At 29.0% G+C, this 46,804-nt stretch carries 38 protein-coding genes and 1 pseudogene; 33 read left to right on the top strand and 6 right to left on the bottom strand.

Translation table 11 applies throughout. The features are described from left to right. The first annotated feature begins 83 nt into the window (after positions 1-83). The 13 genes from ACLR9T_RS07100 to ACLR9T_RS07040 all read left to right on the top strand — a co-directional run bounded on the left by ACLR9T_RS07100 (position 84) and on the right by ACLR9T_RS07040 (position 13,914). On the top strand, positions 84-770 hold the full coding sequence (locus ACLR9T_RS07100) for a transcriptional regulator (RefSeq protein WP_413108843.1): 687 nt from the start codon (positions 84-86) through the stop codon (positions 768-770). After that, the gene (locus ACLR9T_RS07095; protein ID WP_413108842.1) at positions 763-1,008 is read left to right on the top strand and encodes a hypothetical protein; all 246 of its coding nucleotides are present in this window, start codon (positions 763-765) and stop codon (positions 1,006-1,008) included. Before ACLR9T_RS07100 ends, ACLR9T_RS07095 begins: the two co-directional genes overlap by 8 nt. An 85-nt stretch (positions 1,009-1,093) precedes the next feature. Beyond that, positions 1,094-1,465 carry a GntR family transcriptional regulator gene (locus tag ACLR9T_RS07090; RefSeq protein WP_413108841.1) on the top strand — a complete coding sequence of 124 codons (372 nt, stop codon included), beginning with the start codon at positions 1,094-1,096 and terminating at the stop codon, positions 1,463-1,465. A gap of 2 nt (positions 1,466-1,467) precedes the next feature. Continuing rightward, complete coding sequence (locus ACLR9T_RS07085; protein WP_413108840.1) at positions 1,468-2,316, top strand: ATP-binding cassette domain-containing protein; 849 nt, start codon at positions 1,468-1,470, stop codon at positions 2,314-2,316. Beyond that, a complete protein-coding gene (locus ACLR9T_RS07080) occupies positions 2,316-2,972 on the top strand; it encodes an ABC-2 transporter permease (RefSeq protein ID WP_413108839.1) in 657 nt (218 codons plus the stop codon). Before ACLR9T_RS07085 ends, ACLR9T_RS07080 begins: the two co-directional genes overlap by 1 nt. Before the next feature lie 390 nt (positions 2,973-3,362). Further along, positions 3,363-5,096, top strand: a complete 1,734-nt coding sequence (gene kdpA, locus ACLR9T_RS07075) for a potassium-transporting ATPase subunit KdpA (protein WP_413108838.1) — start codon at positions 3,363-3,365, stop codon at positions 5,094-5,096. Positions 5,097-5,111: 15 nt separating this feature from the next. Next, positions 5,112-7,184, top strand: coding sequence for a potassium-transporting ATPase subunit KdpB (gene kdpB, locus ACLR9T_RS07070; RefSeq protein WP_413108837.1), 2,073 nt, complete (start codon positions 5,112-5,114; stop codon positions 7,182-7,184). 13 nt (positions 7,185-7,197) lie between these two features. After that, the gene (gene kdpC / locus ACLR9T_RS07065) at positions 7,198-7,803 is read left to right on the top strand and encodes a potassium-transporting ATPase subunit KdpC (protein ID WP_413108836.1); all 606 of its coding nucleotides are present in this window, start codon (positions 7,198-7,200) and stop codon (positions 7,801-7,803) included. A 108-nt stretch (positions 7,804-7,911) separates the two neighbouring features. Further along, positions 7,912-10,602, top strand: a complete 2,691-nt coding sequence (locus ACLR9T_RS07060; protein WP_413108835.1) for a DUF4118 domain-containing protein — start codon at positions 7,912-7,914, stop codon at positions 10,600-10,602. Continuing rightward, entirely contained in the window at positions 10,595-11,305 is a 711-nt protein-coding gene (locus tag ACLR9T_RS07055; RefSeq protein ID WP_413108834.1) for a response regulator, read from the top strand. Before ACLR9T_RS07060 ends, ACLR9T_RS07055 begins: the two co-directional genes overlap by 8 nt. A gap of 183 nt (positions 11,306-11,488) precedes the next feature. Then, a complete protein-coding gene (locus ACLR9T_RS07050) occupies positions 11,489-12,949 on the top strand; it encodes a DUF4118 domain-containing protein (protein ID WP_413108833.1) in 1,461 nt (486 codons plus the stop codon). Beyond that, complete coding sequence (locus tag ACLR9T_RS07045) at positions 12,942-13,628, top strand: response regulator (RefSeq protein ID WP_413108832.1); 687 nt, start codon at positions 12,942-12,944, stop codon at positions 13,626-13,628. Before ACLR9T_RS07050 ends, ACLR9T_RS07045 begins: the two co-directional genes overlap by 8 nt. A gap of 88 nt (positions 13,629-13,716) precedes the next feature. Then, positions 13,717-13,914 (top strand): hypothetical protein, encoded by a 198-nt coding sequence (locus ACLR9T_RS07040; protein ID WP_413108831.1) that lies wholly within the window; start codon positions 13,717-13,719, stop codon positions 13,912-13,914. Between the two features lie 413 nt (positions 13,915-14,327). Here ACLR9T_RS07040 and ACLR9T_RS07035 read toward each other — a convergent pair whose 3' ends face one another. The 3 genes and pseudogenes from ACLR9T_RS07035 to ACLR9T_RS07025 all read right to left on the bottom strand — a co-directional run bounded on the left by ACLR9T_RS07035 (position 14,328) and on the right by ACLR9T_RS07025 (position 16,364). Next, entirely contained in the window at positions 14,328-15,803 is a 1,476-nt protein-coding gene (locus ACLR9T_RS07035) for a hypothetical protein (protein WP_413108830.1), read from the bottom strand. Position 15,804: 1 nt separating this feature from the next. Beyond that, positions 15,805-16,008 (bottom strand): annotated as a pseudogene (locus tag ACLR9T_RS07030) (winged helix-turn-helix domain-containing protein); the annotation flags it as partial. Between the two features lie 182 nt (positions 16,009-16,190). Beyond that, complete coding sequence (locus ACLR9T_RS07025; protein ID WP_413108829.1) at positions 16,191-16,364, bottom strand: hypothetical protein; 174 nt, start codon at positions 16,362-16,364, stop codon at positions 16,191-16,193. 440 nt (positions 16,365-16,804) lie between these two features. Here ACLR9T_RS07025 and ACLR9T_RS07020 point away from each other — a divergent pair, with 440 nt between their 5' ends. Next, complete coding sequence (locus ACLR9T_RS07020) at positions 16,805-17,014, top strand: hypothetical protein (RefSeq protein ID WP_413108828.1); 210 nt, start codon at positions 16,805-16,807, stop codon at positions 17,012-17,014. A gap of 210 nt (positions 17,015-17,224) precedes the next feature. Here ACLR9T_RS07020 and ACLR9T_RS07015 read toward each other — a convergent pair whose 3' ends face one another. Then, positions 17,225-18,097 (bottom strand): LysR family transcriptional regulator, encoded by an 873-nt coding sequence (locus ACLR9T_RS07015; RefSeq protein ID WP_413108827.1) that lies wholly within the window; start codon positions 18,095-18,097, stop codon positions 17,225-17,227. 118 nt (positions 18,098-18,215) lie between these two features. On the opposite strand from ACLR9T_RS07015, the gene asrA reads away from it, so the two are divergent. From asrA to ACLR9T_RS06970, 9 genes are read left to right on the top strand one after another with little or no spacing between them, the layout of a single operon-like run. Next, entirely contained in the window at positions 18,216-19,256 is a 1,041-nt protein-coding gene (gene asrA, locus ACLR9T_RS07010) for an anaerobic sulfite reductase subunit AsrA (RefSeq protein ID WP_413108826.1), read from the top strand. Then, the gene (asrB, locus tag ACLR9T_RS07005; protein ID WP_413108825.1) at positions 19,249-20,043 is read left to right on the top strand and encodes an anaerobic sulfite reductase subunit AsrB; all 795 of its coding nucleotides are present in this window, start codon (positions 19,249-19,251) and stop codon (positions 20,041-20,043) included. Before asrA ends, asrB begins: the two co-directional genes overlap by 8 nt. A 12-nt stretch (positions 20,044-20,055) precedes the next feature. Continuing rightward, the gene (asrC, locus tag ACLR9T_RS07000; RefSeq protein WP_413108824.1) at positions 20,056-21,093 is read left to right on the top strand and encodes a sulfite reductase subunit C; all 1,038 of its coding nucleotides are present in this window, start codon (positions 20,056-20,058) and stop codon (positions 21,091-21,093) included. Positions 21,094-21,122: 29 nt separating this feature from the next. Further along, entirely contained in the window at positions 21,123-22,313 is a 1,191-nt protein-coding gene (locus ACLR9T_RS06995) for a glutamyl-tRNA reductase (protein ID WP_413108823.1), read from the top strand. Beyond that, complete coding sequence (hemC, locus tag ACLR9T_RS06990) at positions 22,310-23,203, top strand: hydroxymethylbilane synthase (protein ID WP_413108822.1); 894 nt, start codon at positions 22,310-22,312, stop codon at positions 23,201-23,203. Before ACLR9T_RS06995 ends, hemC begins: the two co-directional genes overlap by 4 nt. Beyond that, positions 23,193-24,632 carry a uroporphyrinogen-III C-methyltransferase gene (gene cobA / locus ACLR9T_RS06985; protein ID WP_413108821.1) on the top strand — a complete coding sequence of 480 codons (1,440 nt, stop codon included), beginning with the start codon at positions 23,193-23,195 and terminating at the stop codon, positions 24,630-24,632. The genes hemC and cobA overlap by 11 nt, the downstream gene beginning before the upstream one ends. After that, a complete protein-coding gene (gene hemB, locus ACLR9T_RS06980; RefSeq protein ID WP_413108820.1) occupies positions 24,622-25,599 on the top strand; it encodes a porphobilinogen synthase in 978 nt (325 codons plus the stop codon). The genes cobA and hemB overlap by 11 nt, the downstream gene beginning before the upstream one ends. Next, positions 25,592-26,887 (top strand): glutamate-1-semialdehyde 2,1-aminomutase, encoded by a 1,296-nt coding sequence (gene hemL, locus ACLR9T_RS06975; protein WP_413108819.1) that lies wholly within the window; start codon positions 25,592-25,594, stop codon positions 26,885-26,887. Before hemB ends, hemL begins: the two co-directional genes overlap by 8 nt. After that, positions 26,871-27,983: a bifunctional precorrin-2 dehydrogenase/sirohydrochlorin ferrochelatase gene (locus ACLR9T_RS06970; RefSeq protein ID WP_413108818.1), complete on the top strand. Its 1,113-nt coding sequence runs from the start codon at positions 26,871-26,873 to the stop codon at positions 27,981-27,983. The genes hemL and ACLR9T_RS06970 overlap by 17 nt, the downstream gene beginning before the upstream one ends. A 16-nt stretch (positions 27,984-27,999) precedes the next feature. On the opposite strand, the gene ACLR9T_RS06965 is transcribed toward ACLR9T_RS06970, so the two are convergent. Both ACLR9T_RS06965 and ACLR9T_RS06960 read right to left on the bottom strand, forming a co-directional pair. Then, positions 28,000-28,785: a zinc dependent phospholipase C family protein gene (locus tag ACLR9T_RS06965; protein WP_413108817.1), complete on the bottom strand. Its 786-nt coding sequence runs from the start codon at positions 28,783-28,785 to the stop codon at positions 28,000-28,002. Continuing rightward, positions 28,785-29,135 carry an arsenate reductase family protein gene (locus tag ACLR9T_RS06960; protein WP_413108816.1) on the bottom strand — a complete coding sequence of 117 codons (351 nt, stop codon included), beginning with the start codon at positions 29,133-29,135 and terminating at the stop codon, positions 28,785-28,787. The genes ACLR9T_RS06965 and ACLR9T_RS06960 overlap by 1 nt, the downstream gene beginning before the upstream one ends. 161 nt (positions 29,136-29,296) lie before the next feature. Here ACLR9T_RS06960 and ACLR9T_RS06955 point away from each other — a divergent pair, with 161 nt between their 5' ends. From ACLR9T_RS06955 to ACLR9T_RS06910, 10 genes are all read left to right on the top strand, one after another. Then, positions 29,297-30,253, top strand: coding sequence for a N(4)-(beta-N-acetylglucosaminyl)-L-asparaginase (locus ACLR9T_RS06955; protein WP_413108815.1), 957 nt, complete (start codon positions 29,297-29,299; stop codon positions 30,251-30,253). Positions 30,254-30,399: 146 nt separating this feature from the next. Then, complete coding sequence (locus ACLR9T_RS06950) at positions 30,400-31,272, top strand: YitT family protein (RefSeq protein WP_413108814.1); 873 nt, start codon at positions 30,400-30,402, stop codon at positions 31,270-31,272. 158 nt (positions 31,273-31,430) lie between these two features. After that, the gene (locus tag ACLR9T_RS06945; protein ID WP_413108813.1) at positions 31,431-33,968 is read left to right on the top strand and encodes an EAL domain-containing protein; all 2,538 of its coding nucleotides are present in this window, start codon (positions 31,431-31,433) and stop codon (positions 33,966-33,968) included. A gap of 261 nt (positions 33,969-34,229) precedes the next feature. Beyond that, positions 34,230-35,573: a magnesium transporter gene (gene mgtE / locus ACLR9T_RS06940; protein ID WP_413108812.1), complete on the top strand. Its 1,344-nt coding sequence runs from the start codon at positions 34,230-34,232 to the stop codon at positions 35,571-35,573. An 83-nt stretch (positions 35,574-35,656) separates the two neighbouring features. Next, on the top strand, positions 35,657-35,833 hold the full coding sequence (locus ACLR9T_RS06935) for a hypothetical protein (protein WP_413108811.1): 177 nt from the start codon (positions 35,657-35,659) through the stop codon (positions 35,831-35,833). Positions 35,834-35,973: 140 nt separating this feature from the next. Further along, entirely contained in the window at positions 35,974-36,633 is a 660-nt protein-coding gene (locus tag ACLR9T_RS06930; protein WP_413108810.1) for a response regulator transcription factor, read from the top strand. Positions 36,634-36,716: 83 nt separating this feature from the next. Continuing rightward, entirely contained in the window at positions 36,717-37,640 is a 924-nt protein-coding gene (locus ACLR9T_RS06925; protein ID WP_413108809.1) for an ATP-binding protein, read from the top strand. Positions 37,641-37,707: 67 nt separating this feature from the next. Further along, positions 37,708-38,475, top strand: coding sequence for an ABC transporter ATP-binding protein (locus ACLR9T_RS06920; RefSeq protein ID WP_413108808.1), 768 nt, complete (start codon positions 37,708-37,710; stop codon positions 38,473-38,475). Beyond that, positions 38,465-40,438 (top strand): ABC transporter permease, encoded by a 1,974-nt coding sequence (locus tag ACLR9T_RS06915; protein ID WP_413108844.1) that lies wholly within the window; start codon positions 38,465-38,467, stop codon positions 40,436-40,438. Before ACLR9T_RS06920 ends, ACLR9T_RS06915 begins: the two co-directional genes overlap by 11 nt. Positions 40,439-40,845: 407 nt before the next feature. Continuing rightward, positions 40,846-46,804: discoidin domain-containing protein (locus tag ACLR9T_RS06910; protein ID WP_413108807.1), on the top strand; the 5,959-nt coding region annotated here is incomplete at its 3' end.

Below are 46,804 nucleotides of genomic sequence, written 5' to 3'. Positions count from 1 at the left end.
GGAACAGGAGGTAGAAATCTTCTACCGCTTTATCGGCAAAATTGATTAAATGACACCAATATTTTTAACTATGTGATACCGGCGTGGGATGCCCAGATATCTCTTTGCTATTACCATTAAGTGAAGCACTACAAATGAGTGTTGATGAATTAATTGGTGGTAGTATAGTTGAAAAGAATGAAAAAAAGAGAATTCAAAATTTGATTAATTATACAAGAATTAAAGCAGTGGAAAATAAAGAGAAAATTATTAAGATCAGTTATATTATAATTTGTATAGCCATGATTTTAGGTGTTTTTATTCCTTGTCTGTGTGATTTTTATTTAAATTATAGTTTTACTTGGTCAATGATTAGTAGTACAGCCATAGTTTATGCTTGGATAATAGTTACAATATTATTTTATTCTAAAAAAAATAATATTATTAAAGCTATAATTGCTGCAAGTATAGGAGTAATCCCTTTATTATATGTGATTGCTGAAAAAATATATACAGTACAATGGTTCTATCAAGAAGCTCTATTTATTGGCATATTTACAAATGTTTATATTTTTATAATATTATGGATTTGGGTAAAAACCCAATGGTATATATGGTATAAAATTGGTATATGTATTTATTTATCAATGATTATTAATATACCAACTAATTTATTTTCTGATATGAATTTAATTTCGATAATTATTAGTACAGTTAGTAATATTATTATAGGGACATCTGTTATAATGTTTGGCTATAACAAAAGGAGAAAAATAACTAATAATGAATAAACGTATAAAAGATCATCATCAAAGAATTATAAAAAATTCATTTAATTTAATTTTTCTAAGTAAAGAGGAAAAGTTGAAAAAAGCTAAGATTTCATTAGTTATTGGTAAATTATTAATTATAATCAGTATACCTGTTATATTTTCAAATTTAAGTATTGGAGTGGCTATAACTTTATTTGGAATAATTCAAACTGTGATTGCATCAATTATAACTAAAAGACTATTTCTTGATAAATAAGAAATAGTTTTTTAGTATAACAGTATATAACTGTTGACAACAGTTATATACTGTTATATACTGTTTTTGAAAAAGGGGGAAGAATATGAAAATTATTATTAATAACTCCTCTATGCAACCAATATATGAACAATTAATTGATCAAATAAAAAATATGATCATAAATGGTGTATTAAAAGAAAATGATGTACTACCATCTGTACGAGTACTTTCTCGTGAATTAAAAATTAGTGCTCTAACAGTAAAAAAAGCATATGATAACTTAGAAATGGAAGGATTTACAGCTACAATTCATGGTAAAGGGACATATGTTAAAGGGGCAAATCAGCAATTATTATTAGAAGAGCAGAGAAAAGAGATAGAAATAGAATTAGAGAAGATTATAGAAAAAAGTAAAAGATATGGTATGAGTACTGAGGAAATTAAGGAATTATTCAATTTAATTATGGAGGAATAAAAATGTTAAAATTAAAAAATGTAAAAAAAAGTTATGATCGTTTTAACCTTAATTGTTCATTAGAGGTTTTGCCAGGTTGTGTTACAGGATTGATTGGTCAAAATGGTGCTGGTAAAAGTACTACATTTAAAGCTATATTAGGTTTGATAACAATTGATGATGGTACAATTGAACTTTTTGGAAAAAATACTAACCACTTAACTGATAGGCAGAAACAAGATATTGGTGTAGTTTTATCAGATTCTGGATTTAGTGAGTATTTAATGATTGGAGATATTATACCAGTGATGGATTCTTTGTATAATAATTTTGATAAAGAAATGTTTATTGAACGTTGTCATCACTTTGAATTACCAATGAATAAACAAATAAAAGAATTTTCTACAGGTATGAAAGTTAAGTTAAAAGTATTAATTGCTTTGTCACATCGGAGTAAATTATTAATCTTAGATGAGCCAACAGCAGGATTAGATGTAATAGTTCGTGATGAGTTAATAGATATGTTGAGGGATTATATGGTGCAAAATGAAGATTGTTCAATTCTAATAAGCTCACATATATCTAGTGATTTAGAAGGATTGTGTGATGATTTATATATGATTCATAATGGGACAGTAGTAATGCATGAGGAAACTGATGTTTTATTAAGTGATTATGCAATATTAAAGGTTGATGAAAAGCAATTTATGGAATTAGATAAGAAATATCTACTAAATTATAAAAAAGAGAGTTTTGGTTATCGTTGTTTAACAAATGAAAAATCTTTTTATTTAGAAAATTATCCATCTATAGTTATTGAAAAAGGTTCTATAGATGAAGTATTAACATTGATGATTAGAGGTGAAAAATAATGAAAGGATTATATATTAAAGACTTAAAATTAATGAAAAATCAAAAATCTTTCTTTTTAGTAATCGGATTATTAGCTATATTTTTTGCAGTTACACAAACTAATAGTTTTTTTGTGATAAGTTATGTAACAGTAGTAAGTTCAATGTTTGTAATTAGTAGTATAAGTTATGATGAATTTAATAATGGAAATACTTTCTTATTCACTTTACCGATAAGTAAGAAAACTTATGTAAAGGAAAAATATTTATTAGGTATAAGTTTATCGGTTGGAGCATGGCTAATTGGTATGCTTTTAGTAGGAGGTTCAAATATAATTAAAGGAACAGAATTTTTATTTGGTGAATGGCTATTATCATGTACAATTATATTATTAATAGCTTTGCTTCTTTTATCAGTTATCATTCCTGTGCAGCTTAAGTTCGGTCAAAATAAAGGTAATATTGCGATGCTTTTAGTAATGGGTGGAATATTTGTTATCGGTTATGTAGTTGTTAAAGTTACTTCTTCAATGGGAATTGATATAGTTTCTAAGATTAATGCATTGAATACAATGGGATTAGCTGGTTTAGTTAGTATACTTATATTAGTTATATTGATAATTAATATAGTTTCCTATTTATTGAGTTGTAAAATAATGATTAATAAAGAGTTTTAATACTAAAGTATAATCATCTATTAACCATAATAGGTGATCTTTTTATAATTGATTGAGGCAAAATTATGTACTTGTCTAAACGTTAATGATTTGAAAACTTAGAGATATTAAAAACTTATATATCTAAAAAATATTAAAGTATGAAGTATTAATTTTTTATCACTAGAATGTTAGAGAACTTTTGGAGTTCTTTTTTTATTAATAGCAAAAATATTAATACTATCTTAATGTCATTATTATTTAACTTAATACTACATTAATTTTATTCATGCTAAACTCAATTTATAAAAGGAGGAGGTTTATGAATGTAATCGTAGGAGTGATAGGGGTAATTGGTATTATCATACTATGTTACCTTACTGTAATATTAATGAAAGGAGATAAACAGTAATGGATATTTTTGTAAAATATCTAGGGTATTTAATTATTCTTATTGCTTTAGCAGTACCTTTAGGTTTCTATATCAATAAAGTAATGAGCGGTAAAAAGGTTTTTTTATCAAAAATACTAGAACCATGTGAAAACTTTATTTATAAAATGTTGCATGTAAAAAAAGATGAAGAGATGTCTTGGAAAAAGTATTTAGTAAGTGTGATAATGTTTAGTATATTTGGATTAGTAATAGTATTTTTATTACAAATATTACAGGGGATATTACCTGGTAATCCAGCAAAAATCAAAGGAACTACATGGGATCTAGCTTTGAATACAGCTATTAGTTTTGTCACTAATACTAACTGGCAAGCTTATAGTGGTGAAAGTGGTCTAAGCTATTTAACTCAAACTTTAGGATTAACTGTTCAAAACTTTGTTTCTGCAGGTACAGGAATAGCAGTTTTATATGCATTGATAAGAGGTTTTACAAAAATTAAGGCTAAGGGTTTAGGTAACTTTTGGGTTGATTTAACTAGGTCAGTAATTTATATTTTAATGCCTCTTTCAATTGTTTTGTCAGTTGTATTGGTAAGTCAAGGAGTAACTCAAAGTGTTGATGAGTATCAAACTGTTAAATTAGCAGAACCAATTATTTTAGAAGATGGTACTAAAATTACTGAACAAACTATTCCTTTAGGACCAGCTGCTAGTCAAATTGCTATTAAGCAATTAGGAACTAATGGAGGTGGGTTTTATGGTGTTAATTCAGCGCACCCTCTAGAAAATCCAACAGGATTAAGTAATTTATTAGAAGTAGTATCGATTTTATTAATTCCAGTGGCACTATGCTTTTCTTTTGGTAAAGGAATTAAAGATAGTCGACAAGGTATTGCTATTTTTGTGGCGATGGGAATCATGCTTATTGCAGCTCTTGGAAGTATTGCAGTAAGTGAACAGATAGCAACACCACAATTAGAGCAAAATGGAATTGTTGATATTAGTAATCAAGATCAAGCTGGTGGAAATATGGAAGGTAAAGAATCGCGTTTTGGTATCGTTGGTTCATCCACATGGGCAGCTTTTACAACAGCAGCATCAAATGGATCAGTTAATTCAATGCATGATAGTTATACGCCATTAGGTGGCATGGTAACAATGATATTAATGCAATTAGGTGAAGTTATTTTTGGGGGAGTTGGTTGTGGTTTATATGGAATGCTTGGTTTTGTTATTCTTGCTGTCTTTATGGCGGGATTAATGGTTGGACGAACTCCTGAATATTTAGGTAAAAAAATTGAGCCATACGAAATGAAGTGGGCAGTAATTGTTTGCTTAGCAACACCTGTAGCTATTCTTATAGGTAGTGGAATAGCTTCATTAATTCCACAAGTAGCAGACAGTTTAAATAATAGTGGAGCACATGGTTTTTCAGAAGTATTATATGCATATTCTTCAGCTGGTGGTAATAATGGTTCGGCATTTGCAGGATTTGGTGCAAATACACCATTTATTAATGTTTCACTAGGATTAGTTATGCTATTTGTAAGATTCATTCCAATTTTAGGTATTTTAGCAATTGCAGGAAGTATGGTACAAAAGAAAAAGGTGGCTGTTACAGCAGGGACACTATCAACTTGTTCGCCATTATTTGTTTTTTTATTAGTATTCGTAGTGTTATTAGTTGGAGCGTTGAGTTTTTTCCCAGCGTTAGCATTAGGACCAATTGCAGAATTTTTTGGAATGTTTTAATGGAGGGATGAAAAGATGAAGACAGAGACAAAAAGTGCTTTGATGGATAAACCGATGGTCATCCGAGCTATTAAAGATTCTTTTTATAAATTATCACCAAAAATACAAACAAAAAATCCAGTAATGTTATTAGTATACATTTCAGCAATTTTAACAACTTTATTATTTGTAATTTCATTATTTGGAATTAAGGATGCTAATTCAGGATTTACTTTAGGAATAGCAATAATTTTATGGTTTACAGTATTATTTGCTAATTTTGCAGAAGCAATTGCCGAAGGGCGTGGAAAAGCTCAAGCTGATTCGTTAAGAGCGGCTAAAAAAGATGTTAAAGCTTATAAAATAACTGATATTACTCAAAAGGAAAGTGTTAAAATTGTTTCATCTGCAACATTGACAAAAGGAGATATTGTTATTGTTAAAGCTGGTCAACAAATTCCTAGTGATGGTGAAGTAATAGATGGAGTTGCATCGGTAGATGAAAGTGCAATTACAGGAGAATCGGCACCTGTAATTCGTGAAAGTGGTGGTGATCGTAGTGCAGTAACAGGAGGAACAACAGTCTTATCAGATTGGATCATTGTTCAAATTACTAGTGAACCAGGAGAAAGTTTTTTAGATAAAATGATTTCAATGGTTGAAGGAGCCAATCGAAAAAAGACTCCTAATGAAATGGCCCTACAAATCTTTTTAGTAGCTTTATCTATTATCTTTCTTTTAGTAACTATGGCATTGTATGCATATTCAGCCTTTGGAGCTAAGCAGGCAGGAATGGATAACCCTTCTTCAATAACAGTTTTAGTAGCATTACTTGTATGTTTAGCTCCAACTACAATTGGAGCCCTATTATCGGCTATTGGAATAGCCGGAATGTCAAGGTTAAACCAAGCTAATGTCCTGGCAATGAGTGGTCGAGCAATTGAAGCGGCTGGTGATGTTGATACATTACTTCTTGATAAAACCGGTACTATTACATTAGGAAATCGCCAAGCTAGTGAATTTATTCCAGTTGATGGCGTAACTAGTGAAGAATTAGCAGATGTAGCTCAATTAGCTTCATTAGCTGATGAAACACCAGAAGGACGTAGTATTGTTGTGCTTGCTAAGGAACGATTTAACCTTCGGGGTAGAAATATTAATCAGATGCATATAGAATTTGTTCCGTTCAGTGCTAAGACTAGAATGAGCGGTGTAAATTATCAAGGAAATGAAATTCGTAAAGGAGCAGCTGATACGATAAAGAAATATGTAACTGCAAGTGGGCATGTATATAGTGACGAATGTGAAAAGGTAGTTACTGAGATTGCCAATCATGGAGGAACTCCATTAGTTGTAACAAAAAACAAAAAAATTTTAGGTGTGATACACCTTAAAGATATTATTAAACAAGGAGTTAAAGAAAAGTTTGCAGATTTACGTAAAATGGGAATTAAAACGGTTATGATTACTGGTGATAATCCTTTAACAGCTGCAGCGATTGCAGCTGAAGCAGGGGTTGATGATTTTCTAGCTGAAGCTACACCAGAAGGAAAATTAGAAATGATTCGTGAACTACAAACTAAAGGTCATTTAGTTGCAATGACTGGTGATGGAACTAATGATGCCCCAGCCTTAGCTCAAGCTGATGTTGCCGTTGCAATGAACACAGGAACTCAAGCAGCTAAAGAAGCTGGAAATATGGTTGATTTAGACTCATCACCAACAAAATTAATCGATATTGTTAGAATTGGTAAACAGTTATTAATGACTAGAGGTAGTTTAACAACTTTTTCAATCGCTAATGATGTAGCTAAGTATTTTGCAATTATTCCAGTATTATTCATTACATTATATCCCGGATTAGATGCTTTAAATATTATGGGATTACACAGTAAAGATAGTGCAATTTTTTCAGCTGTTATTTATAATGCTTTAATTATTATTGCATTAATTCCTTTGGCTTTAAAAGGTGTGAAATATCGTGAGGTATCAGCAGGAAAGTTATTATCAAGAAATTTATTATTATATGGATTAGGCGGAATTATAGCACCATTTATATGTATTAAAATCATTGATGTAATTATTGTAGCGCTGCATATCGTATCATAGGAGGAAAAATATCATGAAATATATTAAAATAAGTATTTTACCAGCCTTAAAAATATTTTTGATTTTCACAATTATATGTGGAATTATTTATACAGCTGTTATAACAGTTTTTGCTCAAGTAATTTTTCCTGAAAAAGCAAATGGGAGTATTATTGAAGTGGATGGAAAAAAATATGGTAGTGAATTATTAGGGCAACAATTTGTTGATGATACTCATATGTGGGGACGAATCATGTTAGTTGATAATGACACTTTTATCAATGAAAAGGGAGATAAAACAATGTATGGTTGGGCCTCTAACACTTCTCCTGCTAGTGAAGATTATCAAGAAGTTATTGCTAAAAGGGTGGAGATGATTAAAGCTGCAAATCCAGAACAGAAGGGGAAGCAAATTCCTGTTGATTTAGTAACTGTATCAGGCTCAGGACTTGATCCTCATATTTCAGTTTCAGCTGCAGAGTACCAAATTCCTCGTTTAGTAAGAACGACAGGTAAATCAGAATCAGAAATTAGAAAGATTATTGATAAATATACTAATTATGGTTTTCTTGGATATTTTGGTGAAACAACTGTTAATGTTTTAGAAGTTAATTTAGCGCTTGATGGAATTTTAAAATAATCTTAAGTGTCTATCATTTTGGTAGACACTTATTTTAATAAGTCAATCTTAATACTTTTTTAATACATTAAGCGTTATAATAAAAATAATAGAAATGGGGGAAGATGTATGGATGAAAAAAGACCTGATCCAGAGGAACTGCTAAAACAGATAAAACATGAGGAAACATCTAAACATCGTGGTAAACTAAAAATATTTTTTGGGTATGCAGCAGGAGTTGGTAAAACTTATGCCATGTTAGAAGCTGCTCATGTTGCCTTTAATGCGGGAATAGATGTAGTTGCAGGATATGTTGAACCTCATCAACGTCCTGAAACTTTAAAACTATTGGATGGGTTAGAAATATTATCTCCTTTAAAAATAAAACATAATGGAATTTTATTAAATGAATTTGATTTGGATGGTGCATTAAAACGAAATCCTGATTTAATTCTAGTTGATGAATTAGCACATACAAATGATGAACAATGTCGACATTTAAAGCGGTATCAAGATATTAATGAATTACTAGATCATGGAATCGATGTTTATACGACTATTAACGTTCAACATATTGAAAGTTTAAATGATATTATTGCATCAATTACTACAGTAGTTGTTAAAGAACGAATTCCAGATTACATCTTTGATAAAGCAGATCAAGTGGAGTTAGTTGATATTGAACCTGAAGAGCTAATAAACAGATTAGAAGCAGGAAAGATTTATCAAAAAAAGCAGGTTCAAAGAGCACTAGGAAATTTTTTTATGCTTGATAACCTAGTTGCTTTAAGAGAGATAGCTTTAAGGCGAACAGCTGATCGTGTTAATAAAAAATTTGAACAGATAAAACCTAAAAATAAAGAACATCAATATACTAATGAACATATTTTAATTTGTCTTTCACCAGCACCTTCAAATCAAAAAGTAATTCGAACGGCTTCTCGTATGGCTAATGCTTTTTTTGGAGAGTTTACAGCTGTTTTTGTAGAAACACCAAATTTCGAAAAACTGCCCAAAAAGATTAAACAGTCATTACGTGCTAATATAAAGCTAGCAGTACAGTTAGGTGCAAATATTGTAAATTTATATGGAGATGATGTTCCAGAACAAATTAGTGAGTATGCTAAATTTGCTGGAGTCTCTAAAATAGTTTTAGGAAGAACAAATACAAAACGTAAGTTTTCTCGTAATAGCTTTGCTGATCGTTTAATTGCTTTAACTCCTTCAATTGATATTTATATTATTCCTGATAAAATAAGAAATAACTATAAACCAGCACCTTTAAAACCACATCAATTTTTTTCATTATCAATAAGTGATACAATTATTTCAATTATTATTATTATTATTGTCACATTACTAGGTATTTGGTTTAGAAACCTTGGTTTTGGTGAAGCGAATATTATCATGGTGCATATTTTAGGTGTTTTAGCAACTTCACTATTAACTGAGAATCTAATTTATACATTATTAGCATCGTTAATAAGTGTATTATCGTTTAATTTCTTCTTTACAATTCCAATGCACTCATTTATAGCTTATGATAAGGGTTATCCAATTACTTTTTTAATTATGTTTTTAACCGCTTTTATTACAGGAACATTGACTAAGCGAGTAAAAGAACAAGCTCGCCTATCAGCATTAAAAGCTTATCGAACAGAAATTTTATTAAAATCAAGTCAAAAATTACAACGTGCTAAAACAAGAAAAGAAATAATTGATGAAATTTCTAAACAAATATTTAAATTACTTGATAAGACAATTATTTTTTATCCAATCATAGATAATGAACTTGCTAAACCATTAGTTTATAAAAGTAATCCCAAAGAAGATGAACAAATTTATTTAAATAAAGATGAGGAAGCAGTAGCAACCTGGGTCTTTAAAAATAATAAACATGCTGGAGCTTCAACGACAACATTACCAGGTGCTAAATGTTTGTATTTAGCTATACGTTGTGAAGACGATGTTCTAGGAGTAATTGGAATTTATCTTGATAAATCATCAATCGATGATTTTGAAAATAATTTACTAATGGCTATTTTAAATGAAGGAGCGATGGCTTTAGAAAAAGAAGCTTCCATTAGTAAAAAACGTGAAGTAGAAATAAAGGCGAATCAAGAAGAGTTACGGGCTAACTTATTGCGATCAATATCACATGATTTAAGAACTCCTTTAACTAGTATTTCAGGTAATGCAGGTGTTTTATTAGATAGTTCAGATAGATTATCTAATGAGCGAAAGATAGAAATATATAGTGATATTTATGAGGATTCGATGTGGTTAATTGATCTAGTAGAGAATTTATTATCAATAACTAGAATTGAAAATGGAAATATTCAAATCAATAAAGAAGTTGAATTAATTAATGAGATTGTTTTAGAAGCAATGCACCATATTAGTAAAGATAGTGCTAGTCATATTATTCAATTAGATCTATCAGATGATTTTATTTTTGTAAAGATTGATGCACGATTAATTATACAAGTTATTATTAATATTGTTAATAATGCAATTAAATATACACCAAAGGGATCAATAATTAGAGTTACAACTAAAAAAATTGATCAATCTTTATTATTAGAAATTAGTGATGATGGAGAAGGTATACCTGATAATCAAAAAGAAAAACTATTTGAAATGTTTTATACTTGTAATAATTTGAAAGGTGATAGTCGACGAGGATTAGGTCTTGGTCTAGCTTTATGTAAATCAATAATTGAAGCACATGAGGGTAGTATCAAAATAGTTGATAATTATCCAAAAGGCTCAGTATTTGCAATAAGTTTACCATTAGAGGAGGTAGATATTCATGGATAAACCTTTAATTTTAGTAGTAGAAGATGATCGAGCAGTAAGAAGTTTAGTAACAACAACATTAGATACTCATGACTATAAATATATCACAGCCCAAAATGGTCAGCAGGCATTATTAGAAATTGTATCACGACGACCTGATATTATTTTGCTTGATCTAGGATTACCAGATATGGATGGAATTGAGATTATCGAAAAAGTACGAAGCTGGTCAATTGTTCCAATTATTGTAATTAGTGCTCGAAGTGAAGATAAAAGTAAAATTAAAGCACTAGATACAGGCGCTGATGATTATTTAACTAAACCATTTAGTATAGATGAGCTTTTAGCACGACTTAGAGCAACCATGAGAAGATTAAAATATCTTGAGCATCAAGGAACCGAAGATGTCATTTTTACTAATGGTAATTTAAAAGTGAATTTTGATGCTGGATGCGCGTATTTAAATGATCAGGAGCTTCATTTAACTCCAATTGAGTATAAACTATTATGTTTGCTTGCTAAAAATATTGATAAAGTTTTAACTCATAACTATATTTTAAAGGAAGTTTGGGGAGATGTGATCCAAAGTGATGTACCCTCATTAAGGGTATTTATGGCGACTTTGAGAAAGAAGATTGAACTTGATACAACCAATCCTAAGTATATTCAGACTCATGTAGGAGTAGGTTATCGTATGTTAAGAGTTGAAAATAAAGAACAGTAAATAAGGAACTTATTCTAGAATATAATATTAAAGAATAAGTTTTTTTATCTTAACTCTATCTTAATGCTTGTTTTTTTATATTTATACTATTTTTATATTGTGGTAGGTACAATATAAATAGAATATAAATCTTTTATAAAGATGGAAAGAAAAGAGTTTTTATGTAGATTTAGGGGAATAAAAATGAAAAATAAAAAAGAGTATCTTAATATTATTAAAATTGTAGTAATTTGGGGATTAGCAACTTTAACTTCATTAATTCTGGATAATCTCCAGATTCGGGTTGAAAATATATTATTGATTTATGTAGTAGGGATAGTAATAAGCATTATAGAGACTAGTAATATTGCCTGGGGAATAATTTCAGCAATAACTTTTGTAATGACATTTAATTTTTTATACACAGAACCACGATATACGTTTATGATCAATGATCCTAACTATTTAATTTCATTATTCATTTTTATTACTGTAGCAGTTATAGTTTCAACTTTAACAAATCGTTTACAAAAACAGCGAGAAATCGCTTTGCATCAAGAGGAAGTAACCTCAAAAATTAATCATATTAGTAGTGGCTTTTTGAATTTATCTGGGTATGATGAAATAAAAGAGTATTGTCAAGAAAGTTTATTTAATCTAACTAAGATCAATAATGAAGTGTTTTTATATAAGAATCAAGAATTTAATGATAAGATGGCTTGGTGGTGTTATTGTCATGGGGAGTCATGTGGCAAGAAACAGGCTAAATATTCAAGTTTAAAAGAAGTATATTTACCGATTCAAAAAGACAATCATACGTATGGTACAGTTAAATTTGATTGTAGCAATCAAGATATTTCCTATGAAGATTTAGTTTATATAAAAACAATAATATCAGAATTAATCTTAGTATTACAAAGAGATGATTTAACTAGCGAAAAGGAAGAAGCAAGATTACAGGTAGAACGTGAAAAATTAAAAAGTACACTTTTAAGAAGTATTTCCCATGATCTTAGAACACCTTTAACAAGTGTTGCAGGTGGAGCTAATTTTCTTGTAAATAACATAGAATTGATTGAAAAAAAGACATGTAAAAATATTTTGAAAGATATAAGCAAAGAAGCATTACGTTTAAATGGAATGGTTGAAAACCTTTTAAATATGACACGTATTCAAGAAGGAAATTTTAAAATAAATAAAAAAATGGAGGTAGTTGATGATATTATTTCAACGACTGTATCAGCAATAACTAATCGTAAAGAAAGTCATGATCTAGTTGTAGAGGGAACAGAAGATATTATATTATTTCCTTGTGATGCTCAGTTAATTGTTCAAGTTTTAGTGAATGTTCTTGATAATGCTTTTAAACATACTCCGGATAAAACTAAAGTTATTTTAAAAGTGTTTTTACAAAATAAAAAAATTATATTTCAAGTAATTGATAATGGAAAAGGTATTGAACAAGATAAACTAGCACATATTTTTGATGATTTTTTTACAACGAATATAGATAAAGGCGATCATAAAAGAGGTATTGGTCTAGGATTAGCTATTTGTAAGGCTATAATTGGAGCACATAATGGAAGAATTATTGCTTTTAATAATAGTTTAGGCGGAGCAACTTTTGAAATTAGTTTACCACTGGAGGATAAAGGTAATGAATAATAGAACTATTTTGATAATCGAAGATGATAAAACAATTCAAAACTTTTTAAAAGTAACATTAAAAACTCAAGGATATAATTATATTGTTGCTAAAAATGGATTAAGTGGTTTATCACTTTTTTTTGCTAATCGTCCAGATTTAGTTCTCCTAGATTTAGGATTACCAGATATAGAAGGAATTGAGATTTTAAAACAAATTAGACAAAATTCAAGTACGCCAATAATCGTTGTATCTGCACGAGCATCAGAAAATGAAAAAGTAACTGCATTAGATTATGGCAGTGATGATTATGTAACTAAACCATTTAATGCTGCAGAGCTATTAGCTAGAATCAGGGCTGCTTTACGTCATTGTATTAAAGAAAAAGTAAGTAAACCAACTTTTAGTTTAGATTGTTTGAAAGTTGATTTTGAATGTCGTAGAGTTTGGGTCAAAGATCACGAAGTGCATTTGACACCGATTGAATATAAAATGTTAGTTTTGTTGATTGCTAATCGAGGTAAAGTTCTCACGCATCATTTTATTCAAGAAAATGTTTGGGGTTATGAAACAAGTGATGATTATCAATCATTACGAGTATTTATGGCTAGCATTAGAAGAAAAATCGAATCTGATACCTCAAATCCAAGATTTATTATTACCGAAGTTGGTGTAGGATATCGATTTAAAGATTATTAATAGAATCTTTATATTAGAAAGCTTTTTATAAATAGAAAATTTATTTCCTTTCATGATATTATTTTTGTGTAGAAAGGAAGTGATATATATGTTAAAAGGATTAACATATATACCTGGTATGCAAATTAAAAACATTCATAAATATTACTTTAACTCAAATATTATATTAGAAGGATTAGAAATTCTAAAGTTTAGTTGTGTGATGTTATTAGTGGGTTTATTAATGGTGATTGGTTTATTTATAGTTGTTGGAGTTCCGTGGCTAATGATGTTATTATTTATTTAAAAAGTATTGAGCTGTAAAGACATATAAGATACAGCTCTTTTTTATTAAACAAGTGTTAATATACTGATTTTTATTGGAAATATAATCTTTTTTAGTATCAAAATATCCATAATATATTATGGATATTTTGATTTTGCAAAGGGCACCTATGCTTTAAAATGTAATAATATTTTCAATAATTAAACTATTATTTTTAATAATCACTTTTATTATTCCAGAGTTATTGGTATGTTTAATAGCATTGGTTAAATATTTATTAGCTAACATTTAAATACTAAAAAACCGCATAAAACAATTAATCCAATTTTAATAGTTAAACAAATTCTTCTCATTATCTTGATCTACTTTTACTAATAGTACATATTTTAATTGTGTGAGTTAAGTAATTTCTTTGTGTAAATTAGAAGCATTTTCTATTCTTTATAATTCATATCAATTATTATTTGATAACTATTTTGAGATGAGCTAAAACTATGTTGAAAATCATGAGCTTCAATAATTTCAAAAACATCATTTAACTCTTCTAATTCTTTGCTTGTAATACTATGATCATTATTTATAAAGTAAATCTTTCTGTTTTCTATCTTAATAACAAGATTATTTTTAGATGTAGTATGATTTAAAATAAAGTGGAAAATATCGTTGATGACTTTGGTCAACTCACCTTTATTACCTAAAACTACTAAAGGATTTGCCTGGTACTTAATTTCAATATTTTTAAATATAAACAGATTTTTTCCAGTATCAATTAGTCTAGTTAATTGATTTTCTAAATCAACATCTTCTTTATCAGTGACTTCTCTTTTTACTTTTGGTTGTTTTAATATTGGTTTATCTATGGAATTAATTAATGCATTTTTATTTACAATAATTTTAATTAAAAAGTAGCTACCAATAATCATAAATAACGAAATTAAATAATTTATATAATTTTCAGAAAGATATGTAGCAAATGTATATAAATCACCATCCATATAATATTCAAACCAGGCAATATAACCTGTTTCTGAATCCTGAGAACTATAAAGATTTTCATCATAATTACTATTTGAATAGATTCCATACATTCTATCTAATTTTTGAAAACAAACTTTTACTTTATATTTTAGCTTATTATTATCATCATCAATATAGTCTAGGTTTAATAATATATCATCCATATCTGGATTAGTCATTTCATAGTATCCGTTACGATCAAACTTTTTATTACCAACTACATTCTGCATTTGTTTTTCTAAATAACCATAGATAGATGAAAGTTGTTCATCAAAATAAATAACGCCATTTTCATCCTTGTTATAATAGCCAAATGGTGTCAAAATATATTTAATATCTTTGCTTATAATATTTTCTTTTTTATCATTAATAAAAACATTATCATTTATAGCAAAATATGTTATTTTATCAACAAAGACAACACCATCATCTGTAATCGCATCATAATTAAAGGTAGCAACCATTTTTTCTTCTTTCTCTGCTAATTTTTTTATATAGTCAGTTATATTTTTGAGGCTTTGATAATCGATGTTATCAAGATTTAACTCTTTATTTTTTTCATACAAATTAGAAGTGACCTCCCCATAGCCAAGATAAGTGTTTATAAAATTACAATTATAAAAAGGAGTGCAAGAATTATCAAAAGCTGTAAAATAATTATTTGAGTAAATCTTAATTTGCTTTTTTACAATATTAGAAAGGCCCATATACATAAAATCTGAACTTAGTTCATTATTAATATTCATAACAATGTTTTTTCCAGGAAGTTGATTTTTAGGGTGATTTTTAGCAGATTGATAATCTTGATATGTATAAATAATATTAATTATTAATACATTTGTTATAATTATTAATAATATTTTATGTACTTTATTAAACTTTATTTTTTTCATATTAGCTTCCTCCCTTTGAGAAAATGTAATCATTTTTACGAATTGTTTTAATATAATCTAATGGTCTGATTAATTTTCTTGATTTTTTAATATATGTATCTACAGCTCTAACATCACAATAATAGTCATAGCTCCATAAATCATTTAATAATTGTTTTTGACTAAGTAAATAATCATGATTTTTTATAAAATAAGCTAGCATAGCATACTTTTTTCTTTTCCATCAATTACAACTTGATAAAAGTTTTCATTAAGCCGAATCAAACCGTATTTTATAATATTATCATGATAATTATGTTTAATTATAGTTAAATATTTATTATACAAGCTAGAAGGTTTAAAAGGTTTTGTTATAAAATCATCAGCTCTTAATTCATAAGCTAATAACTAGTTATTAGCTAGTGATAAGGTATTAATAAAAATAATAGGGATATTTGATAAATTTCTAATTTGTTTGCATACTTCATAACCATCTGCTGCTTTAATTTCCCACTTATTAAAATATTCAGTAATAAAATCACTTACTAACTTTTTATCTTCTGCTAATAAAATATGATACATCGATATCCCTCCTTTAAACATTGTAACATTAATCTATGAAAATATCGTGGATGTTAATAAATTAATTGACCCTCTCATTACAGAATGGTTTAAGATATAAATATCTAGGAGGATATGCTCATGAAAACAGCAAAAGAGTTTTCTAAACTTACAGGAGTAAGTTTAGAACTTTAAAGGTATTATGATGAAATAGATCTACTATGTTGTCTAAATCTAATTATCGTTTATATGACGATAATGCTATTAATAAATTGAAACAAATATTATTTTTTCGTCAATTAGAAATACCATTAGATGATAAAATTAAAGTGTATCAATTAAATAATATCATAAAAGGTTAACGAATTTAATGACAAAAAGTAATTATAATAATTTTGAAAGATTTACAAAATCTAATATAAATAAAATGATTAAAGAAATATTGAAACGTTTGTCTCAAGATGATCCTAAGAGATTTGTTTAGAGGTATAGATAATTTTAGAGAGTATACAGAAATTTTACTAGAAAATGAGTATATAGCTGATAGTATAATTAAAGCCTATGGTGGACAAGAGTTGGTATTAAATGCTTTTATAATTAGTATATGGGATAAAACTTCAAGAAATGATGAAGAAAAAGTTATTTATCAACTTCTAATTAAAGCAAGATAATTAGATGATCGAGTATTAGAAAAGAAAGCAGTTTATGAACTTGAACAGCATTGGCAAGTAATAGCTAAACGTAAAAATGTCAAAGAGGCTCTTTTAAAAATTGCTAATACATATTTAAACAATAAGAAATTAATTAATAAACCAGATCAACAATGAGATAAAGGAGCGTCTATATACATAGGAGAGGCAATCAAAAGATATTATGAGTAATTAATAATTCTTGCAAGTATTAATAAATGCTTGCATCTTTTTATTTACTGTTTTGTTTTTGTGATAACAAATCGAAAAATCACGTTCAATCACAATATTATTAACATTAATAACATGAATTATTTGTTCATTAACTTCATTTTCAACAATCTTCATTGGCATTAAAGCAATTCCATGACTATTTAATACTGCTTGTTTGACTGATTCCCAACTATGACATTGCCAAGCTGGTTTTAAGAAGATATTGTTATTTTTAAGACACTCATCAAGCTGATTTCGAGTTCCACTGCCTTGTTCACGATCAATAAAAGGATGCCAATTTAATTCTTCTAAACTAATAAAATCATTTTTACTTAAGGGATAATCTTTAGAACAAACAAAAACTACTTGATCTTTAATGACTGGATCAACAATGAGATCTTTATTTATGATAGTTCCTTCTACTAGTGCAATATCTAGAGCATTGCTTAGTAATTTGTCTTCAATCACATTAGTATTATCAATATAGACTTGAAAAGAGATATCTTGATATTTATCTTTTAAATCTTTTAAAATAGGAGAAATTAGGGTACTTCCAATTGTTAAAGTGGCACCTATCTTTAAGGGAAATAGCTTTGTTTTAGTAAAGGTATGTTCAATTTCATCATATAAATTTAATATCTGGTTAGCTTTAACCAGTAATGCTTGGCCTTCTTCACTGATAAATAAGGTCTTAGAGTAGCGTTCAAATAGTTTTATTTCATATTCTTCTTCAATCTCTTGGATTTTTTGAGAAATAGTTGGCTGTGAAATATATAATATTTTAGCAGCTTTAGACATAGATCTAGTTTTAGCGACGGTTTTGAAGATGGCTAAATGTTTTCGTGTAATCATTTTGAGACCTCCTGTATTATTGGAAAAACCAATAAATATCATTAGATATTAATATTATTATAATAACACAGAAAGTGCTATAATCAAAATGTAAGCGTAGGCATTAGGAGGAAAAACGATGGCATATAAAGTAGGTTTTAAAGATGTAAATGATATTTTGGCGACGCTATCACAAGAATATGATATCTATGGACCAAAACGCTTTGAAAAACAAGGGCGTTATTCAGATACTGATATTATTCGCTATGATAAAATTAGTAAAATTGAAGAAGTAGTGTTTGATCAAAAATCTGATTTTCCAGCTAAAGAAGTAATTACCCCAATTACTCAATCTTTATTCTATTTTACAGAAGATGAATATCGTGAAAGTAAAGTAACTGATAAAAAGATATTGATTTTTATGAGACCTTGCGATGTTAATGCAATGGAACATCAAAATAAAATATATTTAGGAAATGGCGGGTACAGTGATCTTTATTATCAACGACTTCAAGAAAAAGTTAAGATAATTTTAATGGAGTGTACAAGTGGCTGGGACACTTGTTTTTGTGTTAGTATGCAAGCTAATAAAACGAATAATTATAGTCTGGCAATTCGTCATTTAGGTAATGAGGTATTAATAGAAGTTAAAGAATATGAATTTGAAAAATATTTTAAGGAAGCTCCTAAAGATGACTTTGAAGTTTCATTTATTGAAGAAAATGAAGTGAGAGTAACAATTCCTGAAATCAAGGACAAGGAAACATTATTAAAATTAAAACAACATCCAATGTGGCAAACATTTAATTCACGCTGTATTTCATGTGGGGCTTGCACGATAGCGTGTGCTACTTGTACATGTTTTACGACAACAGACTTAATTTATAATGAAAATGCTAGTATTGGAGAACGCCGAAGAACTGCAGCTTCATGCCAGGTCGATGGTTTTAGTGATATGGCAGGGGGGCATGCTTTTAGACCAACGGCTGGGGATCGAATGCGCTATAAGATTCTTCATAAATTTCATGATTATAAAGCACGTTTTAATGATTATCATATGTGTGTTGGTTGTGGGCGCTGTACATCAAGATGCCCTGAATATATTTCAGTAACGGCAACAGTTGAGAAGATGGCTACGGCAGTGGCGGAAATTGAAGTGAAAGGAGATAACCATGAATAATCCAATCAAACCAATTCCAAGTACAATTCTTGAGATAAAACGAGAAAGTAATTTAGAGTATACGTTTAAAGTTGCTACAAATATTAAACCGGAACATGGACAGTTTCTCCAATTATCAATTCCTAAAATTGGTGAAGCACCAATCTCTGTTTCAGCCCAGGGTGAGGGCTGGTTAGATTTTACGATTCGTTCGGTTGGAAAAGTAACTGATGAAATTTTTAATAAGAAACCTGGTGATGTTCTCTTTATTAGGGGACCATATGGTAAAGGCTGGCCTTTAGAAGAAACCTTTAAAGGAAAACATTTAGTTGTAATAACTGGTGGTACAGGATTAGCACCAGTAAGAAGTATGCTAAATGAGTGCTTTGAAAATGATGGATATGTAAAAAGTTTAACTTTAATTGTTGGGTTTAAAAATGAGGCTGGAATTATTTTTAAAGAGGAATTAAATAAATGGCAAGAAAAATTTAATACTTTCTATACTTTAGATAAAGATCAAATTGAAGGATGGAATGTTGGTTTTGTAACTGATTTAGTAGATAAAATCCCTTTTGATAGTTATAAGGGTAATTATGAAGTTATTATTGTCGGGCCACCAATGATGATGAAATTCACAGGTGAAAAGGTTGCTAGTTTAGGAGTACCTGATGAAAAAATTTGGGTATCATTTGAACGAAAAATGTCATGTGCCATTGGTAAATGTGGACATTGTCGAATTGATGAAACATATGTGTGCTTAGATGGACCAGTATTTAATTATACGAAAGCTAAATATTTAGTAGATTAGGGGTGGCTGAAGATGAATCATGATATTGATATAAAAAGATTAAGAATAAATTGTTTTAGACAGTCAAAAGTGGCTGGTGAATTCATGTTACAAATGCGAGTACCGGGTTCAATGATTGCTGCTAAATATTTACAGGTAGTTCAAGATATTGCTCAAAATTGGGGAAATGGAACATTTCATATTGGAATGCGTCAAACATTAAATATTCCAGGAATAAAATATGAGTGTATTGATGAAGTAAATAAATATATCAAAAACTATATTAAAGAAGTAGAAGTTGAAATGTGTGATGTTGATATGGAAGTTACCGATTATGGATATCCGACAATTGGTGCTCGTAATGTTATGAGTTGTATTGGAAATGCTCATTGTATTAAAGCAAATGCAAACACTTATCAACTAGCTCGTAAAATTGAAAAGATTATTTTCCCTAGTCATTATCATATTAAAGTATCAGTTTCTGGATGTCCTAATGATTGTGGTAAAGGACACTTTAATGATTTTGGAATTATGGGGATTGCAAAGATGGAATATCATCCAGAAAGATGCATTGGCTGCGGTGCTTGTGTTCGTGCCTGTGAGCATCATGCCACAAGAGTACTTTCTTTAAATGCTGATAATAAGATTGATAAAGATACTTGTTGTTGTGTTGGCTGTGGTGAATGTGTAATTGCTTGTCCAACTGGAGCATGGACTCGTAAACCAACCAAGTTTTACCGAGTTACTTTAGGTGGACGAAGTGGAAAACAGTATCCAAGGATGGGAAAAATTTTCTTAAACTGGATTACTGAGGAAGCCTTATTAGAAGTTTTTGGAAACTGGCAAAAGTTTTCAGCTTGGGTAATGGATAATAAACCAGAATATATTCATGGTGGGCATTTAATTGATATTGCAGGCTATCCAAAATTTAAAGAATTAATCTTAGATGGTGTTAAACTAAATCCAGAATGTCTTGTGGCTGAAGAATTATATTGGACTGAAAGTGAACAACGTGCTAACATCCACTTAAAACCAATTAGTCAACATAAAAAAGCAGGACCTCAAAATTAAAACCACGATTTCGTGGTTTTTTAAAAGTTATGAAATTAGCAGTAATTGGTATAAGTCACAAGCAATTATCATTAGATAAAAGGAGTATTTTTAGTTTTACAGATACACAAAAATTAGAGTTTTCAGGTCTACTATTAACTTATGGAATTGAGCAGGTTCTCATTTTATCAACTTGTAACCGGAGTGAAGTGTATGTAATGTATGAAAGTGATGTTAGTTTTTTATCATCGCTTTACTTAAATTATTTTAATCAGGCAATGATGCCATTATATTTAAAAAAAGGTGATGAGGCATTAGCACATTTATTAAAGGTAGCCTGTGGTTTGGAATCCATGCTGATTCGTGAAGATCAGATTCTTGGTCAAATTAAACAGGCTTATGATTTTACTTGTAAGATGAATTTAGGAGGAAAAGAGCTTTATTTGATATTTCAAGAAACGCTTAATTTTGCTAAAGGAATTAAAAAACGTTATCCTCAGCCTTCACTTTCTTTGACCCATTTAGCAGTTGAGTATTTAAAAAAATTTGTTAGTTTAAATAATCAAAAAATTATGATTTGTGGTGCTGGTGAGATTGCTCTTTCATTTATCCCCTATTTGTATGAACACAATGAGTTGATTTTTTCTAATCGCAGTGATAATAAACTCATGGCTTTAAAAAAACAGTATTCACGAATAAAAATTATTCCTTTTAAACAAAGAAAGATTTTTTTAGATCAAGTCGATATTTTAATTAGTGCAACATCTAGCCCTCATTTGATTTTTAAAGCAAATGACTTTGTTAATTCTAGGTTAATAGCAGTTGATTTAACGATACCCCGAGATATTGATAAAAAAGCTTTAATTAAATGTATTAATCTAGATACTTTGAATCAAGAAATAGAAAAAAATAATCAGTTACGAAGTATGGGTATTGAAAATATAAATAAAGAAATCATTAATAAGATCAATGAAGTAAAAACAAAGCTTGATAGTATCAAATATGATTATGTGATACAATCTTTACAAGCTAAAAGCATGCAGCTAGCGAATCAGACATATGAGATTCTAGTTAATAAATTATCTTTGACAGCTAGAGAAAGACATATTTTGGAAAAGACGTTAAAAGCATCTTTTATGCAAATAATGAAAGACCCAATTCATTGTGTTAAAACAAATCAAATTAATGATATTGAGGTTATAAATAAATTATTTAGTCTGAAAGAGGAAAAACAAAAATGAAGATCATTGTAGGAAGTCGTGGTTCAAAACTAGCTTTAAAACAAACTGAGTATGTTATTGATAAATTAAAAAAAGCATATCCCGATAATGAATATGAAATAAAAGTTATCCATACTATTGGGGATAAAATGCAGCATGTCGCATTAGATAAAATTAATGATAAAGGGGTTTTTGTAAAAGAAATTGAAAAAGAATTATTAGAGCATACTATTGACCTTGCAGTTCATAGTTTGAAAGATATGCCAAGTGAAAATCCAGCAGGTTTAGTATATGCTAAAACATTAGCACCGAGTGATTATCGTGATTGTCTGGTTTTAAAAAATTGTACTTCATTAGCGCAGTTACCGTTTCAAGCAACAGTAGCAACGGGGAGTAAACGCCGTAAGTATCAGTTATTAAAGTTGCGGCCAGATTTACAAATTATTGATATCCGTGGCAATGTCAATACGCGTTTGAAAAAAATGGCAGAACAGAATATTGATGGACTAGTTCTTGCTAGTGCAGGTTTAATACGTTTAGGATTGGAAGAACTGATTAGTGAATATTTTGATGAAACAAGAATGATACCAGCTTGTGGACAAGGAATTCTAGCGCTTCAGTTACATCAAGACAGTGAACTTTTGACAATGATCAATGATATCAGTGATGAAACGGCTACAACTAGAATGGAATTAGAGCGGTTATTTTTAAAATCAGTAAATGGCAGTTGTCATATCCCTGTAGGAGCTTATGCTAAAATTCAAGATAACCAAGTTCATTTTTATGGCTTATTAGGGAATGAAGAAGGAACTGTTTTAAAAAGTGATAATAAAATATTTAATATTGATGATGCTAATAAAGAAGTAATTAAATTAGCTCAAGAATTAATGAGGCAGGTTTATGAGCGGTAAAGTATATTTGGTTGGTGGAGGTCCAGGAGCAATTGATTTATATACACTTAAAGCTATAGAATGTATTAAAAAGGCTGATTGTATCGTCTATGATCGCTTGATTGATCCTAAAATCTTAAATTATTGTAAACTAGAATGTGAAAAGATATATGTAGGAAAGGCTGCTAGTCGCCATACATTACCTCAAGCACAGATTAATCAGCTTTTAGTTGAAAAGGCTCAACAATATCAAACTGTAGTACGACTAAAAGGTGGAGATGTTTATGTTTTTGGTCGTGGTGGTGAAGAAGGTTTAGTATTAAAAGCAGCCAAAATTGATTTTGAAGTTGTTCCAGGACTATCATCAGCGCTTGCTGGATTGTGTTATGCAGGAATACCAATTACACATCGTAATCTAGCTTCAGGTTTTACTGTAATTACAGCTCATCATAAAAATAATCAAGATGATCAATGGGATTATCATCAATTTTTAAATGATGATTTAACTTATGTGTTTATGATGGGACATGAAAAATTAGAACAGATCGTGACTAGTCTTAAAGCTGCAGGAAAGAAAGAAGATACTCCAATTGCATTAATTTCAAATGCAACTAGAGTTAACCAAAAAAGTATTTATGGAACTTTAGCTAATATTATTGATCAGTTTAAACAAAGCAATTTAACTTCACCAATGTTGATAGTGGTTGGTAAAGTAGTTTCACTTCATCAAGAGTTGGATTTTTATCAAAAGAAAAGGTTATTAAATAAAAAGGTATTAGTAGCTTGTGTAAGTGATAATGAACTGATAATTAGTAAGTATTTTAAAGAACAGGGAGCTTTTGTAAAACAGCTTCAGTTAGGTAAAATTGATTATCTTATTTGTCAAGATGTGATTGATTTTAATCATAAACTTATTGTTTTTACTAGTCAAAATGGTATTAAAGGTTTTTTTAATTACCTCAATATTAAAAAAATTGATCATCGTGAGCTAGCTAATGTCCGTTTTGCTTGTATTGGGCAAAAAACAGCAAGATTATTATTACAATATGGTTATTGTAGTGATCTAGTTAGCAGGCAAGCTAACAGCTATGACTTTAATAGCTATTTAAAAAATAATATTCATAAAGATGAACAGCTGCTTATTATCCGTGCTAAAGAGCATAGTAATATTGAAAAAATAACAATTCAAGACCAGGAGCTGATTGTTTATGAAAATAAAGAATTAATGGTATGTGAAAATGAATGTTATGATCTAGTTTGTTTTACTTGTGCTTCATCAGTAGTAAGATTAGCTAAATGTAATGCTGATTTTAAAATAGCTTTATCAATTGGACCAATGACGACTCAGGCATTAAAACAATATTATCCGGAGGTAAAAGTTATTGAAGCTGATGATAGCAGTTATGAAGGGATGATTAAGGTTATAAAGGAGAATATCAATGTTTTATAGAGGAAGAAGATTACGAAATAATTGTGTTTCAAGAAACTTAATTAGAGAGAATCATTTATTGGTCGAACAATTGATTTGCCCATTATTTGTGGTTGAAGGGGTAAATATAAAAAAAGAAATATCGTCTTTAGAAGGTATCTATCATTATTCTGTTGATCGATTAGGTGAAGCAGTTAAAGAATTGGAGGCAGTAGGGATTCAGGCTTGCATTCTTTTTGGGATTCCAGATCATAAAGATGAAGTTGGTAGTGAAGCATATAATGATAGAGGGATAATTCAGAGGGCAATTAAAGAAATTAAACAAAAAGCACCAAATATGTATGTGATTGGCGATGTCTGTATGTGTGAATATACTGATCATGGACATTGTGGAATCTTAGACAAACATGGTATTGTAATTAATGATGAAACATTAACATATTTAGGTAAGATTGCAGTAAGTTATGCAAAAAACGGTGTTGATATGGTAGCACCTAGTGCAATGATGGATGGTGAAATCATGGCAATTCGAATGGCACTTGATAAGGCTGGATTTAATGACTTGCCAATTATGGGATATAGTGCTAAATATGCTTCTTCTTATTACGGACCATTTAGAGAGGCTGCCAATAGTGCGCCATCATTTGGTGATCGTTCAAGTTATCAGATGGATATTGCTAATGGAAATGAAGCAATGCGTGAGATTCAAGCAGATATTGATGAAGGTGTGGATATTATTATGATAAAACCAGCACTTGCTTTTTTGGATGTAATCAAAGAAGCTAAGCTAAACTTTAATATGCCAATTTGTGCTTATAATGTTAGTGGTGAATATGCAATGTTAAAACTAGCTGTTAAGGAGGGGTTGATGAAAGAAGCAGTAATTGAAGAATCATTACTAGCGATAAAACGTGCTGGTGCAGATATGATCATTACTTATTTTGCACTTGATTTAGCAAGAAAGTGGCAGGGGAATAATCATGAGTAGTCAAGAAATCTTTGAAGAGGCATGTAAATATATTCCTGGTGGTGTTAATTCTCCAGTGCGAGCATTTAAATCAGTTGGTGGAATACCAGTGTTTGCTAAATCGGGACATAAAGGACATTTAATTAGTGAAGATAATATTGAGTATATTGATTATATTTGTTCATGGGGACCACTTATTTTAGGGCATAATCATCCCGTGATTGAAAAAGCTATTATTAGAGCTAGTAAGCAAGGAACTAGTTTTGGTTTACCTACTAAATTAGAAGTTGAGATGGCTAAATTGATTGTAGAGAGTTATCAAGGAATCGATATGGTCAGAATGGTAAATTCAGGAACTGAAGCAACAATGAGTGCTTTGCGAGCAGCAAGAGGATATACAGGGCGTAATAAAATTATTAAATTTGAAGGTAATTATCATGGTCATAGTGATGGTTTGTTAGTCAAGGCTGGTTCAGGGGCATTAACTTTTAATACTCCTACTAGTCCAGGAATTCCCCAGGAAATAATCTCTCAAACAATTGTTTGTAAGTATAATGAGTTTGATTCAGTAAAAAAAGCAGTTAAAGAAAATTATGATGAAATTGCAGCTATTATTTTAGAGCCAGTAGCAGCTAATATGGGAATCGTTCCAGCAACTAATGAATTTCTAAATGGTTTACGAAATATTTGTGATCAATATGGAATTGTTTTGATTTTTGATGAGGTAATTACAGGATTTCGCGTATCATATCATAGTTGTCCTGATTATTTAGGTGTAGTTCCTGATATGGTTTGTTTTGGTAAAATCATTGGAGGAGGATTACCAGTTGGCGCATATGGTGGAAAAAAAGAAATCATGGCTCTCGTTTCACCTCAGGGGCCAGTATATCAAGCAGGAACATTATCTGGAAATCCGTTGGCAATGAGTGTTGGCTTAGCCCAGTTAAATTATTTAAAAGAGCATCCTAATATTTATGATTATATTAATCAGGCAGCTAGATATTTAGAAACAGGGATTAATAAAATATTGTTGGAATTATCACTTGGATATCAGGTTCATCGTTGCCAGAGTTTATTAACTTTATTTTTTACAAATAAAAAAATTACTACCTTTGAAGATGTGCAAACTTGTGATTGTAAAATGTATGCTTTATTTTTTAAAGAGATGTTGCAGCAAGGCATTTTAATTGCTCCAAGTCAGTTTGAAGCCTGGTTTATTAGTGCGGGGCATAGTCAAGAAGATTTAGATAATACTTTAAAAGCAATAAAAAAAGCGCTGGTAAAATGTCATGATGCCATGGTTGATTGATTTAACAGCACGAAATGTCATTATTGTTGGTGGCGGTCAAGTAGCAACGTGCAAAGTTAAGCAGTTTCTTAACGAAGGAGCTAATATAAAAATTATAGCTTTAAATGTTGCTGATGAAATTAAAAGATTAGATGTAGATTATTATGAAAAAGCATATCATTCAAAATATTTGACTGATGCTTTTCTTGTATATGCAGCAACTAATAATTCTGATTTAAATAGACAAATAGTAGCTGATGCAAACAAAAAAGGAATATTGTCAGCTAGTGCAACGAAAAGTGCTTCATCTTTAAGGAGTATGAAAAAGGTAAAAACAGAAAATATGATTTTAGGAGTCTCAACAGGTTATCCAGCCTTTTCAAAAAAGATTGAAGAGGAACTTATTATTTATGATGATTATCTTATGTGGTTAAGAAAGATCAGAAACTTTGTTTTGAAAAATAATTTAGTTGATTATATTGAAAGAAAATCATTTTTTAATAATATGCTATTGTTTAATAAAAGTGAGTTAGAGTTAATATATAATTTTTTAATAACAAGAAAAGGAAAACTATTAATTTTTTCAGTTCATTTAGATTCTCTAACAAATAATTTTACTAGGCTATTAAATGCATTAGCAATAAGTTATTATGATCAAAATTATAGTGATAAATTAGCTGCATTAACATCATTAATGATTGATTGGAAAATTCAACCAATGGTTATTTCATATGGAAAAATATATGATAAGCTAAAAGCCAGTACGGAGTATTATTTGGTTGAAAAGCCACTATTTATTAATAATGAAATATTGGATAAATTATATGCTAGTAATAAAAAAAGGTTATTTTTAATTCATCCTAGAAGTAATACTAATCTACAGTTATTATTAAAGAACTATGGTTACGTTCATGAATTTGATCAGCCTTTATCAACTGAAATTAACTTTGATCAGGTAATTCCATTTGTTTTAACCAAAGGATATCATTATAAAAAACATATTATGGAAATAATAAAAGAAGATTTAAATATTAATTTAAATTGTGTTTTATTAGAGGATAAAACAGTAGTAAATAATTTAGTAGAGTTAATAAAATTACGTTTTAATAATAAATAACCAGCATTTTAGCTGGTTATTTAAAATTATGATCAAATCTTTCAGGTAAATCAAAATTATATTTTATGGTATCAATTAAATCATAGATTCCAATAACAGATTCATTTATGCTTTTATTAAATAATACCTCAATCTTTGGTATATAAGGAATAAGAACTTTATTAGGTTTATAGTTTACTACAAATCCTTGAAACTTTTTATAAGTAAAGCTAATTAATAAAACTAAATAAATTAATCCTCTTTTATATAATTGTGGAGCAACTAATAGATGATCGTAAAACTTCATTCCCTTTAGTGACTTTATTAATTGTTTTTTGGTAGTTTTAAAAAATGGATTAATATTATCAATAATATATTCGTTAATAATAATATGATTTGTTAAAGGGGTTTTCAAAGGATTCAAATCGTCCTTTAACATTAAATAACGATCTAGTTCAGTTTCTATTTCAAAATGGGTTATTCCTGTTTCACCAATAATTTTATCAATATAACTATGACAATTACTATCTAGAATAAAATGACAGACAAAGCCACATAAATAAACAAATTGGGCTTCGCTTTTTGTTTCTCTTAATATAGATAAAGATTGATTAAAAAAAATATTTGCTTTTTGCTGATGCATTTCACTACCTAATCGATTAACTTTACTGTGGATATAAGGACGATTGTAAAAAAGTATATCTGGACCATGTAACCCAAGATTAAATAAATCTTGATTATTAAGAATGACTCTTTTTAAAGGATCACAAAGCTGTTCAATTACTTTTTGACCTAAGCGATAATGGCTATAAGCTGCAGGCATTATTTCAACAAATCATATTCAGCTGGCTTAAAACCAACTAAAACTTTATCATCAGTTTCAACGATTGGTCTTTTCACTAACATCCCATCACTTGCTAAAAGAGTTAGTTGTTCATCTTCGCTCATTTGTACTAATTTATCTTTTAAATGTAACTCTTTATATTTTAATCCTGATGTATTAAAAAATCGTTTAAGTGGTAAACTGCTTTTTTTATATAGAGCTAATAATTCTTCTTTGTTTAATCTTTCTTCAACGATATGACGATCACTATGTTCAATACCAAGATCATCAAGATATTTTTTTGCTTTTTTACAAGTACTGCATTTTGGATATTCAATAAATTTTAACATAATTTCACCTCATCAATAGTTTAACTCATTTTATCATGAGATTACACATATTTAGTATATTTTTTAATAATAAAATATATAAGATATTCTTGTTTAGTTTAAAAAAGTCAAACTATGTTTTATAATTAAATAAAAACAGATAAAATAAGGAGGTTTATTATATGTGGGGGATAATTGCAACTTGGCGTATGGCTTTAGAAGGAGTAGAAAAGGCTAGTAAATTACTAAAAAATTCAGGGGATGCAGGAGATGCTATAGAAATGGCAATTAAAGAAGTAGAAGATTTTCCATATTATAAGTCTGTTGGATATGGAGGATTACCAAATGAGGAGATGGAAGTTGAATTAGATGCAGCTTTTATGGATGGAGATACATTGGATATTGGAGCAGTGGCAGCTATAAAAGATTTTGCTAACCCAATATCAATTGCCCGGCGTTTATCAAAAGAAAAAGTGAATAATCTATTAGTTGGTTCTGGTGCTGAGAAGTATGCTCATAAAGAGGGGTTTGAACGAAAAAATATGTTAACTAATAGGGCTAAAATTCATTATTATAATAGAATTGATGAAATTAAGGAACAACAAATAAAGCCATACTCAGGTCATGATACAGTTGGAATGGTATGTTTGGATTTTAATGGTAAAATGACTTCTGCTACTTCTACAAGTGGCTTGTTTATGAAAAAGGCTGGTCGTGTTGGTGATTCTCCAATTTCAGGTTCAGGATTTTATGTTGATAGTAAAATTGGTGGTGCTAGTGCTACAGGCTTGGGTGAAGATGTGATGAAAGGATGTCTTGCATATGAAATTGTACGTCTAATGAAAGATGGTATTCATCCTCAAAAAGCTTGCGAAATGGCTGTTAATATGTTTGATTTGGAATTAAAAGAACGTCGTGGTCAAGCTGGAGATATGTCACTTATTGCTATGAACAACAAAGGTCAATGGGGAGTTGCAACAAATATTGAGAATTTTTCTTTTGTTGTTGCTACAACAAAAGAAAAAGCAACTGTCTATATAACAAAAAATATTGATGGAAAATGTGTTCATGAAAGAGCAAGTCAAGAATGGTTAGATAGTTATATGGCAACAAGAAAAAAAAACTTTGAAAAGAAATAGTTAATTTATATTAAAAGTAGTTAAAATGATTTAATAATAGGGAATACTAATCATAAAGTAGTTGTTAAAATAATTATTTATAAAGGAAAGTAGGAAAATTATGATTAGTAAAGTGAAAATATTTAAAGAAATGAAGCTTACTATTTATGTTTAAAAAATTAAGTAATAATAAAAGGGTTAGGCTTTTAATAACGTTGATTAGTGTCATAATAGCTGCTTTTTTACAAGCATATGTACTTAATGTCTTTATTCAGCCAACTAATTTATTATCTAGTGGATTTACCGGAGTAGCAATTTTAATTGAAAAGATTACCTCTTTATTTGGCTTTTCTTTTCCAATATCTTTAGGAATGATTTTATTAAATATACCAGTTGCTATTTTGTGTTATAAAAGTATTAGTCCAAAATTTACATTTTTTTCTTTACTTGAAGTCTTTTTAGCTAGTTTCTTTTTAAATTTTACTCATTATCCGCCTTTATTTGATGATATATTATTAAATATAGTTTTTGGTGGATTTGCATATGGGTTATTGACTGTTATAGCTTTAAAAGGTAATGCTTCAACTGGAGGGACGGATTTTATAGCATTATATGTATCAAATCGCAAAGGAAAAGCAATTTGGGGGTACGTATTTATATTTAATGCAATAATCTTAATTATCTTTGGATATATGTTTAGTTGGGAATATGCGGGGTACTCAATTTTATTTCAATTTATATCTACTAAAACAATTGATTCATTTTATCGACGCTATGAACGAGTAACTTTACAAATAACAACTACAAAAGCACAAGAGATTATTGAGGCATATATTCTACAGTATCATCATGGTATTTCGTGTGTTGAAGCAATTGGGGGATATAGTAAAAAAACGATGTATTTATTACATACAGTTGTTTCAAGTTATGAAGTACAAGATATTGTAAGTTTAATGAAAGATGTTGATTCTCGTGTTATTATTAATGTGATAAAAACTGAGAATTTCTTTGGTTATTTTTATCAGGCACCAATTGAATAAAAAAGCTAATTATCGTATAAATTAGCTTTTTTATTGCGTAAGAATAACCATTGCGTAGCAATTTTATCTATGCTATAGTTTAATTAGCTAAGAAAGATATTATTGAAAAAATAATATTTTTACTATTAGACTTGTTATGTTTTGGAGGAAATCATAATATGGAGTTCCAAAATTTTATTGAATTACTTGATAATATACAAATTAATCTTTTTGTTACCGACTTAGAAACAGACGAAATTATTTTTATGAATAAAAAAATGAAGTCTACATATCATTTCAATCATCCTGAAGGAGAAATTTGCTGGAAATTAATAAATAATAATCAAAATCAACGTTGTAATGAATGCAAGAAAAATCAGTTAAAAAACTTATATGAAATTATTGAATGGGATGAGGGAAATAGTAAATTAAAGCAGAAATTTAAAAATTATGATTGTTTGATTAGATGGGATGATAATAGAATAGTTCATTTACAACAAACAATAGATGTAAGTGATCTAAAAAAACTAACTCATAAAAATTCTTTTGATGAATTGACAGGTTTATTAAATCGGCGTGCTGGAATGGAAAAAATTAATCAATTATTAAAAGAAGAAAAAACTTTTACAGTTGCTTTAGCTGATATTGATAATTTAAAATATGTAAATGATGTATATGGTCATGATGAGGGTGATTTTTTATTAAAGAAGATAGCTGAGATTTTAAATCAAAGGTTATGTAAATCAGATTTTATTTTTCGTTTAAGTAGTGATGAGTTTTTATTAGTATATAATAATGCTGATAAAAAATATGTTTCAAAGTTATTAATAGAAGGTAATGAAGAAGCAAAATCATTAAAGGAAAAATATCAGAAAAAATATGATTTTTCATATACATTTGGACTTTATACAGTATTAAAAGATAATACTTTATCAGTAACTGATATTATCGCAAGAAGTGATGAACAAATGTATAAACAAAAGTTACGTTTACGAAGAACTTTATTAGCTGAAGTGGAAGATAATTTATTCAAATCAAATAATTTAGATGAGAGCCAATTTAAATATGATGCAATGAGTTTATATGATGCTCTAATTAAAAGTACTGATGATTTTATTTATGTTTGTAATATGAAAACCGGATTATTTAGATACTCACCTGCACAAGTTGAAGTTTTTAATTTACCAGGAGAAATTATTGGAAATCCTTTACCAATTTGGAAGAAGATAGTACATCCACAAGACTGGGAAAGATTTTATAAATCAAATATGGAAATTGGTGAAAATAAGATGGATTATCACTCAGTTGAGTTTAGGGCAAAAAATAGAGATGGAGAATATTTATGGTTGAAGTGTCGAGGGTATTTAATCCGTGATGAATTTGATAATCCAAATCTATTTGCAGGAATAATGACTCAATTAGATCGACGTAATAAGATTGATCCTTTAACACAATTATTAAATCGTCAAGAGTTTGTTAATGATTTTAATTGTAAAGTCGATGATAAAGCAATTGATAATCTTGGCCTAGTTGTAATCAATATTGATGACTTTAAAAATATTAATGATATTTATGACCGAAGTTATGGTGATTATATTTTGAAAATCCTAGCGCAGATTGTTCAAAGTTGTGTTTCTGGAAATGTTAGTGTATATCGTTTAGATAGTGATCAAATTGGTTTGTTGATTGAAAATACTGATAGAGAAGAAGTAAAAAAGATATATGAGGATATAAAAAAATCATTAATTCATATACAAATTGAAGCTAATGATTGTTGTGAAGTTCATATTTCAGCAGGATGTGCACTATTTCCTGATGATGGAATGACCTATAAAGAGATTAGTCAATATGCTGATTATGCTTTGCAATATGCTAAGAGTAGTGGAAAAAATAAATTAATTTTCTTTACTACCGATATTCTTATCAATAAAAAACGTTCACTTGAAATACTTAAATATTTATATGAAAGTATTAGTAATGAGTATCAAGGTTTTGAAGTATATTATCAACCACAAGTTAATGCAAAAACACAAAGAATAATTGGTGTAGAAGCATTGCTAAGGTGGCAATGTAAAGAACTAGGAAGTGTTTCACCAATAGAATTTATTCCTATTTTAGAGGACAATGGACTTATACCTCAAGTTGGGATATGGGTTCTACAAAAAGCTATTCAAGCATGTAAAAGATGGTTAAAAATGGATCCGAATTTTACTGTTAGTGTAAATGTTTCAGCATTACAAATGTTAAATAGTAATTTTACCACAGCGGTTAAGGATATTTTAGATAGGGAAGATATTTCTCCATCTAATATTATTATTGAACTTACTGAAAGTTACATGGTAAGAAATATTAACTATTTACGTGATATATTTAATCAGTTGAGAGCATCAGGAATTAAAATAGCTATGGATGATTTTGGAACAGGTTATGCTTCATTGGAAATACTAAAAACTGTACCAGCTGATATAGTTAAGATTGATCGGGCATTTGTTAAAGATATACATAAAAGTAAATTTGATGCAACATTTATTCGTTTTATTGTTGAAATATGTCATGATGTAGATATTGAAGTAGTTTTAGAAGGTGTAGAAACTTGTGAAGAATATGAGATTGTTACCCCAATGAACCTTGATTATATTCAGGGATACTTGTTTGGTAAACCAGTACCAGAAACTGTAATTACACAGTTGTTAAAAGATAGTAATAATAAGATTTAATATAAATATGATGACTAGCGGATTAATAGTTATCATATTTTCTTTTAAAGATTAATAATATATAGTTATTAGGTATTTTATATAGATAGCAGGAGATAATTAATTTAGTAAAAAGCTTTATTAATACAATATATATGATAAAATAACGAAGAAAGAAGGTGGTTAATAATGAAAATTGAGCCTATATCCTGGAGGTATTGTGGTCAAAAGGATTATTTACCACTAAAACTAGGTAATTAATCCTCTAAAAGGAGGAAATTTATGGCTGATACAATCACTAAAAATGAATTAAAAGAGATATTATTGAGTAAAGATACTCAACAAATCAAGAAGATAATTACAAATATTCATCCTGCAGATATTTTAGATATACTTCATGAAGATGAAGATAGCATAAAACAATTAATGGATCACTTACCAAATAATATTGTAGCTAATGTTATTGAAGAAGAAGATAATATTGAAGATCAATATGATTTATTAAAACTTTTTTCAGATTTTAAACAACGACAAATATTGGATGAAATGTCTAATGATGAAATAACTGATTTGCTTGGTGAACTAGAAGAACCAGAAAAACAAGATATCTTAAGTAAAATGGATCAAGAAGATAAAGAAGATGTAGAGCGTTTACTTACATTTGATCCTGATACAGCAGGTGGAATTATGACTACTGAATATATAAGTATTCGAGCCAGAAATACAGTTGAAAAAACGTTAAAATATTTACAAGAAAATACTGATCAAGAAGCTACTTATTATTTATATGTAGTTGATCCTCAAAATATATTAAAAGGAGTTGTTTCATTAAGAGATATTGTTACGAGTTCTTTTGATACAAAAATGATAGATATAACAAATCCAAATGTTAAAACAATATTGTATAACGAAGACCAAGAGGAAGTAGCTAAAAAATTTCAAAAATATGGTTTTATACTAATGCCGGTGGTAGACGAAATGGATCATTTGCTAGGGGTTATTGAATTTGATGATATTATTGACATTATTCAAGAAGAGAATACTGAGGATATTAATTTATTAGGTGGAGTAGATTCAGAAGAAAGGTTAGACTCAACTGTTGGAGAATCATTTAAAAGCAGAATTCCCTGGCTAATTGTGAATTTATTTACAGCTGTAATGGCTGCTTCTGTTGTTAGTTTTTTTGAAGGTACAATTGCTCAAGTAGTAACTTTGGCTACTGTTATGCCGATTGTTACAGGTATGGGTGGCAATGCAGGGACACAATCATTAACAATTGTTGTTAGAGGGTTATCGTTAGGTGAACTTACTAAAGAAAATGCTATTAAAATTATGCTTAAAGAAGTAGCAGTAGGATTTTTTAGTGGCGTTGTAATTGGGGTTTTGGTTGCATTAGGATCAATGATATTTGAAGGAAATCCGATTTTTGGTGTAGTTACAGGGTTAGCGATGTTTATGAATATGATCTTAGCCAATATTGCAGGATATTTTATCCCTGTAATATTAGAAAAATTTCATGTAGATCCAGCTTTAGCTAGTGGAGTTTTTGTTACTACTGTTACTGACGTATTAGGCTTCTTTTTCTTTTTAGGTTTAGCAACAATATTTTTACCTTATTTAATTTAGAAAATTAAATATACAGTTAATGTTATTATTTGGTAGTTTGTTATTGTAGTAATTAGTAATATATAATATATATGGAGGAAAATATGGAAGAAAAATTAGATGAAATAATATTATTATTAAAAAATATTGATAAAAAGTTACAGATTCTAATTGAAGAAAAAAATGTAACAAAAGTAAAGAGTCCTAGTAATGATGCTATTTTAAAACAGTTTGAAGAAACTGAAAAGTTATTTAATAAAGTAATGAATAAAGGAAAATAGAATATTTATGGTCTTAGATAAAACAGTTTATCTAAGGCTTTTTAATTAAAATTGTTAATAAATTATATTATTATCTTACATCTTTGTAAGATAATAATATAATTATAAATAATCGTGTATAATGTAAAGGGGTGATCATCGTGAAGATATTAATTATTGAGGATGATTTAGAATTACGAGAAGAATTAAGAGTATTATTAGAGAATAATGGTTATCAAGGAATCATCTTAAAAAACTTTGAAAAAGCATTAGATGATATATTAGAAATAGACCCAGATTTAATCTTATTGGATATTAAGATACCTTACCTTAATGGTCAACAACTGTTGAAAAAATTGCGAGAGCTTTCTACTATTCCTGTAATTATGGTTACAAGTAAAGATAGCGAAATAGATGAGATATTAGCATTAAGTTATGGAGCAGATGATTATATAACTAAACCATATAATCCAACTATTTTACTATTGCATATTGAAGCAGTTTTTAAACGTCTACATAAAACTGAACCCAAACTGACTTATCAGGATATTAAAGTTAATTTAATGAAAAGTACGTTAGAAAAAGATAATCAGGAATTATTATTATCTAAAAATGAAATGGGAATTTTCTATTTTCTTTTAATGAACCAGGGTAAGATTGTTAATCGTGATGATATTATGAATTATTTATGGGGAACTGATAAATTTATTGATGATAATACATTAACAGTCAATATGACAAGATTAAGAAAAAGATTAGAAATGATTGGATTATATGATGTGATTGAAACTAGAAGGGATCAAGGGTATATACTAATATGAGTTTAATAGAGTATCTACTAGATAGAGTTATCTATCTAGTTTTATTAATATTAATGATATTAATAGTATTATTTTTTTTGTTAATGTTTAAAGTATCAGATGCATTGATTTGGTCAGTTGTATTAGTAATGATACTGTTTGGAATTTTATTAATAAGCTATGATTTTTATCGGAAACATAGTTTTTATAATACCTTTTATAATAAATTAGAACAATTAGATAAAAAATGTTTAATAACAGAGTTAATTAGTCAACCTAATTTTTTAGAAGGAAAAATCTTATGTGATGTTCTTTATGAGATTGATAAATCTATGTATGAAGAAATAGAAATATATGAAAATAATCTTAAAGATTTTAAAGAGTATATAGAATTATGGATTCATGAGGTAAAATTGCCAATATCAAGTGCTAAACTAATGATCCATAATCATGAACATAATGAAAGAAAGTTAAAGGATCAAGTTAGTCGGATTGAAAATTATGTTGAACAGATTTTATATTTTGCTAGAAAAGATAGTAGTGAAAAAGATTATTTAATTAAATCTTGTGATTTGGGAATGATTGTTAGAAATGTAATAAAGCGTAATCAAGATAGCTTATTATATCAAAAAATAAACATTGAAATCGAACAAATTAATTATACCGTTTTAAGTGACAGCAAGTGGCTAGAGTTTATTATTAATCAGATTGTCAGTAACAGTATTAAATATCATCGTCAGGATAATTGTAAAATAATATTTAATGTAATTAAAAATAGCAATATTGCCTTGGAAATAATCGATAATGGAATTGGAATCAAAAAAAGTGATTTAAGCAGGGTATTTGATAAGTCATTTACTGGTGAAAACGGGCGACGTGTTTCTAGTTCAACAGGAATGGGATTATATATTGTTAAAAGCTTATGTGATAAGCTAGGCCATAAGATTATTATTGAATCACAATATGGTAAATATACTAAAGTAATAATATATTTTAATGATGACCAATATTACAACGTTGTAAGGTGATGTAAGCTAGTTCGATGTTATTAAGATTACGTATTTTTTATAATTAAGTTGTAAAGGAGAATAGGTTATGGAAAATATTCTAACAATTAAAAATATTAGTAAATATTATGGAAATAAGAGTAATCTTACTAAAGCTATCAGCAATATTTCACTGAATGTGAATAAAGGGGATTTTATTGCAATTATGGGAGCTAGTGGTTCAGGGAAAACTACATTATTAAATGTTATTTCAACAATTGATAAAGTAACAAGTGGACATATTTATGTTGAAGGTTTAGATATTACAAAATTAAAAGGGAATAGCTTAAATAAATTTAGACGTGAAGAACTGGGGTTTATTTTTCAAGATTTTAATTTATTAGATACCTTGACAGCATATGAAAATATTGCTTTAGCTTTGCAAATTCAAAACGTTAAAGCGAAAGTAATTGCTCAACGGGTTCACGAAGTTGCTCATAGATTGGATATCAGCGATATTTTAAATAAGTATCCTTATGAGATGTCTGGAGGACAAAAGCAGCGAGTATCTAGCGCTAGAGCAATCATTACTAATCCAAAGTTAGTTTTAGCTGATGAGCCAACCGGGGCATTAGATTCTAAAAGCTCAAAAATGTTATTAGAAAGACTTCAAAAACTAAATCTAGATTATCAGACCACAATTTTAATGGTCACTCATGATGCTTTTAGTGCTAGTTATGCATCAAAGGTTATTTTTATCAAAGATGGCAAGATATTCAATGAATTTGATCGTGGCAATGATAACCGTAAACAATTTTTTGATAAGATAATTGATGTTGTTTCTTTGCTTGGAGGCGATGTAAGTGATGTTATTTAATTTATCATTAAAGAATATTAAAAAAAGTTTTAAAGACTATGCTATTTATTTTTTTACTCTTATTTTAGGAGTTGCAATCTTTTATATTTTTAATTCATTGGAAAGTCAAACAGTTATGTTGAAATTGAGTAATTCAACTAAAGATATTATTCAATTAATGAATGATATTTTATCAGGAGTAAGTGTATTTGTTTCATTTGTTCTAGGTTTTTTAATTGTGTATGCAAATCAATTTTTAATGAAACGAAGAAAAAGGGAATTTGGTATATATATGACATTAGGTATGTCAAAAAAACAAATATCAAAGATTTTATTAGTTGAAACAATAACGATTGGTCTTATTTCATTATTAGTTGGTTTGATTTTAGGCGTTGCTTTATCACAAGTAATGTCAATTATTGTAGCTAATATGTTTGAAGCTGATATGAGTAAATTTACGTTTGTATTTTCTTCTAGTGCGATGATAAAGACAATGATTTATTTTGGAATCATGTATTTATTAGTTTTAATTTTTAATACTATCCAAGTTAATCGTCAACAGTTAATTAAACTATTAATGGCTAATAAACAAAATCAGGTAGTTAAATTAAAAAATGCGTTTCTATGTATAATTGTTTTTATTGGGGCAGTAGCTTTGTTGAGTTATGCCTATTATAACGTTACTGCAGGAGCAAATAATTTAACTGAGACATTTTCCGTGTTTTTACAAATGATCTATGGCGCTATTGCAACATTTCTTATTTACTGGTCTATTTCAGGCCTGGTTTTAAAGTTGGTAATGACTTCAAAAAATCATTACTTTAAAAATTTAAATAGTTTTACAGTTAAACAAATTAGCAGTAAAATTAATACTACAGTACTTTCAACAACAGTTATTTGTTTAATGCTCTTTTTAACTATTTGTATTTTTTCAAGTGCTTTTGCTTTAAATAAAGCTTCAACAGCTCAATTAAATGAATTAGCACCAGTAGATATTCAGATGCAAAAAGATGTCAGTAAAGATAATTTAACAATCGATGAATATTTGAATAAAAAACAAATTTCACTTGATGGGCTAACAGATATTTATACTTTTACTACTTACCAAAGTCCTCAATTAACTATTAGGCATACTTATGGTGGTACTTATAAAGAAGTAAGTGAGAGCTTTTTAAATAGTTGTGAAGAAATAATCAAGGTTAGTGATTATAATAAACTTGCTAAAATGTATAATTTACCAACTTATAATTTAAAAGATGAGTATGTAGTAATGGGTAATTATGAAAATATCATAAATGCTCGTAATCAATTTCTTAAAGATAAACCGGATATTGAATTAAATGGAAAAGTGTATCATAGTAAATTTAATAAATGTCAAAATGGTTTTTTATCAATGCAGTCAAGTCATATGACGATGGGAGTATATATTGTTCCTGATGAAGTAGTAAGTGATTTTTCGCCGCTTAATAGTTATTTGATGTCAAATTATATTAGTGCAGATAAGGATAACAGAAATGTATTGGATGAAAAGATGCAAAGTTATAGTTCGGATGTTTTATTGATCAATACCAGGATACAGATTTATACTAGCAGTATTGGTATGGGAGCGATGGTAATTTTTATTGGATTATATATAGGAATTGTCTTCTTGATTTCTTGTGCAGCTATTTTAGCTCTTAAAGAATTATCACAAAGTATTGATAATAAAGAAAAATATCAAACACTAAGAAAAATAGGGGTTGATGAAAGAATGATAAATCGTTCTTTATTTAAACAAATAGCGATTTATTTTGCATTCCCGCTAATTTTAGCAATTATTCATTCTATTTTTGGAATCCAGGTATGTAATATGATGCTACAGACATTCAATCAAACTGATGCACTTGAAGCAATCATAACAACAGGAATTTTCTTAGTTATTATTTATGGCGGATATTTTATCATCACTTATCTATGTAGTAAGAGCATTATAAAAGATAATTAATGTATTTGAATTTTTTAACTAATTTTAATATCTGGTTATATTGTATATAGCAAATAGCCATATATATGCACTAGGTTATTATAATTGTACTTATTGGACATCATGTAGGGAATCTTCCACAAAAGGGGTAAAAGATATTAATTCTTTGCCCTCATTTTATTTTTGTAACGATGATAGGGAGTGTGTTTTTTATTGTGGAAAAGTGTATAAAAAAGAAAACATTTTTTTAAAAAATTCATGCGATTGCTTTACAAAAAATTATGAATGCGCTATCATCAATATATAAGGAATAAGGGAAAGAGTTAATATTGATTTAATATTTAAGTGACGGAGGGTGATACATAGATAAAGTAATTTTAGGTATATTTTGGGAAGATTTAAAAATATAAATTAGAAGGGATAAGGCTATGAAAAGAAAATTTGTTAAAAAAGTTGGCGTTATGACAATAACTGCTGCAATGACTTTAACTAGTGTTTTTTCTTTATCAATGTTCAAAGTCAATGCAGAAGAAATTGATACAGCTGAACATGTTCTTGGAGCAGTAAGTGATGTAACACAAGATGGAAATAAAGTATACATTACTTATGAAGGTGGAGAAGAAACAAAAATCACATTTTTAGAAAATAATTTATTTAGATTTAATATGGATCCAGATGGGGAATTTCCAGATACACCTGAGCCTCGTACTAAGAGCCACAAAGGTGTTATTACCCAACAAAATGATGAATCTGATGAATATAGTAAACCATCACCTAATGTAAGTGAAGGAGAAACTATTAGTGTATCTACTGATAAAGTAGAGTTACAAATTGATAAAGAAACTTCAAAAATGAAGTTAATTGATAAAGAAAAAGATAAAGTTGTATGGCAGGAAAAAGAGCCATTAAAATATGTTCGTGCTCATATTTTTGATTATGATCATAAAGACTTTATGAAAGATTGGTATCAAGATGACTTTCCAGATGGAAGTTATACTATCCAAACATTAGAAAACACAAAAGGTGCTCAATACTTTGGTGGTGGAACACAAAATGGACGTTTCAACCATACAGGTAAAAAAATTAATATTGCTAATGAAAGTTCTTGGACAGATGGTGGAGTTGCATCACCAAATCCATTCTATTGGACAACTGCAGGTTATGGAGTAATGAGAAATACATGGCGTGCTGGAGAATATGATTTTGGAAATACAAAATCAGATCAAACAACAACATCACATAACGAAGATCGTTTTGATGCATATTATTTTGTAGATGATACACCTACTGAATTATTACAAGATTATTATAAAATTACTGGTAATCCTGTACTATATCCAGAAAGTGCATTTTATTTAGGTCATTTAAATTGTTATAACCGTGATGCATGGAAACAAAATGACAATGGTAAATGGTTACTAGAAGATGGTAAGAGATATAATGAAACTAATCGTGAAGGTGCGGCCCTTGCTGGGGAAACATTAGAAACTTTAAACGGAACTAATGAAGATGACTATAAATTTTCTGCAAGAGCGGTCGTTGATGGTTATGTGGATAATGATATGCCATTTGGATGGTTCTTACCAAATGATGGATATGGTTGTGGTTATGGTAAATCTGATGATCCAGTAACTGGTATTGATGATAATGTAGAAAACTTAAGACAATTTACAGAATATGCAAATCAATATGGTATTGAAACTGGTTTGTGGACTCAAAGTAATTTAACACCAGTAGCAGGGACTGCTCCACATTTACAACGTGATTTTGAAAAAGAAGTAAATACAGGAGGTATCCGTACTTTAAAAACAGATGTTGCTTGGGTTGGATGGGGTTATTCAATGGCTCTATCTGGTTTAGACAAAGCATATGATATTTTATCTAAAACTGGTGAACGCGGTACTATAGTTACATTAGATGGTTGGGCTGGAACTCAACGTTATGGTGGAATTTGGACTGGAGATCAAACTGGTGGTAACTGGGAATATATTCGTTTCCATATTCCAACATATATTGGACAAGGATTAAGTGGTAATCCAAATGTAGGTAGTGATATGGATGGAATCTTCGGTGGTTCTTCTTTAATTACAACTCGTGATTATCAATGGAAAGTTTTTACACCATTAATGTTAAATATGGATGGATGGGGAGATTATCCTAAAAAACCATATACATTTGGTGAGGATACTACATCAATTAACCGTATGTATTTAAAATTAAAAGCTCAATTAATGCCTTATACATATACAGCAGCAAATGAAGCTGTTACTGGAAAACCAATGATTCGTGCAATGTTCCTTGAATATCCAGAAGATCCAATTGCATATGATGAAAACAGTGTTCGTTATCAATATATGTATGGTGAAAATTTATTAGTTGCACCAGTATACCAAGATACAAATATGGATGAACATGGTAATGATATTCGTAACGGAATTTATTTACCTGATGAAGACCAAGTTTGGATTGATTACTTTACAGGTAAACAATATCGTGGAGGAAGTTTCTTAAATAACTTTGATACACCAATTTGGAAATTACCATTATTTGTAAAAAATGGGGCTATTGTCCCAATGTATGAAGAAAATAATAACGTTGCACCAATTTCTGAAACTAATCCAAAAGGATTGGATAAAACAAAACGTATTATTGAATTCTGGCCTGAAGGAAAAACTTCATATGATTTATTTGAAGATGATGGTATTACATTAGATTATTCTAATAAAGAAGAAGTTAGTTATGGAAGTAATGTTACTACTAAATTCACTTCTGAAGTAAAAGGTACTGAGGCAATATTACGTGCTGAAGCATCTAAGGGAACTTACAAAGGTTATGATTCTAATAGAGATACAACATTTGTTGTTAATGTTTCAAAAGCACCAGAAGCAGTAGCTGGAAAAGTTGGTTCAGCTGATGTTGAATTCAGTGCAGTTGACAGTAAAGAAGCATTTGATAGTGCAACAGGTAATGTATATTACTATGATGAATCACCAAATTTAAATAAATATGCTACAGAAGGTAGTGATTTTGCTAACGTTGAAATTAATACAACACCAAAACTATATGTAAAAGTTGAAAATACAGATGTAAGCAAAAATGCAATTGAAGTAACTGTAAAAGGATTTGAAAATAAACAAGATCTAGCAGGAAATCAAGAAACTGATACTTTAACAGCTCCAACAGGATTAGCTGCTATAGAAGATCAAATCACACCAACTGAAATTCCATTAGTTTGGGATATGGTAGAGGGTGCTACTGAATATCAAGTAGAGATTGATGGTAAAGTAAATTCTGGTATTGCTGCAAATGAATTTTTGGCTGGAAGTTTATCATACAATTCAACTCATACATTTAGAGTTCGATCAGTAAATATTGATGGTTATTCACCATGGAGTGAACCAATAACAGCTAAAACAACCGAAGATCCATATCGTAATATTCCAGCAGGAATGGAAGTAACAACAAATGATAGTGCTTCAGGATATTCAGCTAAAAATTTAATTGATCGTGATACTAATGCATATTGGTTTACTGATTGGAACAATAATAGTATTAACAACCGTGATAAAGTTATTGATTTTGATTACAAAGAAATAACAACAATGGATTATATTGATATTTATCCACATAGTAGCTATTTAAATTTCCAACCACGTGAAGTAACAATTTTAGGAAGTCTTGATGGAAGTAATTATACAACTGTAGTAGATAAGATGCAGTTATCTAATGATGCTTCAGTTAAATCGATTCCATTAAATGGTGCTAAGATGCGTTATATGAAAATGATAGTTTCAAAACCAGCAGGAACTTATATTTGTATGACAGAAGTTATGCCATATAAAGTGGAAGGTTCAAAGAGTTATCCAGTTGGGGATGTAACTTTAGATGGTAAAGTTGATAGTAATGATTTAACATGGATCGATAACTACACTGGTTTAACTAATAAAGATTCAGATTTTAGTTATGTATCACAAACTAATAATGCTGATATTAATAGAGATAATGTAATCGATGCTTATGATATTTCTTGTATCACAACTAAACTTAATGGAGGTACAAATAAAGCTGGTAACCCTGATGGAAAGATTATGTTAATTGCTGATAAAAATCAATTAAAGGCAGGCGAAACAGTAAATATCACTTTACTTGGAATAGGATTAAAGAATATTAATGCATTTAGTGAAGTTCTTCCTATTGATACAGATAAATTCTCATATGAAGGATATCGTCAATCTTATGATGTAATTGATATGAAGACAATGTCTAAAATGAGAGCAAGAACAGATGGCAGTGAATTAACGGTTGTAAGTACTAATGTAGGAGATCAAGATTTGATTAATGGAACAATAAAACTTGGTACAATTACATTAAAAGCTAAAGCTGATACATCATTTGAAGTAACAAATGGTATTGCAAAATTGGTTGGACCAAAATTAACATACATTGATGGAAATATTGATAATGATACAACTATACCGGAAACGCCAGAAACAACAGAAACTCCTGTTAAAGTAAAAGGAACAACAATTACAAATGAAGCATATCCAACAGATGATGGAACAAATGTTGAAAAATTAATTCAGCAAAATTCATTTAATTCACTATATGATGGAGCATTAGAGGATGGATTTGAATTAAAATATGACTCAGCTGATAATCAAGTTGATGGAGTATTAAAACCAGAAATCACTTTACCTTTAGAATTACATTTAGACATGAATAATCAATTAATGAATGTTGTAAGAGTATATGGTAGAGCAACAGGAAATGGTGCTCCACGTGTTGTAAGTGCAAATGTAGTTACAAAAGATGGTGAGACTATTGATTTAGGTACAATTGGAGAACGTACATTTGATCGTAACGGAAATCCAATATATACAAATTATCCAAGCGATGGTATTTTTACTTTTGAATTAGATAAAGCAGTTGAGGTAGCAACAGTAAATATTACGTTCCAACATGCTGATGGTACTGCTAGTGATCCAGAAAAACCTCATGATCGTATGCTAACATTAAAAGAAATTGAATGTGGATATGTTCATGATATTCCAGTTACAGGTATTACATTAGATAAAGATAATCGTGATACTTTATATGTAGGAAATTTAACTAATTTTAATGCTAAAGTTAGTCCAGACGATGCTTTAAATCCTTATTATACAGTAACTAGCGATAACGAAGATGTAGTTAAAGTATTAACTATTAAAACTACAACAGGTTTCTCATTTATGTTACAACCATTAAAAGAGGGAACTGCTAATATTACAGCGACTTCTGCAGATAATGATCAAATCTCAGTAACTCAAACAGTTACTGTAAAAACTGGAACTGATACAAAAGCATTAGTTGATATATTAAATAGTGCAGAAGCATTAAATGAAGAGTTCTACACAGTAGAAACTTATACTACATTAGCTGATGCAATTAGCGAAGCTAAGGAATTATTGAATAACGATCCAACTCAAGATCAAGTTGATCAATTAGTAAGTAAGATTAAACGAGCTATTAAAGGATTAGATTTAAGACCAGTAAATCCAAGTAATCGTATTGATGGTGTTACTATAGCTGATCAAAGTGGTTATGTTAATTGGAGTGAAAATGCATCTAGTATTTTAGATGATGATATTGGAACATATTGGTTAACTCCTCAAACAGGTATGCCACAATGGGTAATTGTCGATTTAGGAAGTGTGTATAACTTAACAGATGTTACTTTCCTTCCTCGTCAAGGTGGAAATAATGGTGATATTATTAAAGCCTCTATTTCTGTAAGTACTGATGGTCAAAATTATACAGACCTTGGACAATTTGAATTTGATAATGATGGTACTAAGTTACTAGATAAAACTGTATTTAAACAGATGAAATTCATTCCTACTGACGCAAGATATGTTAAAGTAAATATTTTGGAAACATTAGGAAATCCAGCAAATAGTTGTGCAAGTGCAGCAGAAATGCGTTTCTATGGTAATGCAGATGTTGATAAGAGTGAATTACAAGGATTATATAATGAATATTTGACTTTAAATGAAGCTGATTATACAGCTGAATCTTGGGTATCATTCGCAAATGCAATGACTGATGCTAAAGCAGTATTAGACAGAGCAGATGCAACTCAAGAAGAAGTGAAGAATGTTACAACTTTATTACAAAACGCTAAAAATGCATTAGTTGAAGTTACTATTGAAACAAATAAAACAGCATTATCAATTGCAATTGACATGGCAAAAGAAGTAACTCAAGAACAGTTAGATAAATTAGTACCAGCAGTAGCTGATGAATTCAAAGCAGCATTAGAAAATGCTCAAACTGTATATGATAATGCAAAAGCTAGTCAAGAAGAAGTAAATAATGCATTTGATCGTCTAGCTAAAGTAATGCAGATGT

It is taken from the genome of Thomasclavelia sp. (genome assembly GCF_047249845.1).
In the GTDB taxonomy this organism is placed as follows: domain Bacteria; phylum Bacillota_I; class Bacilli_A; order Erysipelotrichales; family Coprobacillaceae; genus Thomasclavelia.
The sequence above is the reverse complement of the archived record's forward strand: the minus strand, read 5'-3'. Positions and strand labels throughout refer to the sequence as shown.

Excerpts from the sequence above, each read along its gene's own strand:
- ACLR9T_RS06915 (WP_413108844.1), top strand. The coding sequence starts at position 38,465 with ATGTTATTTAATTTATCATTAAAGAATATTAAAAAAAGTTTTAAAGAC.
- hemL (WP_413108819.1), top strand. The coding sequence starts at position 25,592 with ATGAGTAGTCAAGAAATCTTTGAAGAGGCATGTAAATATATTCCTGGT.
- ACLR9T_RS07055 (WP_413108834.1), top strand. The coding sequence starts at position 10,595 with ATGGATAAACCTTTAATTTTAGTAGTAGAAGATGATCGAGCAGTAAGA.
- ACLR9T_RS06970 (WP_413108818.1), top strand. The coding sequence starts at position 26,871 with ATGCCATGGTTGATTGATTTAACAGCACGAAATGTCATTATTGTTGGT.
- ACLR9T_RS07015 (WP_413108827.1), bottom strand. The coding sequence starts at position 18,097 with ATGATTACACGAAAACATTTAGCCATCTTCAAAACCGTCGCTAAAACT.
- ACLR9T_RS07090 (WP_413108841.1), top strand. The coding sequence starts at position 1,094 with ATGAAAATTATTATTAATAACTCCTCTATGCAACCAATATATGAACAA.
- ACLR9T_RS06945 (WP_413108813.1), top strand. The coding sequence starts at position 31,431 with ATGGAGTTCCAAAATTTTATTGAATTACTTGATAATATACAAATTAAT.
- ACLR9T_RS07025 (WP_413108829.1), bottom strand. The coding sequence starts at position 16,364 with ATGTATCATATTTTATTAGCAGAAGATAAAAAGTTAGTAAGTGATTTT.
- asrB (WP_413108825.1), top strand. The coding sequence starts at position 19,249 with ATGAATAATCCAATCAAACCAATTCCAAGTACAATTCTTGAGATAAAA.
- hemC (WP_413108822.1), top strand. The coding sequence starts at position 22,310 with ATGAAGATCATTGTAGGAAGTCGTGGTTCAAAACTAGCTTTAAAACAA.
- ACLR9T_RS06995 (WP_413108823.1), top strand. The coding sequence starts at position 21,123 with ATGAAATTAGCAGTAATTGGTATAAGTCACAAGCAATTATCATTAGAT.
- ACLR9T_RS07040 (WP_413108831.1), top strand. The coding sequence starts at position 13,717 with ATGTTAAAAGGATTAACATATATACCTGGTATGCAAATTAAAAACATT.
- kdpA (WP_413108838.1), top strand. The coding sequence starts at position 3,363 with ATGGATATTTTTGTAAAATATCTAGGGTATTTAATTATTCTTATTGCT.
- hemB (WP_413108820.1), top strand. The coding sequence starts at position 24,622 with ATGTTTTATAGAGGAAGAAGATTACGAAATAATTGTGTTTCAAGAAAC.
- ACLR9T_RS06960 (WP_413108816.1), bottom strand. The coding sequence starts at position 29,135 with ATGTTAAAATTTATTGAATATCCAAAATGCAGTACTTGTAAAAAAGCA.
- ACLR9T_RS07035 (WP_413108830.1), bottom strand. The coding sequence starts at position 15,803 with ATGAAAAAAATAAAGTTTAATAAAGTACATAAAATATTATTAATAATT.
- ACLR9T_RS07045 (WP_413108832.1), top strand. The coding sequence starts at position 12,942 with ATGAATAATAGAACTATTTTGATAATCGAAGATGATAAAACAATTCAA.
- cobA (WP_413108821.1), top strand. The coding sequence starts at position 23,193 with ATGAGCGGTAAAGTATATTTGGTTGGTGGAGGTCCAGGAGCAATTGAT.
- ACLR9T_RS06925 (WP_413108809.1), top strand. The coding sequence starts at position 36,717 with ATGTTTAAAGTATCAGATGCATTGATTTGGTCAGTTGTATTAGTAATG.
- kdpC (WP_413108836.1), top strand. The coding sequence starts at position 7,198 with ATGAAATATATTAAAATAAGTATTTTACCAGCCTTAAAAATATTTTTG.
- ACLR9T_RS06965 (WP_413108817.1), bottom strand. The coding sequence starts at position 28,785 with ATGCCTGCAGCTTATAGCCATTATCGCTTAGGTCAAAAAGTAATTGAA.
- asrA (WP_413108826.1), top strand. The coding sequence starts at position 18,216 with ATGGCATATAAAGTAGGTTTTAAAGATGTAAATGATATTTTGGCGACG.
- asrC (WP_413108824.1), top strand. The coding sequence starts at position 20,056 with ATGAATCATGATATTGATATAAAAAGATTAAGAATAAATTGTTTTAGA.
- ACLR9T_RS07085 (WP_413108840.1), top strand. The coding sequence starts at position 1,468 with ATGTTAAAATTAAAAAATGTAAAAAAAAGTTATGATCGTTTTAACCTT.
- mgtE (WP_413108812.1), top strand. The coding sequence starts at position 34,230 with ATGGCTGATACAATCACTAAAAATGAATTAAAAGAGATATTATTGAGT.
- ACLR9T_RS07095 (WP_413108842.1), top strand. The coding sequence starts at position 763 with ATGAATAAACGTATAAAAGATCATCATCAAAGAATTATAAAAAATTCA.
- ACLR9T_RS07020 (WP_413108828.1), top strand. The coding sequence starts at position 16,805 with ATGATCCTAAGAGATTTGTTTAGAGGTATAGATAATTTTAGAGAGTAT.
- ACLR9T_RS06935 (WP_413108811.1), top strand. The coding sequence starts at position 35,657 with ATGGAAGAAAAATTAGATGAAATAATATTATTATTAAAAAATATTGAT.
- ACLR9T_RS06955 (WP_413108815.1), top strand. The coding sequence starts at position 29,297 with ATGTGGGGGATAATTGCAACTTGGCGTATGGCTTTAGAAGGAGTAGAA.
- ACLR9T_RS06920 (WP_413108808.1), top strand. The coding sequence starts at position 37,708 with ATGGAAAATATTCTAACAATTAAAAATATTAGTAAATATTATGGAAAT.
- ACLR9T_RS06950 (WP_413108814.1), top strand. The coding sequence starts at position 30,400 with ATGTTTAAAAAATTAAGTAATAATAAAAGGGTTAGGCTTTTAATAACG.
- ACLR9T_RS07080 (WP_413108839.1), top strand. The coding sequence starts at position 2,316 with ATGAAAGGATTATATATTAAAGACTTAAAATTAATGAAAAATCAAAAA.
- ACLR9T_RS07050 (WP_413108833.1), top strand. The coding sequence starts at position 11,489 with ATGAAAAATAAAAAAGAGTATCTTAATATTATTAAAATTGTAGTAATT.
- ACLR9T_RS07060 (WP_413108835.1), top strand. The coding sequence starts at position 7,912 with ATGGATGAAAAAAGACCTGATCCAGAGGAACTGCTAAAACAGATAAAA.
- kdpB (WP_413108837.1), top strand. The coding sequence starts at position 5,112 with ATGAAGACAGAGACAAAAAGTGCTTTGATGGATAAACCGATGGTCATC.